Origin of the sequence: Microcoleus sp. AR_TQ3_B6, from assembly GCF_036702785.1 — a bacterium.
GTDB lineage: Bacteria > Cyanobacteriota > Cyanobacteriia > Cyanobacteriales > Microcoleaceae > Microcoleus.
The window spans coordinates 152,655-210,325 of the sequence record NZ_JAUBVJ010000001.1 but is presented as its reverse complement, the minus strand read 5'-3'; the positions used below and the strand labels follow the sequence as shown (position 1 = coordinate 210,325).

Below are 57,671 nucleotides of genomic sequence, written 5' to 3'. Positions count from 1 at the left end.
TCTGGTTTGAAACTGGTAAAATTTACCTTCTCAAGTTATGAAGGTACAAATACTTATGGATTTTACCAAACGTTACAATAAACCTTCGACATACTGCCAGCAGTCGTCGCTAAAAGTAGTTCTCAAGATATCTCTAATTTTAGCATTGAGCGATAATATCCCCTCGCCCGAGTCCCCCTTCTCACCGCTTTCGCCACTGTCATCAGACAGATTTTCTTGGAGGTGGGCGAGAGTATCGGCGAAATTAGCCAGAAAATAATGTTCGTGCACCCACGCTGTTGGGTCTGGTATCGCTGCACTACCAAAAGCTCGATCGACTAAATCTTTTTTGGAAACATCGTCAGTCTGGGTTTTCATCTTGAGTTCGATTTAAATAGTATTTGTAACTTATCTCATTCTAAGCTTACTACTCAACAGGATTGCGATCGAGATCGACCACATCAGTGACAAATTTGTGTCGTTTGTGCGATCGCGATCCTGATTTTTTTACCCCTCGCGTGTTATCATACTACCTCAAATTTTGTGACCAATAATTTTCACCTCCGGCAAAATACACTTGGGCATCATTCCGTGAACTCCTTTTATGGGATTGTTGACAGCCTGCGTAATCCGAAAACTTACCGCAAGGGAACAAAAAACATAAGCATCTTCTTCTTTGAAATCCGCCCAAGTTTGGAGCCAATAAATCGTCTCTTTTACCGCCATCTCAAACGCTTCATCTAATGTTTTACCGAATCCCATAATCACAATATGAGTGGGCGTTTCAGCAAACGGAAATATTAGAAATAAATCCTTGCGTAAGATGATTTGAATAGTTCCCTTCATCGAAGTTTCCAGGGCAGTACCGTCAACTTCACCGTCTCCTTGTGCCGAATGTCCGTCGCCGATGGACAGTAAACCGCCGGGCATAAAAACAGGTAAAAATAACCGCGTTCCTGGTTGCAGTTCCTGATTGTCCATATTGCCGCCGTAGCGCTCTGGAGGAATAGAAGAACGGTTAATTTCTGCATTGGCAACGCCGATAATTCCAAAAAAAGGATGCAGGGGAATCCGAATGCCGCTAGCTGGGGGAAATTCAGCAATTTTTTGCTCTAAATCTAGCGGAATAAACCGCAATTTTGGTTCGGGGAAATACTCAGGCAAAGCTCCCCATCCGGCACGAATTGCATTAAATCCTACTGGTAAACTCGGGTAAACATCCTCAATGTGAATTTCTAAAACGTCTCCCGGTTCGGCATTGTTAACATAAATCGGGCCTGTCAGCAAGTGGGGCCCCGGGCCAACTTTGCGGTTGGGAGGCAAATTCTGACAAATATCTAAAAATTCGGGGGTGACAAATTCGCGCGGCGCTTTGTCAGCAACATAATATCCTGAATAGGTTTCGATATCGATGCGATCGCCCGAATCTACGCTTAAAGCAGGTTCGAGATTCGGAGAAAAACCGCCCAAGTGTACGGTTTTGCAGTTAGCTTTGAGAAGGTGGCGAGCCATGGGATTTTAGATTTTAGATTTTAGATTTTAGATTCAAGGAAGGGTGTTAATAATGTTATATCCCACGTCTCAATCATTTTTGAGAAAGATTTTAAAAAAAATTAACCACAGAGGGCGCAGAGGGCGCAGAGGGCGCAGAGAAAGAGAATTGAGAGATCGGAAGATGTGAAAAAATGGTTGAAGTTTGTTAGACGTGAGATATTTTACTAATTTCTTAACTTTTTGATAACATTGGTAGTTTAAAATTTAAAGTTGGCGGGGCGGGTTTATATGTATTTGGTGGGGAGTTCTGTTTGGCTGGTGAAACCACCCCTACAACTAATGACTAATGACTTATGTTAACGCTTTTGCCCAATAAAGTAGAAATTTCTCAAGGTTATTCTCGCAATCCCTGGTTTTTTGCTGTTTTGATTTTGATTGTCCTATTGCTAGGTTTCATTATGCCATCTTACGCCAACGAACCTCAACTTTTAACCGATCCGTTTCTGCAACTTCCAACAGCAAACTCGGTGCGAGTTGTCTGGTTTACCGAATTTGCCGGTACTCGCCACACTGTTGCTTACGGCGAAAATCTGAAGGAAATTGCGGCGGCAAATACTACGAAGCTAAGCCGCACTCGCGAAGACAAAGACTCGCGCATTTCCGATGAAATCAAAAAAAGCATAATTGACAGCAATCCAATTGTCCGCGACATCTGGCGCCACCAAGCAGAAGTCCCCAATTTAAGGCCCGGTGTTCGCATTCCTTATCGAGTCACCAGCGAAAGGCAAGACGGCGCATCTGTCAGCAGCAAAATTTTCACTCTTTCTCCGGCACCAGCCGCAGGAATTGCGCTCAAAATTCTCCTCACTTCCGACCATCAATTGATGCCTATGACAGCAGCAAATCTCCAGAAAGTAGCCGAAACAATTGGGAGAGTTGACGCAGTTTTTATGGCAGGGGATTTAATTAATATACCCGATCGCGCTTCTGAATGGTTTGACGACTACCAAGGCCGCGCCTTCTTTCCCGCTTTGCAAGGTCGCGCCTTTTCCGAACTGGACAAAAACGGCATCAAAACAGTTTACAGCGGCGGCGAACTGATCCAACACGCGCCTCTATTCCCCGCCATTGGCAATCACGAAATCATGGGTCGCTTTGCAACCAACAGCACACTCGGCGACCAATTTAACGATCCTTTTCCCCGCGCCGCTGCTGAGAAAATATACGCTCAACGTGCTGCATCTTTGAATCCCAATAATGACCCTTCAGTGCGCGAAATGTGGCTGAAAAACAATACTTTTAATAGCGATACCTATGACGAAATTTTCAATTTACCGGACCGAAAAAATTACTATGCTGTCACTTTTGGGGACGTGCGGTTAGTGACTTTGTATGTTACGAATATCTGGCGGACTCCGAATTTAGATCCGGGTGCCAGAGGCAGGTATCGCGAACGGGACGAAGATTTTAATAATCCCGAAAAATGGGGCTACGGACAGCATATTTTTGAGCCGATTGTCAAGGGCAGCGCTCAATATACTTGGCTGCAACAAGAGTTAAACAGTCCCCAATTCCAGCAGGCAAAATATAAAATTGTGATGTTTCACCACCCGCCGCATTCTCTGGGTGACAATATTGTACCTGCTTATACCGATCCAGTGCAAATAGTCGATCGCGCTCTCGATGGCGAGATTAAAATGGTGCGTTACGAGTATCCGAAACAGCAAGATTATCTGATTCGGGATGTAGTGCCGCTACTAGAAACAGCCGGGGTGCAGTTGGTATTTTACGGACATTCGCACTTGTGGAATCGGTTTGTAAGTTCCAGCGGAATGCACTTTTTGGAGACTTCTAATGTGGGCAACAGTTACGGTGCTTTTGCGGGGGAAAAGCGCCGATTTGTGCCGCCGGGATATCGGGAAAATTACAGCGCTATTGGAGACCCGAACGGATTGGAACCTGTGGTGCCGACTGTTGCGCCTTTGTTGGGAGAAGACGGGCGGCCGCTGCCGTATATTGATAGCAATGATATTACGGCTTTTACTATTTTTGATACGGGGGAGGGTACGGTTAGCAGCTACTATTTTGATACGCGGAAACCCGAATCGGAAGTGGTGAAGTTTGATGAGTTTAAGTTGAAAAATTCGCCATCTAGCTTAAAAATCCGTAAAAATTAAAAGCGCTAGTTTTCATAATCGATAAATTAGTGACTGCTATGATAACTTAAGGCTTCTGACTTCTGCTATACTTAGGTATCTGTATCCAAATTAAACTTACCCAATAGTAGAGCGCGGTCATGCCGGAACTAAACCTCTTAGAAAAACCAGAAGAAGTAAGCTTTGATGAGGAAGATGAAGCTCTAGATTATGAGCTTGAATATAATGGTAATCCCAAATCAGTATTAGACGAAATTTCCGAAATAATTGTAGCTGGAAATGACTGGACGACAGCCACCATACTCGATCAACTTGTTCGTGACAATATTCAACTTAATCCAAGATTTCAAAGACGAGATGCTTGGGATATAACTCGCAAAAGCAGGTTTATTGAATCAATTTTTCTAGGATTTCCCATTCCAGATATAGTTTTGGCTTCTCAAGATAAAAAGCGCGGAAAATTTGTAGTTCTTGACGGCAAGCAACGCTTGCTTACGATTCTGCAATTTTATGGAAGGAGCGAAACTTCCAACGATAGTTTTGCTTTGAAAAACTTAGAATTTAGACCTGAACTCAATGGTTGTACGCATGAGGCTCTAAAAAACGATCTTCTCCATAGTTCTGTACTTGATGCACTCGATAATCAAACTCTTCGTACTACATTGATTCGGAATTGGCATACAGAAAGTTTACTCTACAAAATTTTTCTCCGTCTGAATGTAGAAAATACTCCGCTATCTCCCCAAGAACTCAGGCAAGCATTGCATCCAGGTGATTTCATCAATTTTTTAGATGACGAATCAATTAAAAATCAGGCTTTAAGAAAAATACTTAAATCCCAAAATCCCGATCCTCGGATGCGTGATGTCGAATTATTACTGCGATATGTAGGATTCCATCATTTTTTATCCGATTATCGCGGTAATCTTAAAGTGTTCCTGGATATGACTTGCAAAAAGCTCAACAAGGATTGGAAAGAGAAAGAAACTGAGGTCAGATATACAGTTAGCCAATTTAAAAAGGCAGTGCAAACAACCACTACAATATTTGGAGAAGAAAATATATTTCGTGTGTGGTTGAGTAGTTCTAATAATTACCGAGGCAAGTTTAATCGAGCTATTTTAGATGTAATGGTTTTTTATTTTTCCGATCCAGTTATTAGTGAAGCTGCTGAGAAGAATCCGGCGGGTGTGGAAAAAGCTTTTAAAGACTTATGTTCATCATCTAATAGCGAATTCAGAGAAGCTGTTGAGAAAAGTACAACTAGCATTCGCGAAACTCATACTCGTCTCTCACTGTGGGGCAAAGCTTTGTTAAAGGTTTTGGATGTAGAGTTTAATGTACCTGAACTAGTAGATAACCATATTATCTTTAACGGTTTGAGGTAAGTTATTAAGAGGTATGCCAAAATCAGTTAGATTTCGTACTCTAACCCAGCAGTTAAATAGGTTAAAAAAACAATTTTTGCCTAAGATTAATTCTCTAGGTTCATATTCCGATAGGCAGCTAGCCTTAACTCTTGCCTACCGAGTTTTAGTTCATGCCGAAATTGAGGCTTATTTTGAGGACAGAGTTTGGGAAGTAGCCCTTAATGCTAAAAAGAATTGGGATAGCCAGGGTAAGACTTGCCGTACTTTAATCTGCTTGCTTGGATTTTCTGGTCAAATGATGGAAGCACCACCAGATACACTGAGTCCAACTAAGGGAAGTAAAGCTTTGCCACCGGAAAAAGTAAAAATCAACAAAAAACTAAATTTAGCTATTAGTAGTTTTAAGCGAAGCATTGACTCGAATCATGGAATCAAAGAAGCTAATCTTCTGGCGTTGCTTTTGCCAATAGGAATAGATACCGATGATTTAGATCCTGCTTGGCTGGCTAACATGAATACGTTTGGGGAAGAAAGAGGTGTTGCGGCACATACTTCAGCTACATCCCCGAAAACTATTAGAAGCCTAAATCCTATAAATGAACTGCGGAGGGTAGAGCAAATTATTCAAGAACTTTTGAGGGTGGATAAGCTGATTGATAATTTAATGAGATAAATGAATAAACCGACACCAATTGTCAAGAGTTTAATCTTTTTGGTAGGCTTCTAGCCGGAACGGGCAAGATGCCCGTTCCACAATACTTTATTTTTTTGTGGCACAGGCAAGATGCCTGTGCTCAAACAGGTTATTCAGAATGGTGCAAAATTTCAGATTAAACTTTCTCTTTTGCAGGCGGTACAAGACCAGTTTTATTCAAACCGGCATCAATCTGCCTGAGCAATTTAAAATCGTCTTCAGGTAAGGAATTAACAGGCGAGTGTTTTTCCAGAAACGAGAATGCTTGCCGAAATTCACGCGGCCGGGAGTCGATCGCACTATCGAAGTGACAAGGTACAATCCTTTGAAAGTCCCAACTCGCCACTTTATCCACCCAATCGAGAGTTTCCCTCGGGGCGCGGTTGAGAATCAAAGTCTGCAAAATCGGCGCCACAAACAACCGCCCTCCTCCCCGCAAAGCCTCAAACGCACGCACCCAATCTGTTTTCCACTTGAACGGATACAACCCGAAATAAGCTTTTCTAGAGCGTTCTGGCGCGAGGCGCGCGCTGGCTAACACCTCTGACCACGGCGGCACTTCCAGCACGCTGGGGCTAAAATACATGGCAAATAAGGCGATTCTCTGCCACCCTTTGCGCCGATTTTCCTGGGTGTCGGCCACAATGTCCGAGGCGCTTTCTTTGGCGTGAAACAGCAGCGGGTACGAGTCGAGTTGGACGATCGCCGGCGGATTTTCGGGAATCGAAACCACGGAATCTGTTAGCATCAGGGTGCGCGATCGCCTGTGAAATAAGGCAACTTCGGCAAATTTGCCCAAACCGAGGTCGAGGGGGCCGAGAATTGCCCAGTCAAATTGATCGGCTAACGGCGTGTTGCTGCTGTCACAGGGCAGTACAGAGGTGCGTTTGGCGGGCAAACCCAGCCAACTCAGCGGCAAATTCACCGGGAAACTCCACTGCTGCGGGGCGACAAACACCTGCGCTTGGGGAAAACACCTCGCAAAGGGGCCGACAAAAACTTTGTGCTCGATGCCGGAAACCGTTGTCAGCAGGATGTACTTCACCTCGCCGTGCTCTGCTACTAACTCTTTTACCAAGCGGATGCACTCAGGAGTCGGTGCAACGGGGGCGTAGACGAGAAGGCCTTCGGGTTCTAGTTTAATTACAGTCATCCGAATCGGGACGACAACGTAGAAAATGCCTTGTAGCTGGTCAAAAGTCCAGATTGTGTCCTTGACTATTTCTTTGCGGATGGTGCGCCGCTTGCTGTAGGGATAGAGGGGGACAACTGGCCAAAAAGCCCAAGAATAGTCCCGAGAATCAATCTGTGCTGGTGTTGGTATGCTTTCGCCCTCTGCCACTGCGCGACTCCTTGCCGATTTTTTTGTACGTGCGTGCGATCGAACTGTTTTTATCTTATTTCAATCTTGTTGCGCGGATTCGAGGAGTTGAAAGGCTGTCGCTTGGTGCGCGGCATGGCTGGATTTTGGCTTTTCCGATCCTGTCCCATACATCGTTTGGGTCCCGTTCCCGGGATTCTATTCGTTGAAAGCCGCTTTGATTGGAGAGACTAACGGTAGGAAAAACGGGCAAGCGTTTGGATCCCGTTGCCGGGATTCTATTTGTTGAAAGCAACGACATCAAATGGTTTTGTCTTGACTTATTTATGTTTGGATCCCGTTGCCGGGATTCTATTTGTTGAAAGGTGCGACCATTGTTCAGGGCAATCAGACTGTGAATAAGTTTCAGTCCCGTTGCCGGGATTCTAATATTTGTTGAAAGTCCCAAGGTTTTTCTCCACCGTTGGGCAATTTCCTGTTTCAGTCCCGTTGCCGGGATTCTATTTGTTGAAAGTTGATGGGGGTTACAGCGGATTAACGCTTACAGAATCGTTTCAGTCCCGTTGCCGGGATTCTATTTGTTGAAAGAACCCAGGGGAATGGGTCGGAGAATGGTGGGTTGATGAAGTTTCAGTCCCGTTGCCGGGATTCTATTTGTTGAAAGGCTTTTCCAAGTATTCCTCGTTAATCGTGAGAATCAACGTTTCAGTCCCGTTGCCGGGATTCTATTTGTTGAAAGAGCGACTAATGACTTGGTGCAATCAGCAACAGCCGTTTCAGTCCCGTTGCCGGGATTCTATTTGTTGAAAGGTGACGGGGCAGATTACCAGTCAGTCAATAGCTGACGGGTTCCGGTCCCGTTGCCGGGATTCTATTTGTTGAAAGACCGATCGCCCAAACCCTATCAGAGAGAGGATTCTGCCAACGGTTTTCGTCCGCCTCATTTTCACCTTCATTACAGCCCCGCTTATTGCAACCCGTTCGCAATTGCGCGGACCTCCCAAATTCAACTATAAAATTTTCAAGGTTCTGGCGTTTTTGTCAACCCCCTCAAGTTTTAAATTCACATCTGTTCACCAAAATCATAAGCCGATCGCCCTTGGCCTGTCAAGAGTCCTCCCACCAAAAAAACCCCATTTTCCCAGCAACCGGGTTGATTGACTGTAGATACGCACAGCAAAACTACAGCCACCTATCCTTGAAATAGCCTTAAAAGACGATCGCCCTTTCGTCTCTAGGTTGCTGGGAACCATAAGAAATCCTCCGCTTCACCGAGTCCGCACCCAAAACATAAATACGCACCGAATCCTCCACAGGCTTAATCAACTTTTCCACCTGCTGCTGAAGCTTTACAAATTGCAGCGCCGTCAAAAAACACTCAAAAACACTGTACTGCGTCTACTTTCGGTATCCAGACAGCAACTTGTGCAGCCGCGTCCGCCGTTTGGGAGCACCTGCGGAATCCGGCAAATCGTAAATCACCAAATAAACAACAGGCATAACTTACAGCACTTTTGCTGGTAAGTAAGGTACATAGAAAGCCCTTGTATGGACACCGTACCGTGCTCATAGGTGTCAACTCAGGCTGTCGGCCCACCCGGTAGTCCGCCAGGGAATGAATTCCACGGGACTTATAGCTAAAGTCCTCTGAGGACTAATGAGTTTAAAAATTTTTATTCTCGGTCCTATGCAAGAGGACTTTAGCTTTGAGGCAGGGGTTTCAACCCCTGCCGGACTATCGGTTTAACGTGTTTGTTGACACCAAGGGACTCTTGGAGGGTCCCTACAGGGATCTAGAAAAATTAACTTTCTCCCGCCGCTTGTTGCCAGCATAGAAAAATTCCCCCCAGCCAATCTCCCGCCCCAAGCGTTCTTCCCAACACAAAGCAGCAGCGCCAAGTTGAAAATAATCGTTAAGATAATTCCCCATTTTTACTTTTTTATACTCCCAACAAACTAACCAACCATCCCGATCGTCCACAGCATCAATAATGCCGCTTACAAGCAGGCGATCGCTGCACACCCACTGCTGTCTATGAATCAAAACACCATCCTCTTCACTCACTCCCTCGTGATTAATATTCCGGTGCAAATGCCGCCAGATTAAAATATGTTCGTTATCCTCTATTTCCCATAACTCGTATTCCAAATAAAAGCGACGGTGGAAATATTCCCAAGCATTGAGATAAGCCCAAGGGAAAAAATATTCATTCAAATCTAGACTGTTAATTGTTGAATATTGACAGTTTAGCGTGAGTGTAAACTCAACCCTAAAACCTTTATATTTTTCCTTAAAAACCGAGTATAGATGCCCCTAAATTCAAAAAAAAAATGGTACTTTAAACGCTAAAAAGTAAACTGGTATAGCACCTATAAATCATTTACCTTAATCTCACCTGTCCCATACCCATTCCTACCTTTCTCCCCACTCCAGAAAACGCTGCAAAACGAGCAAGAACCGCAGCAATTTTTGCCTGTTGGGCATCCGCAAATTGATATCTCGCCCATCCAGTCGTCCCAATTTCTGCTCCCGCTTTCATTTTCAAAGCACGAGTTTTGAGCTCGTAAGCAGCAGTGACAGCCGTCCACTCAACCGCCGGAAATTGCTGCGCTGTGGGAGCAAAAATATTCCAGCGGCGCAGCAAACTTCCAAATACTAATTCCGGCAAAGGGAAAGGCTGACATGACTGAAGTTGCTTGAAACTTGTCGGCGAAAGAAACTCTAGTTCGATCGACCTTTGGGGCGGCGACTCTGCTAAAATCTCATAACTGCTAGCTTCCACAACTTCCACCGCTTCCCCCAAACGGCAAGGAATCCCCGTCAAAGCAATGTCTGCCCCGATATCTTGACTCAATCCCCACAGGAAAGGAGCCACCAATTCCGGCCGCAGCAATCCGAATTTGAGATATTTTTGCAGCGGAGTTTTTCCCGGTTTCAAAACTAAAGCACCGGGAAAATTCTCCTGTTGGTGCAACTCTTGAGCTAGTTCGGCATTTCCACATCCTATCCAGTGGAAAAATTGAGCGTGAACCGCCCTTCCCAAGGTGTGCGGAAGCTCATCGCTTGCCCGCAGCGGAATTTGGAGAACGTGCAGGGATGAAGAATCGACTTCAACTCCCGTAACTTCACAGATTTTTCCTTGCCATTCCACTGTTTTATGCTTGCTGATTTCCCAGCAAATAGCCTGCATTAGTTCAGTATAAAACTCTGGCTGCTGCAAAACCGCCCTTACTTTTAAAACGCCTCCTCTCGGAACCACAGGAACCCAAACTAAGGGACGTTTAAAAGCAGGCAGCAACTCCCTTAAGGGAACCGAACGAGTTGAGGTAGCTGCTGGTTTTAATACTAAACTCAATCCGGCAAATTCTTGTTCAGAGTCTTTCGTAAAATTCATAGGGCGCGCTGGTAGCTGTTAGTTTTAGGGGCAGAAATCCGGTAACAATTGTGCGGTATTTGTCAAGTGTTGCTCTTTCCGAAGAAAAGGGATTGATTTTGCTTTATAAGGTGTTTTTGCCTAAATCGTCGATCGCCCCGAAGGTGAAACTAAGGCTCAAATTCGGCTGCCACAGGGGTTCGGGAGTGATTTGAGTTCGATCGGGCAAATACTGAAAAAAGCAGCCCCGCTTGCCAAAATCGTTGCTTATAGCGAACAATTTTGCCAATTCGGGCGATCGAGAATTTGCCCTGCAGTGAATTTCCCAATCGCCCTCCCAATAAATCCATTCCCCAAACACAAAAGAGAAAAGCGGCTTGAGCAGTTTCAGCTTTTCCCGAACCAGTGGGCGCCCTCAGCAGGACATCTTGGCGGTTGAGAATTTTGTGGAATGTTTCTGTTTGGAATTGTCGGGGTTGAAATCCCGTCAGCGCGCGAAAGTATTCGTTGATGTCGGTATCTGTATACAATGTCTTCACGGGTGAAAATCCAGTTTGTGCGATGGCCTACAGAAGCTGATATAATTCTAAGCCGGCGAGAAGTTCTTAGCTTCCCCTCAAAAATCTACAATCAAAACTCCAAAATCGATATGACTCAAAACTACCGCATCACTCTTTTACCAGGAGACGGAATCGGCCCTGAAATTATCGCTGTGGCGGTAGATGTCCTGAAACTTGTCGCCAAACAATTGGACATCGGCTTTGAATTTCAAGAAGCTTTAATCGGCGGCGCTGCTATTGATGCAACAGGCAATCCGCTACCCGAAGAAACACTGCAAAAATGCCGCAACAGCGATGCAGTATTGTTAGCAGCCATCGGCGGTTACAAGTGGGATAATTTGCCCCGCGAACAGCGCCCGGAAACTGGATTATTAGGACTGCGCGCCGGATTGGGATTGTTTGCAAATTTGCGGCCTGCGACTATTTTACCGCAATTGGTTGATGCTTCTAGTTTGAAACGGGAAGTTGTCGAAGGCGTGGATATTATGGTAATCCGCGAACTCACAGGCGGGATTTACTTCGGCAAACCGAAAGGCATTTTTGAGACGGAAACAGGCGAAAAACGCGGTGTCAATACGATGGCTTACACCGACTCGGAAATTGACAGAATCGGGCGCGTGGCTTTTGAAACAGCCTCTAAGCGGGGGAAAAGGCTGTGTTCCGTTGATAAAGCGAATGTTTTGGACGTTTCGCAACTGTGGCGCGATCGTATTATTGCCCTTTCTTCAGAATACCCTGATATCGAACTTTCTCACCTCTATGTTGACAACGCAGCCATGCAGTTAATTCGCTGGCCGAAACAGTTCGATACGATTGTCACCGGCAATTTATTCGGCGACATTCTTTCCGATGCTGCGGCGATGCTAACTGGTAGTATTGGAATGCTGCCTTCTGCTAGTTTGGGAGCAACCGGACCGGGAGTTTTTGAGCCCGTGCACGGTTCCGCACCAGACATCGCCGGACAAGATAAAGCAAATCCCATCGCCCAAGTTTTGAGTGCGGCAATGATGCTGCGCTACGGGTTGAATCAGCCGGAAGCTGCTAATAAAATCGAGCAAGCAGTTGTCGAAGTTTTGGATCGAGGTTATCGCACTGGTGATATCATGTCAGAAGGCATGAAACTCGTCGGCACTCGGGCAATGGGCGATGCTTTAATTGAAGTTCTGCAAGGTTGATATATTTACCTGGTAGGGGCGGGTTTTACCAATAATATTCGACCCACACACACAATCTCATAAACCCGCCACCACACAACTAATAACCTATATCAACCTTGACTTTGAACCCAGGGAAAAAATGTACATTGAGGTTGACCGCGGGGGGCGGGTTTATAAGATTATTAATTTTTTGCTCAGATGGTTGGTAAAACCCGCCCCTACAGGAATTGGGGTTTAATGTGACGCTGTCAAAAGATTGAATTGCTCGGTATCAATGCGATTTGCTTGATACTCGTCGGCCCTCGGGCAATGGGCGATGCTTTAATTGAAGTTCTGCAAGGTTGATATATTTACCTGGTAGGGGCGGGTTTTACTAATAATATTCGACCCACACACACAATCTCATAAACCCGCCACCACACAACTAATAACCTATATCAACCTTGACTTTGAACCCAGGGAAAAAATGTACATTGAGGTTGACCGCGGGGGGCGGGTTTATAAGATTATTAATTGTTTGCCCAGATGGTTGGTCAAACCCGCCCCTACAGGAACTGGGGTTTAATGTGACGCTGTCAAAAGATTGAATTGCTCGGTATCAATGCGATTTGCTTGATACAAAGTTTGAGCAATTTCCGAAAGCGCTAACACTGAATGGGCGCTATAACCATTAGCCTGCAATTTATCTTTAACTCCCTGTTCGTGGTCGATCAATACCACAATATCTTCCACATTCAACCCAGCAGATTTTAACTTGCCAGCGCCTTCCATCACGCTTTTGCCACTAATCAAAATATCATCGACTACGACAATCGTTTCTCCAGGCTGAAAATGCCCCTCAATCAACTTGCCCGCCCCGTAAGTTTTGACTTCCTTGCGCGGGAAAATCATCGGCCGTTCCATCCGCAATGCTAAACCAGTTGCTGTGGGTAAAGAACCGTAGGGAATTCCGGCAATGCGATCGAATTTTAAATTTTTGAGAATGTCGGCATAAGCGCTGACAATTTGGTGGAAAATCTGCGGAATCGAGATAATTTTCCGCAAGTCGATGTAATATGGAAATACGGCGCCCGATGCTTGTACGTGGTCGCCAAAAACTACGCAGCCGATGTCATAAAGTTGCAAGATTAAATCGCGGTAAGGTTCCGGTTGCAAAAAGCAAACATCGGGCAGCCACAATTCGCAAGTGGGACTACCTTCTATTGCCCGCATCCTCTGTTTATTAATATTATCCCGCAATTTCTCAATTTCTCGGCGCGGCTCTTTCCCCGCTAATAAACTCGGGGGGACTGGCAACAATAAACCTTCACCATTCTTGTTTAAACCAGCCGCGAGCATTTGTGCGAGGTCGTTTTCTTCTGTGAGGTCATTTTCTTCGGCGATGTCTCCTTCGACTAAAATTAGGCGTTCAGGAGCGGCTTGGCGGATGCGCGCCAACATATCCGGCATTACTCCTACTTCTAAACCGAGTTGTTCTGGAGTTCCCCAAGTTTGAGAGACTCGGACTAATTGCAAGTATAAAGGGTTTTCTGGGGTCGGGTATTCTTGCAAAGCGGCCGCTGAGGCGTTGGCGGTGGCGCAGAGGACAAAAACGGTTTTTCCGGCGTATAACAAAAAAGGCGCTACTTGGTCGAATCCGGCATAGGGACTTAAAGTAATAGCGTCAACTTGCCAGTCTTGAAATACAACTTTTGCAAACACTGTGCTGGTATTTAAATCGCAGTGTTTGGCATCTAAAATTACGGGTATCTGAGGAGGAATACTTGTTAAAATTTGTTGCAGCAATTGCCAACCGGGAATACCGAGAGATTGGTAAAAACCGAGGGTGATTTTGCAGGCACAGATTAAATCTGCTGTTTGGTCGATCGCACTTTTTAGCTTTGACAACAAATCTGTTACAAAACTTTTAGTTTCCTCTGCAGTCATGGAAACCAGGGCGGTCAAGGTTTCCGGGTCGGGGTCGAGGGCTAAATACAGCAAACTTTGATTGTTTTCAACAGCCGCTAACAGTTTATCGAAAAAGTTGGTTCGATCCGTCATAGTGTGTTATGCAGGTAAGGGTAAATTAAAAAATTGCCGCTCAAAGTGGGATTGGTGTTGTGCGGGAAGAAACCGATCCCTGTTAAAGTTGAAATTAAGAATCTTTTAAAATTGTAGAAGGTAAAGAGCAGGAAATCTGTAACTTGGGGAGCAGTTTCATGGGGACTGATTTTCGGGTTGGCTGCATCGGTGATTGGAGCTAACGGCCAGCAAGTCAATTAGTTGTGGTAAACTAACCAGGGTGCGGGCGGCGATTTGAGTAGCTTTCCCCTAGGGGACGCGAGTTTAGCAAATGCAGATTTGAGAGGAGCAAATTTTAGGGAAGCTAATTGATCCGGGGCAATTTTGAGCGGGGCTGCTTGGCGGCAAGCTAATTTACAAGGCGCTAATTTTAGCGATGCTAATTTAACCAAAGCCGGTTTGACGGGGCTAATCTAAAAAATCCTACCGTTGCAGGTGTTATTTGGGTTGACGGTAGTATTAAATATAGAAATCCTTGCAGGAGTCGTAAATTTTTTACCACCCCAACCCTCCCCTTAGCAAGGTCCGGGAGTAAGAAATTCACAAATGCTTTAGGATTGCTATAGAAGCAGAAGCTAAAGCAATGTCCGCCTTATCATATGGATAGTAATAAATGATCGGTACGATCGACTTTAGGATTTGGGACGAGTTGCTGCAACGCTACGTTGACGATTTGGGCCGCGTCAATTATCAGCGCTGGAAAGCTGAGGGGGCGGATGTTTTGAGGGCGTGGCTGGAAAGTTGGGCTGATGTGGATTTGGCGGATTTGACTGATGCGGATGGGCGGCTGGCGTTGTGGCTGAATGCGTACAATGCGATCGCAATTTCTCAAGTTCTGGAAGTATATCCGATCGCGTCGATCCGTCCCAAAGTTTTGGGAATTCCCAACTGGCTGAGTTTTTTGGATTTTTTCACCCGTTCAAATACGATTGTTGGCGGCAAAAAGTACAGTCTCAATCAAATCGAACACGCAATTTTGCGGCCGGAATTTGCGGAACCGCGCATCCATTTTGCATTAGTTTGCGCTTCTGTCGGGTGCCCGCTGCTGCGCCGGGGGGCTTATTTCCCGGAGTCGGTACGGACTCAACTAGAAGCGGATGCGAGCCGTTTTATTCACAATCCTGATAAGGTGCGATATGATGCCCAGAAAAAGACGCTTTATTTGAGCAAGATTTTTAAGTGGTACGAGGAGGATTTTGTAAAGGCGGCGGGTTCGGTGGCTGAGTATGTGGGCGGTTATTTGGGGCCGGAGGCGGCTGTGGGTGATGGATGGGCGATCGTTTTTTTGCCTTACGACTGGAATTTGAATCGGGTTGAAGGTTGAGATTTGCGCCTGTGGGTAGGTGTTTTTTTGAGGGGGTGATTTTTTTCGGCTGTATCAGTTGCGTAGTATGGGTTTAAGGCACTTTATGAAAAATCCGACGGACGCAAATGCTGTATTGCTTGCTGTGAAAGGTTTTGAGGTTTGTTGAATATTTTGCCTGTTGACAGGTCGGTCTTGAAATGGTACTTTTAATGTGTACAGACGCAAACGAACCTTGAAAACTAAATACAGTAAGGGTTTCAGAAACTAACTGTTGCAATCAACCTAAATCCCTATCAGGGATTGAAACAGAAATTTACTTGCCAATCCGCACGTCCACGCTGTTGCAATCAACCTAAATCCCTATCAGGGATTGAAACTTGAAATCATCCAAAGGTATCTCAATACCCCTGTGTTGCAATCAACCTAAATCCCTATCAGGGATTGAAACGAATTGGGGGCTTTCGCGGTCTATCATCAGCTCCGTTGCAATCAACCTAAATCCCTATCAGGGATTGAAACAGAAGAGAGCGAACCTGTCCCGCTTAATGACGTTCACACAAAAGTTGCAATCAACCTAAATCCCTATCAGGGATTGAAACGAACTATACCCGCAGCTGTAGCTGGTCGGCCTTCAGTTGCAATCAACCTAAATCCCTATCAGGGATTGAAACTGAATGGAACATTATTCAGCAAGATGCCATTCAAGGAGGTTGCAATCAACCTAAATCCCTATCAGGGATTGAAACGGAATAGATAGCGCCATTGACATTTGCAGATACCGTGTTGCAATCAACCTAAATCCCTATCAGGGATTGAAACAGAGAAAGCAGCATAACCTGCGAGAATTTCTCCATTGTGTTGCAATCAACCTAAATCCCTATCAGGGATTGAAACGGTAAGCTCGGAAACATAAATAATTGCCAAATATAGTTGCAATCAACCTAAATCCCTATCAGGGATTGAAACTACACCCCGGCTGGCAGAGTCCGAGCTTCTATCAAGTTGCAATCAACCTAAATCCCTATCAGGGATTGAAACACTTGCGACTCCCAGAAAGCCAAGAGCAAACACGTTGCAATCAACCTAAATCCCTATCAGGGATTGAAACCAACTAAATAGCCTTTCCAGGCTTCCTGTAGCTGCGTTGCAATCAACCTAAATCCCTATCAGGGATTGAAACTAACTGGCTGAGTTTGCAAGCGATATAATTCTCTGGTTGCAATCAACCTAAATCCCTATCAGGGATTGAAACTTGCCCCACCGACATATAAACACGGTGGTAGTGCTGGCAGGTTGCAATCAACCTAAATCCCTATCAGGGATTGAAACTTCATCGGTAGCGGACGATCGCGCGATCGGGCGGTTGCAATCAACCTAAATCCCTATCAGGGATTGAAACATTGCCAGCGTACTGGCCGGTGCGATCGGCGATGAGCCTGGTTGCAATCAACCTAAATCCCTATCAGGGATTGAAACATGAAGTCGTGGAACCTTCCGGCAATGTAAGACCGCTAGTTGCAATCAACCTAAATCCCTATCAGGGATTGAAACGATTTATGGTGGGAGAACCTATTTTCACGCCATTGTTGCAATCAACCTAAATCCCTATCAGGGATTGAAACTTAAGAATTGTGAGCTGGTTTATGTCTTGGGTAAAGTTGCAATCAACCTAAATCCCTATCAGGGATTGAAACTTATAATTGCGACTCCTTCAGAACAGTAAACTGACAAGTTGCAATCAACCTAAATCCCTATCAGGGATTGAAACTAAAGAAGCAGAAATAAGCGACGCGACCGCGAGGAATTACAAGTTGCAATCAACCTAAATCCCTATCAGGGATTGAAACAGAGTAAACGCCGCTAAGAGACAGCCTTCTGCCGCCCAAGTGTTGCAATCAACCTAAATCCCTATCAGGGATTGAAACTCTTGAAGAAGTCGTACATCATTAGATTCACAAAAAATGTTGCAATCAACCTAAATCCCTATCAGGGATTGAAACGCGGATGTACTTGGGATTCATGTGCTCTATGTACAGTTGCAATCAACCTAAATCCCTATCAGGGATTGAAACATCCTTGGGCTCTGTATACCGTATGAGGACATCCCCCGTTGCAATCAACCTAAATCCCTATCAGGGATTGAAACCCTCCTTCGCGGCCCCAAACAATTTTTTGCCCGCCAAGTTGCAATCAACCTAAATCCCTATCAGGGATTGAAACAAGTCTGGCGCAATGTGTTGGCACTCAATTTCTCGCAGTTGCAATCAACCTAAATCCCTATCAGGGATTGAAACGATAATGCCCCGGGCGATCGCAATAATAACGAGTCTTGTTGCAATCAACCTAAATCCCTATCAGGGATTGAAACCCATCCTCCAGTATTACCTCATATACCTCCTGGTCTGTACCAGGTTGCAATCAATCTAAATCCCTATCAGGGATTGAAACCTGAATTTTGATAAGAGATGTTTGCTGTAAGTAAGAGTTGCCATCAACCTAAATCCCTATCAGGGATTGAAACACCGCAGCGACACGACAACCAATCTTGATATCGAGATGTTGCAATCAACCTAAATCCCTATCAGGGATTGAAACGGCGATGTCGGCAAAGAACTTTTTCCCCGAACCTTTGGTTGCAATCAACCTAAATCCCTATCAGGGATTGAAATCTTGGGATTATCGGAAATCTAATCGTTAAATTGCTGTTGCAATCAACCTAAATCCCTATCAGGGATTGAAACTGAATCGCCGATGGGCTTAACTTCTCTTTGCCTGGAGTTGCAATCAACCTAAATCCCTATCAGGGATTGAAACTGCGGATCATACCTCTCCATCCGCTCTCGATCGGAAGTTGCAATCAACCTAAATCCCTATGAGGATTGAAACATATGTGACTTTAGATTTGCACAATTTTCTTCATCGTTGCAATCAACCTAAATCCCTATCAGGGATTGAAACGCTTTGAAATGAACAGCGCGCCAATAAGCAGCAGATTGCAATCAACCTAAATCCCTATCAGGGATTGAAACCTCGCAGAATGAAAGGTTGTGCAGTTCCAGGGTAAGTTGCGATCAACCTAAATGCCTATCAGGGATTGAAACTGCCAATGCCATCCGCACAGATAGGAGAAATCATCAGGTTGCAATCAACCTAAATCCCTATCAGGGATTGAAACTCGCACAGAAGTTTGGAAAATGTTTAAAAAATTAATTGATTGTTGCAATCAACCTAAATCCCTATCAGGGATTGAAACACTTCCATAACCGGAGCCAGCCAACAACTCGGAAAAGCCGCAATCAAACTAAACCCCTATTAAGGATGGAAACATGGCCTTAATCCAATACGCTTGGGCCCGAGCCCGATCCCCCCTAGCCCCCCTTAAGAAGGGGGGGACAAGAACTTGCTCAAAGTCCCCCTTCTTAAGGGGGATTTAGGGGGAACTCGCCCGGAATAAACAGTTTTAACCCAAGCGTATTGGGCCTTAATCAGGTTGAGGGTGGAGATTTTCACTAATAGCTAATTGGTTAGATGAATGCTAACCAATTAGCTATTAATCCGCCCTTAAACCTCACCACTCAAAATCTGTTGAACCGTCAAACTTAGCTGTGGAAACATCGGAGATACGATCGCCTCTCCATCCCGAAATACCCCAACCTCAACATATTGCCCATCCTCAAGCCGCAAAACCGTCACAACTTGTTCAATTGGATCGATAACCCAATACTCTGCGATGCCCCGCGCTGCGTACTGAGCTCGTTGGCGTTGGCGAAGCCCTCGAAGAGGATCGTAATCCCGATCCCTGCCCAATCTACCCGGACTGACTACCTCCACAACAAACCGAGGAGGCAACATATCGAAAGTGATAGTTAGCCTGTTTGCTGTCAGCGGAATGTGTTCGGGTTCCAGAATTATCAAATCGGGGTAGCGGTTGGCCGCATCTCCCGATCGCAAAACGGCAACTTGAACCTCGCAATTATGCGTTTTAATCAGTCTAAGTGGCACTAGCCCGCTGCTAGCCAGATAGAAAAATAGATAGTTAGCAATAAAATTATTAGGTTCAGATTCGGGCGGCAAAGCGATTAACTCCCCATCAATTAACTCATAGCGTCGATCCGTCTCATTTGAGTAATTAAGGTACTCATCAAAAGTTAATTTTTTAGATTGAGCTTGTACCATAAAATTACCTTCCTTAATTTATTCGTCCCTTGCTGCTGGGAGTTTGTTTATATAGAAACGGTTTCAACCCCCGAAGGATCTCAATCAAATCTGCTGTGCAAGTTCAGCAGGTGTCCCAGCCTCCATCGACAATCGCCCCACAAGTGACATATAAAAAACTATCACAGTTCAAATCCTCTGGAATATAAACAATGATTTCAGATAAATTTCGGCGCGAGTTGCGCGAACAAGCCAAACTCTGGCAAGCAGAAGGACTCATCGACACTTCATTCTACCAACAACTTTCGGAACGCTACCAATTCAACACACTCGAAACCGCCTCCCGCAACCGATTCCTCAGCATTCTGATGAGTCTCGGCGGCATTCTCCTCGGTATAGGAGTCATCACCTTTGTAGCCGCAAACTGGCAAGTTTGGTCGCGAGAAGTGAGAGTCGCAATGCTGCTAACTCTTTTCGTAGCAGTCAATGCAGCGGGTTTCTATCTGTGGCGAATTCCCCCATCCCGAAGCCAAAACTCCCATCCAAATATACCCGCAACAAAAGGGCGAAATAAACTCCTAGGTGAAGGATTGTTGCTGTTAGGAGCTCTGATTTTAGGCGCAAATATGGCATTGATGGCGCAAATGTTCCACATTGGCGGTTCTTCCTACGGACTTTACCTCACTTGGGGAATCGGCGTGCTCGGAATGGCTTACAGTTTGCGGTTGACTTCCTTGGGCGTTTTGTCCGCACTTTTAGTCGGTTTGGGCTATGGGCTGGCCGTGTTAGATTGGTCTTCCAAAGTCGAGTTTTCTTGGCTGGATGTTTTGGTGCGGCAAATGCCGATCGCAGCCAGTATAATGTTTGTGCCCCTGGCTTATTGGTGTCGGTCGCGTGCTATTTTTGCCATAAGTGCGATCGTCCTAATTTTCTCCCTACAAGTTTCTATCGTCCGAGGGTTAAATCCAACCTGGGGTGCAGCAATTTTTTGTGCCCTACCGCCCGCTTTGCTGTGGGGATACGACGATGCAATGTGGCCGAAGGTGCACAGCAGGCTGTTTCAACCTACCGCCCGCAGTTTCGCACTCGTGTTTCTCGCCGGTGTGTTTTATGTTCTTTCTTTCCACTGGTTTTGGCCAGCTTCGCCGAATCCTGCGCAGATTCAGCCGGATTTGGTTTTGCTGGCAAATGTGGCTGTTGTCGGCGGTTTCACGGCGTTTGAATGGCTGCGCTTGGGACGTTTGGAACTCCGCCGTCCCACACAAAAACGAGTGGATTTGACCACAGGTGCGATCGCACTTTTGATACTCATCACCGCTTTAATACCGCTTTACCACTTGAATTTTATTCGGATTCCAGAATTAGCGACTTTTCTGTTTAACGTTTTATCATTTCTGCTCGCAGTCGGCTTAATCCGAGAAGGTTTAGCTGTAGGAAACCGCAAGAGTTTTTGGGGAGGCATGGTATTAATCACCCTGCAAATTATCAGCCGAGTGTTTGAATACAACACAGGATTGTTGCTCAAATCTTTTGTATTTGTTTTGTGCGGAATCGGTGTTATTGCTGCGGGTTTGTGGTTCGAGCGCCACTTCGCAAAAATCCCCGATGAATAGAAATTATTCATCTCTCTCTTCTCTGACCAAGAATTTCTTGATGGTACAAGCCCCCGGATTTATCCGTGGAATCAACCCCAAATCGAAAATCGAAAATTCTCAAGCCCCCGCATTTATCCGTTGGGTCAATCTAAAATCTAAAATCTAAAATCTAAAATCGATTGACTCAGCGCCCTCTGCGGTCTCTGTGGTTTAATCATTCCGAAACAACCGCAAACAATATAACCCATACCTAACATGAACAAAAACAACATTGACTTATTAGTTAAAAATCCAGATACAACAAATGTGTTTCAGCTTCCCCCGGAAGCAAAACGCCTTCCCGCGTGGCGGCTGTGGGTTCCATTGCTGCTGCAAATCGGACTAATTGCCACCGTACCCGCGACCGCAGTTTACACTTTTATTACTGGCAAAACAGTTATCCTGCAAACAGCACCAGTAGACCCTTACGACTTTTTGCGCGGATATTACCAAGTTTTGAGCTATGATATTTCCGATCGCACAAATCTCCAAAAGCTCCCCGGCTGGAAAGATTTACCTGCCGAAAACACATCTTGTCCGTCCGGGGCTGCTTGTCCACAAAATACATACAATGTCAAGCCACAAACCAGTTTTTATGTAATTTTAGAAGCCCCAAAAGCCGCGACAAATCCCGGCCGCCCGCAAGCTTGGAAACCCGTCCGCCTCAGTCGAGAAAATCCCGGCAATTTGCCCGCCAACCAAATCGCAATTAAGGGCAAATATAACGGTTTCCTGATGGAATACGGCTTAGAAACTTATTATATGCCAGAGGATGAAAGGGAAAAACTCAATCAGGAGATTAGCGAAGCTCAAAGCAGCCAGCGACAATCTTTTTTGGTAGAAGTAAAGGTTGACAAAACAGGCCATGCTGTGCCTGTGAGTTTGTGGGTGCGCGATCGCAATTATCGATTTTAGCCAAAAACGGCAAAAGGTCGTGAAGCGTAGCTATCCCGTAGGGAATCGGTCTTTTGCCCTTGTTTTGAGTATTTTGGCTTAGGGATAGGGGCGAGGTTCCGCGATTCCCCACCCGAACCAAAAGCCCGCGCGTTCGGGATAGCTTGGCTCGCGCGGACCTTTCAATTGCCGACAACCCAGGAGAATCTATTAAGATAGATAAGACTTGCAAAAATCTTGCCAATTCAAGGGCGCAAGTCATGACTCTACTGGAGCTTCTCATGTTAGCCGAGCTAATCTCTGCCAGACGCATACTCAAGACCAAACTCCTCGACTTTTTAGGACTTCCCGAAAATTGCCAAGACAAAACCGATCACCTCATCAACCGAATTGTATCCGTGCTGGAAATAAATCCAGCGGAACAAGAAAGATTTTGGGAGACATTCAAAAGTGAATTAGCCGTCAATCCAGTAGAAGTAGAAACAATGCTCAAGTGTTCGCCAGCCGAACGCCAGCAGTGGATTGAACAAGGCAAACTCCCTATTCTAGAATACCGCTCTTTCCGCAAATCAGGAATCCATTTAGAATATCCCGTTCACGACCGAAGATTCATCTTAAGTCTAACGCCAACCGATATTAATAATTGGCGTCAAGAACCCAAAGGGCTAATTCAAAATAATCGCCCAACAGCCTCCCCAATCAATACAGAAAACCCCGCAGAAAACGAACAATCCCGAGTAGCTTTTAGTTCCGAGTGGGAAAAAATCATTGCCGACTGGAAAGAACAAGGTTCGGCGGAAATTTCAGCAACCTTCCAGCTAGCTTACTGGACAGTTTGGGCGTCGCGGTGGGCCAAAGAAAATCAGCTCAACAGCTTTAAAGCAATTAAATCTAAGGAAGTCTACGAAACTCACCAGCAGGAATGGTATCAGCGAAAAAATCAAGCTGTCAAGTTACTGATTGAAATGCCCTACGCCATGCTTTACTTCTACCGTCCCGGAGATGCTGACAAATTATATCTCGAACTGTGCGACGACCACCAGGAAATGATGAAAGATGGCTACTATTGGGATAAGTGGGATTTTTTCTATCAGAACCGCAAATTGGTAAATAAGTGCCGCGAATGCGTGTACTCCGAAACCAAAGATTATTACTCGCTTTACTACCTGGAAATCAAGAGCGACAAGTTTCCCGATTATAGTTTTTCTTTCCACACGCCGTACACCATTGGCAGAAAATTTTTGCCGCATCCAGAAACCCTGCCTTATGTAGACCACGTAGAACAGGACGGCATTTTTCGCTTTGGCCGCCCGCTGCTGGAACAAGAGAAAGTTATTCACACAGAAAAGGATGTATTGCTCAAGTTTGAGGCGGCTTTGGCTGAAGCGAAAAAGTTTGTTTAGTTATTAGTTATTACTCATTAGTCATTAGTAGGCTTAGGGCAGATTTTTGGTAGTGATAGGGAAACCGCAGATAAACGCAGATAAACGCAGATGCTTTTATCTATTCTCTTTATCTGCGTTTATCTGCGTCTATCCATTGTCATCTGCGGTTGCAGAAATTATCTTTTTTTAACCGCAGATACAGGCAGATTAACACAGATTAACGCAGATAAATTAGAGCAATTCCGGTGGCCCCATAGGTGATTGTCCCGACGATGTTACCGGATTTGATATGACTTTTGAACTTGGATTAGTTGGATGTTGCCGCCAGCATAAATTTTTGGTTGCTGAGCTTCTTCGGAATTGTCCGATCGCCATCCCACCTCGGCTAACAAACTCCCCAAGTCAGTTTCAGTCTCAAACAACCACAAAAATACAGCCAACAGAGCCCACAAAACCGGATTTGTGAGATGAAAATCTACCAAAATGAATAGACAACCGGGCTTGATGATGCGGTATACTTCCTGAAAAAATTGTGGCAATTGCGCCGATCGCATGAAGTGCATCGCAACAGAGCTGTGCACTCCTGTCAAACAGACAGTCGGGAAAAGGCATTGACTCAGCAAAAGCTTCTACATAATTGGCTGATAGTACATTTTTCCTTGCCCGTTGCAGAAATAATGGCGAAGCGTCAAGTCCTGTGACATCCGGGGAATATTGCACCAGAAATTGCGTAGTTTGACGGCTGCTGCCGCAAAAATCTCAAACTTTATTTTCCGCGCTGACGGTCAAATTTTCCAAGCGTCGCTAGCCCAAACGAGCCTCGGAACCTAGGCTCAGTCGCGGGCCAGAGCCGCGACCGCATCAAGGAGACACGCTATACCGATAACTTAAATCTCTAAAAAGTGTTGCCACAGTCAAAATTATCTATACCTTGCTATCGACTTAAGATATTATCGGGAAATAGGGTTTAAAACCCCGTCCTTCTAGCACGGCTTTAATTTCTTAAATCCCTTCCCAAAAATCAGGGAATTGGTGGCACTTGTGGTATACTACGATAGTCAAGGTTAAACTCCTTTGTCTCAAGTGAAACAGTTAAGACACACTTTTAGGCACAAACTGTTGGACACAGAGCAGCGAAAACTCTTAAAACAGCTAGAGAATCAACGTATTCTCTTTACCAGAAAACAAATATTTGGTTCATTTGTTAAGTAGGGTAGACCATACCCGAACTCTAGGCTAGATCCTAGTAGGCTTTGGGAGACAGACCCCAAGAGGGTTGCTGTGAGTTGAACTCGTCAATTGGTGGTATTTGCTACGGTTGAAAGGTTTAAGAATTGCCGCAAGGACATAGCGCTTAAAGGTCAGTCGCTGAATAAAAAATCCCCACGCCTTTAGGGGCGGGAGTGTCAAATGATCAAGATAAGTAACAGAACTGAGACGATGGGAGAGCTGTAACCGCTATGGGTCGTGTGGGAGTATTGCTATTAAACTTGGGCGGGCCAGATAAAATCGAGGATGTCCGTCCTTTCCTGTTCAACTTGTTTTCTGACCCGGAAATCATTCGGATTCCGTTTCCGTGGATGCAAAAACCGCTCGCCTGGTTGATTTCGACCCTGCGTTTTCAGAAATCTCAGGAAAACTACCGCCACATCGGGGGCGGATCTCCTTTGCGGCGGATTACCGAGGAACAAGCGGCTTCGCTGCAATCCGTCTTGCAGTCTAAGGGACAAGATGCTCGAGTATACGTGGGGATGCGCTACTGGCATCCTTTTACAGAAGAGGCGATAGCCAAAATAAAGCGCGATCGCATAGAACATTTGACAATCTTGCCGCTGTATCCTCAATTTTCCATCAGCACCAGCGGTTCTAGCTTCCGGCAGCTAGAAGAAATCTGGGGCAAAGATCCAGCCCTGACGGAGATCGAATATACCGCGATTCCTTCTTGGTATAAGCGGCCAGGCTACATTCAGGCAATGTCGGAACTGATAGCCCAAGAACTAGACCACAATCCGAATCCCGATCGAGTTCACATCTTTTTTAGCGCGCACGGCGTCCCCCTGAGCTATGTAGAAGAGGCGGGAGACCCCTATCAGCGCGAGATAGAAGATTGCACTCGTCTGATTATGGAACATTTGGATCGATCGAACGAATACACTCTAGCTTATCAAAGTCGGGTTGGCCCGGTGGAATGGCTCAAGCCTTACACCGAAGACGCCATAACCGAATTGGCAGAAAATGGAGTCCAAGATTTGTTGGTAGTTCCCATTAGTTTCGTTTCCGAACACATCGAGACTCTACAAGAAATTGACATGGAGTATCGAGAATTAGCAGAAGAATCGGGGATTGAGAATTTCTACCGAGTGCCCGCCCTGAATACTCATCCGGTGTTTATTGAAGCCTTGGCCGATTTAGTCATCGAGTCGATAGAATCTCCCAACGTTAAATTCTCTGATGTTATACGCCCTTCCAAGAAAGTTAAGATGTACCCTCAAGAGCAGTGGGAGTGGGGTTTGACCACCGGGGCGGAAGTTTGGAACGGTCGTGTGGCGATGATTGGTTTTGTGGCACTATTGCTGGAGTTAATTACGGGTCAGGGCCCGCTACACTCGATCGGATTGCTTTAAGTTGACAGTTGACAGTTGACAGTTGACAGTTGACTGTACTTACAAATGACTAATGATATCAAATCCGTTGGTATCGGAATTATTCATCTCTCTCTTCTGGAGACTCAGCGCCCTCTGCGGTCTCTGCGGTTAAATCATTATTCCGAAACAACCGTAAACGATATGGCTAATCACCAATAACTAATCACTAATTAATCAGGATCGCGCTTGCGGCGGCGGGGATTTCCCCTATCGGCCGGTATTCCCTGACTCCTGTACCAGCGATACCACTCTTTAGAACTGCGAATTGCCAGCCACAGCAGCATCATAGCAACTAACCCTCCCTGCCGCGGGGCGTCAAAGGCAAACAACACCAAGGAAATGCACAGAACATCTTGGAGGAAAATCACCCAAATCGGCAAACCCCGCAGCCGGTAAAGCCATCCTGCTTGTACCAGTTGCAGCACTAAAGCCAACAAACCTCCGACAACACCAATAATCCACAGCATCCAAGGGTGAGCAATAATTTCCTCGATCGAACTTACCTGAGCGATCGCAATTCCCATAATTGCTCCTACAATGGGACTGAAAATAATTTGCACAATTTGCAGCACCCGCTGTCCCACAAAGGTTTTAGAAGCAAATAACTCTAACAGCGACCAACTCACCAAGATGGCGATCGCCACTTGGGGGTGAACCCCAGACAATAAAGGTATTTCCGACCAAAGTTTGTCAATCCGCAGCAAACCAATTAACAGCAGGGGCAGGGCAATTCTCATACCCCCTGCCGCAGACGCAGAGAGCGCGGCTAGGAGTCCAACCATAATAATAATTGAGTGGATAAGGTCAGCTAAAGCCTCGATCTATTTCAGAATTTAATTCCCCTGATGGCTGGCACTGATTTGAACTCACGAACTCAAATTGGGGGTTGAGCTTAAATATCACCCTCTATTGTAAGTGTATCTGCTTAATCGCTGCTTGGCACTGCTCGACAAGTCGATCGACACAAAATAGTTTGTGGACAGTTGATTGTTGAGTGTTGACAGGATTCAACCTGGATTGTGATTAAATTAAAATGTATAGGAAAACCAGTAGGTCAGCCGAGATACTTAAATTTAAGAGGTCAGCTATTCTTCCTTCTTCTCTTTCCCTCGGACTTCCAAATCGGACCTTGAATTTCAAAGGTGGTACCCGCCACGTGATTTATCCGTGGAATCAATCCCAAATCGATTTTCGAAAATCCTCAAGAAAGAGCATTTATCCGTGGGGTCAATCTAAAATCTAAAATCTAAAATCTAAAATCGATTGACGGACACTCAATAATTAATCCGGGTACCCGTGTCAAAATTATTCTCCTGTCTTCCTTCTTACCTCGAACCTCTTCCTTCATCTTATTATGTCTGATTCATTATTTGCCGATGCCAGTCGCCGATTAGAACGAGCCTTAAAATATGTGTCGCTTTCCGAGGATACGATTGAACGGCTGAAATACCCCAAATCCAGTTTAATTGTATCGATTCCCGTGCGGATGGACGACGGTTCTCTGCGAATTTTTCAAGGTTATCGGGTGCGCTACGACAATACCAGAGGCCCGTCTAAAGGAGGAGTGCGCTATCATCCGGAAGTATCCCTTGATGAAGTGCAATCCTTAGCATTTTGGATGACGTTTAAATGTGCAGTTTTGAACTTGCCCTTTGGAGGAGCCAAGGGCGGAATCACTCTCAATCCCAAGGAATTGTCCAAACTGGAATTGGAACGGTTGAGCCGGGGCTATGTCGATGCGATCGCAGATTTCATCGGCCCGGATGTCGATATTCCCGCCCCGGATGTCTACACCAATCCCATGATTATGGGTTGGATGATGGATCAATACAATATTATTAAGCGGCAGCTTTCTCCAGCGGTGGTGACTGGTAAACCCGTGACAATTGGCGGCAGTTTGGGCAGAGATACGGCCACAGCAATGGGTGCTTTTTTTGTAGTACAAACTATTTTACCCAAATTTGAGCTAAATCCTCAAGATACAACTGTAGCCGTACAAGGTTTTGGTAATGCCGGTGCAGAAATAGCAGAACTGCTCTGGAAAGCAGGTTACAAAGTTGTTGCTGTCAGCGATTCCCAAGGGGGAATTTATGCTAAACAAGGGCTGGATATCCCGAGTATTCGAGGCTTTAAAAACTCAAACAAAGGTATCAAAGCTCTTTACTGTGAAGGTTCTGTTTGCAATATTATAGAACACGAAAACTTGACAAATGAGCAACTTTTAGCATTAGATGTAGATGTGCTCATTCCAGCAGCTTTGGAAAATCAAATAACGGAAGCCAATGTTAATGATGTTAAGGCTAAGTTTATTTTTGAAGTAGCTAACGGCCCGATTGATTCGGCTGCTGATTTGATTTTAGAAGCGAGGGGAATTCAAGTAATCCCTGATATTTTAGTCAATGCCGGAGGCGTAACGGTTAGTTATTTTGAGTGGGTACAAAATCGCAGCGGGCTTTATTGGACCCTGGATGAAGTCAATCAGCGGTTGAAGCATAAAATGGTCGAAGAAACTGAAGCAATTTGGAGAAAATCTCAGGAATTGTCAGTTTCCATGAGAACTGCTGCTTATGTGTACGGGTTAAATCGACTCGGAGAAGCGATGAATGCGAAGGGAACGCGGGATTATTACATAAACGGTTGAGCAAAGTGCGGTAAGATTGCCCGATCGCACAATCTTACCGCACTTATTCGATAAGAGTGCAGTCTACCAACCGACTTAACAAAACTTTGCTCTGAATTGGGGAATTTTAGGCCTGTACGCCGCAGTTTATTTGACCGCAACTTTGCTATTGCAGAAGCCCAAAGATATTTTCAATTGACACTCCCGGCGCGATCGCGACGGGGATTCTTAAGACCTTCGGGCCTTAATATCCCTATTGCCAGGCTTTCCGGGCGCAATCCTTTTGCCAAAAATGGCGGTCTGCTATCAAGCGTCTTGCAACTAGCTCCTCGGTCGTGACTTTCCTCCAGTCCGGGGGTAGGTTTTAACGTCTTTTACTGACGATTTAATCGGTTCAGAACCTTAGTATTGGTGGTGATTAATTATTTAGAGCATCCGTACTGCTGTTAAGCTAGATACTTGATTTCTCAAAATTCGCAACTTTCGACTCTTTGCACGATAGCACACGTGCCAGACATTTTTGCAATTGGTATATCTGATAGGCAGGATAAATCCTGCCATGCCCTTTCATCCCTGGACTTTAGTCACAGGGTTTTCAGGGTATTTTTTATAAGTAAGTCAACTAGCTACGGAGACTACGCGAAAACCACAGCTACGCGAAAACCCATGATAGTGAAGCCACAGTCCACCAATTCCCTGACACGATAGGCGCTGCAGCAAGCGACCGCACGGCACAAGAAGGAACCGCCACGCAGCACTCGAGTATTCCTTAAAGTGCCAGTTTCCCAGGAACTTCCGTCAGTTGGTGCACCGTTATAGTCTTCGTGCCACGTATCACTGCACCACTCCGCAACATTGCCGTGCATATCGTACAGTCCAAAGGCATTGGGGGGAAAACTCCCGACATCGGTTGTTTCTCGGCGCAAAAGTCCTGTGGGGGCTTTTGCGTAGGGCGGTCCATATTGGTTATAGTTGACTAAATGCGGGGTTATGGTTTCCCCAAAATGAAATGGGGTTGTTGTTCGGGCACGACAGGCGTATTCCCATTCTGCTTCACTCAGGAGGCGATATTTTTTCCCGGTTTGTAGCGAGAGTTTGCCGCAGAATTCGATGGCATCATCCCAGGATACATTTTCTACTGGACGTTTTTTACCTGGGAAACCCGATGGGTTGTTTCCCATCACGGCTTGCCACTGTGCTTGGGTGATGGGGTATTTCCCTGCAAAAAAACCCCGTACTGTTACTTGATGCTGGGGACTTTGGCTATCAAGTCTACCTTCTTCGTTTTTGGCGGAACCCATCATAAATGTGCCGCCAGGAAGGTCAACCATTTCCAGTACAATTCCGTTACCTAAGTATTCCGGGAAAAAGCGAGCAAAGGACTTACGGCGACTGTTTTCTTTTCCCGTATTATCTACGGTAATGACATCAAATTCAAATATAGGAGGATAGTTCTGTAAATGTTGTTGAATCTTCTCCTCATTTCTATCTTTCAGCAGGTAATAGGCAGCAAATTCAACCTGCATTGACTCATCATGCAATGCTTGAATTATCAAATCTAACCCGGCTTCTCCATATTTCAGCGCTTCGGAGAGCGCGGTGATTCTAACTCCGACAGCGGGCGAAGCTAAGCGGCTTTTAAGGCCGGAGATGCCTCCGAGTATCGCACCATTCACAGGAATTAAATTTTGGCCGCCGAGGACGGCATCGTATTCTCTAGGTTCATTTTGGTGGTTTGACATGATTTCAACCAGGGACTTTTGCTACTTAATCCGGCTGCAATGGAGGCATCGCTAGCAACTCACCAACTGAGAAAGGTTGGGGTTTAGGACTTGCCGCTTCAGCGTCCATCAGTTTTTTTATTTTAGCAAAAATCAAAACAGCTTCTGCTTCTGAGTCAGTTAGTTTTTCGTAAAAATAAGGGATGGAGAACCAATGCCCGAAAGCAATCTCTAACAAACCTTTAGTTGCTAATTGCACTTGCCAGTACCGAGAATATCTGGCATCCACTATCTCAAATAACGGGGCCCGATTGTGTAGGGGCTAATAAGTATACCGCTCGTCGCAGATATAGTAATATAAATTCTTTTGCCATCATTGGTGACCAGTTAAGAATTAATTGCATTTGTCAATCAGTAATATTACTCAAAAAAACTGCTTTTTTAGGACTGGAAAATTCACGACTTGAGTGGAGTAAGTATAAATACCACCCTCGGCATGATTCCTCGATCGCCCAAATCTCAGTTTTATGCCTAAAATCCGAGTAAATGTTGAGCATAATTGCTGATTGACAAATGCTTTCTTAGCTTAACTTGTTACCAATGCCTTGCCATTCAGAGATAGCATAGACAATATACTCTTTACTTACTATCAGTTTTAATTCAGTTTCTTTGGTGATGTCTAACGGTAGATTTAGGTAATTTTATGGTAGCTCAGACCCTTTGGTGGCAATGCAGCGAATCTTCCCAGTATACTAACCTTACTGGTTTTTATGTAAATTAGTAGGAATATCATCGGAAATAGCGCCTCTTATCATGTTGCTATTAGTTACCAAAATTAAAAATATTTAATCTACCAAATCGTCTAAGGACAGCTTCAGGAGGTCGCACAATACTTTCGTCTGTTCGAGATAGAGTTTTGGAATATGTCTACCCGCTTCGCAATTTTTCACAGTGGTTACAGTCACGCCCAATTCATCCGCAACTTGCTGCTGCGTCAAAGAAAGCGATTGGCGTCGCTGTTTGAGTTTTTGGGCCACACTACTCATTAACTATCCAATTTGAGAATTCCTATGGTTAAGTTGACTTAACCACAATTCGTATTATGAGAGGAGAACATCACATTCGTCAGAAAGCCAGTGCGTCCCGGCTACCAACCTATTAGCACTGGGTATGGCTCCCATAGGAAGCAAACAAGTTAATTATGCCTTACCAAGAACGACTTTACCCTTGGGTGCTGGTTCGTTTGCTGCCCAAAATGCAGCGGTTGACAGTTGGCCAGTGCCGCACTCGATCGGATGCGGACGGTCATGTAGAGATTCTCCGTCGCTTGCTTCTTGGCCGGAACTTTGCGGTGATATTTAACCCCGACCTGCTGGAGTCCCAGCAAGCGGACACTTCCTAATCGGGTAATTTTCAAAGAACCCCTTCCCGGACACGGGGAGAGAGTGACAATTAGTCGTTGGGTGGGGGCGGGTTTACGAGATTATTGATTTTAGGCAATTATGGTTGGTAAAACCCGCCCCTACGATTTTTTGTTTATTTGCAATTAAACATAAAAAAATCCCCCAAACGGGGGATTTCCTTCAAGGCTATTACATAGTCTTAGTCTCCGGCATCAAACACTTATCTGAATCGCAGCCCGCCGGTCCCGAATCCATCATTTCACCCAAGTCATAGCGACTTAGTGCCGCATGAAAAACATCTATTTGGCGACGCGCTAAAGTCTCTTCCACCATCTTGGTGTAAATTTCTTTGCTCACCGGTTCAAACGGCAAACGCGGGAAAGTTTCAAGTGCATCAAACCGAGCCAAAAGCGCTGCAGAAATGTAGCCTTCATCATCGCGAATCGCTTCATAAATCCGCCTACCCAAACTTTCCACTTCATTTTCGCGCAGTTCAATCGTGGCCGAAGTGTTATGTCTGACATAGAACTTTTGCACCTGCATATAAAAGTCCATTTGTGCGGCCGCTGAGAACTTGTTAATGTCAATTTCATCAGCACCGGGCAAGTCAGCCCAACTTACCGCCACAGGTATTTCTACCAGCCATTCTGTACAGCGTTCGTCGAAGGGATTGTTCAGCAAATTGCCGTTTTCATCCTTGTCAGATTGAGACGGAATCACGTTGTATCCGTAGTCGATGCAGGCGAGGGCTACGGGGTCGTTTTTGCCGAAAGTGATCCGGCGAATGAAACGCTGGGCTTTCGGCGGATGCCACCCCGGCGAAGCACCTGTCAGCAGAGATTTAGTACCCGATGGTTGAACCGTTGTGCAGCGATTTGGGCGTTTTAAGGAATGGCGATCGCAATAATCCCATACTACCCGATTGACAATCTCGCGCCAACGAGTCAAATACTCTTCTTCCCGCTGTTTAAAAGCGATTCCTTGCGGAGTTTGCGGGCGGCCTTCCACCCACCAGCGCAGCCACTCAACGCCGAAAGCGTGAACGAAGAAATCGAACAATCCCGTGAAAGATACGCCGACAATCGGGTCTAGTTCGCGGCTGTATTGATAGCGGGGTTCAAGAAAGTTGTGATTGAGAAGTACCGCGACAGATAGAGCCGCAGCCCTGAAAGCTTCCTCCTGTTCTTTGAAATTGTAAGGGTCAATTTGATTGAGGTGAACCTCAGAAAGATTACAGTGGAAGTTAGAGCCGATGATTTCCAGTTTTGTTACCCTAAAGGCTTTTTATCCTTTAGTTCTACAGATTCCATTTTACCTGTAGCTCGGCGTACTTTTTCATTTACTCTAGTTGTAAATGCCCCGCACTCTTGCCAGGATTATATTCTTCACAAAAGAAGGTTCACCCGGTACGCTCTACGGTGGTAAAGGATTTTTAATTCCCTTACTTACCTCGGAGTTAACATCTCAGTTTTCTCCGATTTTGCGAGGTTTTTTACGTGAGGCAAAATTACTTACCACACGGGTTTAAGCCCATGCGGACTAACCGATGCTCTAACTCGCCAGCAGTCATATTAGGATGGCGTTCCTGCAACCACTCTTTAGCTTCTCCTTGGTCGTAAGCTTTCAAAAATTCAAGTTTAAGACTCTGTGTTGAAAGTAAGTCAACGTTAGCTCTAGCTACAGCTTCGCCAGCCCATTGAATCGCACCTTCACCCGAATAATACTGTTTTCTAACAGCCTCAATACATTCTTCTAATGTAGGTTTGGAATGGAAAACGCGGGTATGATTTGCCATCCGAAGGGCATCACGTTCTGGATCTATTCTCCAGTTGCCGTTATCATCTTGTTGCCACAGGTTGTTTTTAGCATTTGCCCCTAGTTCGTCATCGAAAGAAAACTGACGAATTCCCGCGCTTCGGCGAATATTGCCAGCAACAATTGTCACCGCAGCTTCATCTATCAACACGCAGCATTCAACTGAATTTAACTGCCGTCCTAAAGCTTTATTCAAAATAGCGGCGCAGCGCTGATAAAGGTCGGGCAATTTCACCGGATTTGCTACTCCGCCAAAACCTTTTAAAGGTTCTCCCACCGGGCGAACGTCGCTCAAATCTATGAATACTTGAACTTCTCCTGCAAATCTTTCATCTGTGGATAATTCCAGCAAAGTTTGATAGGATTTTACCCAACCTTGGCGAGAATCTCCGACATAAATAGTTGCGGTTTTTTCTGCTATTTTTATTTCGGTTGCTTGACGGCGCGACTGGGCGGGTGTAGAGCCGATTTCGCCTTGCATGGTTAGGGTTAAACGGTTGCGAATTGGTGGCAGTTGGTTGATATATTGTGGTTCCAAGATTGCCCCAGTGCCGCAGCCCATCATTGCCAAATCCATCAACAAACCAAAGGAACGCCAGTCGAGAATATTTGTTGAGGAGCAATTATATGCGCCGGAAAAATTCTCTGGTTGCTCGATCCATTTGCTGCCACCTACCCACAGCCAGCGGCCTGAAGCGAGGGTTTTGAGCTGGTTTTGCATCCGGTGCAGCAGTTGTGTTTCTTCGGGGGTGAGGTTTCCCAGCTTTTGCAGCCCCTTGACTGTTCTCGCGCACACTTCCTCCCAAGTCTCCCTTCCCGTCTCGGTACGGCGGCTGTAAGTCCTAAAAAATACTGGATTGGCTGCGGGTGCTGTTTCGGGGAAATCGGAGAGGTTGCGTTTCTCGCTGGCACTCGATCGCTCTAATTCTCGAACCATAGGTTGTGTACTGACGTGTCGGAATAAATCAACAGACTACGAATATACAACAGGATTCAGATTTAGAGTGAAAGCTTGACAAATTTGACAATTTGCACTATATATGGTGCATCTGTCGATTTTAGATTTTCGATTTTAGATTTTCGATTGCAGAAAGCGATCCTACTTCGATTTTAGATTTTCGATTGCAGAAAGCGATCCTACTTCGATTGTGGATTTGAGATTTGAGATTTGAGATCGCAGAAAGCGACCCTAACGAGTGGTTAAAAACTCAATATTAGGTAACAGCGGGTCTTGAACAACCCCCACACCGTTAAATCCCCAACGTTCGAGGAGCGTTTTCACAGATGAACCGGAAATCGATTCTACTCCGAATCGATCGGCAACCTCAGCAGCGTGGGCGTTGAGATAACTCAAAGCGTCATAGTCTTCGCGAAACATCAGCAGGTAACTAACTGCCGCATCTGGATTGGGATTGGCACAGAGATATTTGCCGTCACTGCGGGAACGGAGTAAGTAAAAAACTTGAGATAACATCTTATCTTTGTTGTCAAAATAATATGTTACCTCAAGTTGGGAATTTTGAATTTGGAATTTTGAACTTGTACTCTCGCGCAGCCGAAGTATTTGGAATTGCCCGAAGGATTTTAGATTGACAATTAGGACTAAGGCCAACTGTCACATGACCATCGACTTGTAGCCAGTTGGCCTTAGTCCTGCAATTTGAGATTGTAGAAAAGTTGACTTTTTTTCAATTTTCTACCTAAAAACTACATAATTGATGCCTAAAATCAATCTAAAATCCCTGGGAATCTAGCAGTTAAATCAAAGTCAGTGCTAAACCTTTAATCCCTCGCCCGTCACCAATTTGACCGACGATCGAAGCTTGACCGGTCGTCAAATTGATATTGTACAGGCCCGAAACTCCCCCAACCTCGATCGCAGCCAAAGCCGTCTCGTTACCGCCAACACTCCTGACATCAAAGCCGAGAACGGTACCAGCATCAATTCCCAAGGACCCGATCGTATTCAACACCCCATTATTCGGCGGATCTTGCCGCACCAAAACGTCTAAATTGGTGTCAATTACAAACAGCGTTGTCGAAGTTGCCCCGGCAAAATTATTCACGTAGGCAGCCCCCACACCCGCCGGAGGATTGCCAAAATTGCGATCTCCCGCAGCATAAGCCAAAGAAGCGTCGAGTTGAATTCCCCCCGTCAGCGTGTCAAAATCGACAATTGCCCCAGTATCCGGGTTGAGGCGGGCGTTTTGACCGGCTTGATTGACAAACCGAATTCGATCGACCGTCGGATTGAAGTCAAAACCAGCAGCCCCCGGAGTTAGGGGAACAGCAAACTGCCCGTTACCGACTGCTGTTGCAGCCCCAGTCACCGGATCGATGGCGTACAAGCGATTGCTAGAACCCACACCGTAAAGCACACCGTTAGCGGGGCGAAAATCAATTCCCAGCAAACTTTCTCCCGGCTCCAACCCCGTAACTGCCGCGTCGCTGAGAATAGCCTGGGGTGCGGCCTCGTTAAAGCCGACAATTGTTTCGGCGCCATTTCTGACAGTTAAGGCGTAAGCTGTAGGCAAAGGCACAGCCAAACCGTTAATCTGTCTCCCGTCGGCAATTGGACCGACAAAGGAAGCTTGACCGCTACTTAAATTGATATTGTACAAGCCTGAAACGCCACCAACTTCCAGCGCCGCCACTGCCACCTCGCGGCCGCCAACACTCCTGACATCAAAGCCGAGAACGGTACCAGCATCAACTCCCAAAGATCCGATCGTATTCAACACTCCATTATTCGGCGGATCTTGTCGCACCAAAACGTCTAAATTGCTGTCAATTACAAACAAAGTTGTCGAAGTTCCCCCCGCAAAGTTGTTCACATAGGCAGCCCCTGCAGCAGCCGGAGAACTTCCAAAATTGGTATCGCCCGCCCGGTAAGCCAAAGAAGCGTCGAATTGAATTCCCCCCGCCAGCGTGTCAAAATCGACAATTGCCCCGGTATCCGGGTTGAGGCGGGCGTTTTGACCGGCTTGATTGACAAACCGAATTCGATCGACCGTCGGATTGAAATCAAAACCCGCAGCCCCCGGAGTTAGGGGAACAGCAAATTGCCCGCTACCAACTTGACTTGCTTCTCCGGTTCTCGGATTGACAGTATACAAGCGATTGCTAGAACCCACACCGTAAAGCAAACCGTTAGCCGGTCGATAATCAATTCCCAGCAAACTTTCTCCCTGCTGCAATCCAGTCACGGGCAAATCTGTGAGGACCCTTTGCGGATTGGAAAGGCTAAAACCGACAATCCGATTAGTAGGAGTTAAACCATAAGCCGTTGTCAGCGGTGGAGGCGGGGAATTGGGAACAACGCTGCCAATATTATTAGTGAAACTTGCCTGGTTAATCGCACTTTGTCTCACCCCTCTGAGAGTAGCGAGAAATTCTCCTGTTACCCGGTCTTGAATAACAGTATCGTTTCCAGCTTCCAGAATATTTAAGTCGCTAAAACTCAGACCTCCCGCCAAACCGATTAAATCTGTACCGGGTGCAAAATCGGCGATCGCGTCCGCACTTGCCAAACTAACACCGCCGCTGGTGCGGTTCGGGTCAGCCTCAGCGTAGCGCCTCAAAACAAATATGTCTGCCCCGTCTCCGCCTATGAGGACATCAGTACCTCGATCGCCCGACAAAACATCATTCCCGGAGTTTCCCGATATGGAATCGCTGCCTTTTCCGCCCACTAAAAAATCGTTACCTTCTCCGCCGTTAATAGTGTCGTTCTCTAAATCTCCAAAAAGCGAATCTTGACCTGAATTGCCATCAATTAAATCGCTTTGCTTTCCTCCAAAAATGCTGTCATTACCAGAGTTTCCCGCAATGGTGTCATTGCCTATCAAACCAAAAATCAGGTCATCTTCTGAAGTTCCAGCTAGCAAGTTTGCTTGTGCGGTGTCTCTTATTTCGGCCATGCTCTCGTCACCCTATATATTTAATACTTCCGTTGCCTAACGGCGGCGGTATTCTCAGTCAAAATATCACAAATTTGCACTTTTAGGATAGTTTTTCTTATTTTATGCTGTAGGGGTTGGTTGCACGAAAAGTATTACAGGCAGCTAAAATGATATATCAACCCGCCCCCCGATTCAAATAAACCCACTCCTCAATACAGATCGCTGAGCCGTATTTTATAGTTGGGTGTGTAGCTGGCGGGCGATCGCAGCTCAACTGCAAACAGGCAAGCTGAAATTTTTATCGGTGCGAACTTACAGCGTATCCCAGGTTTATGAAGTGCAGCTTTAGACACGGCCGGGCAAGAGTGTCCCTACGGGGATTTATCGATAGCATGGTGTACTTCATAAACCTGCAATCTGCTGTATAAAATTTTGTACTTTGTGGATATAGTAATATACGTTAAAGCTCTAATTTTGGATCTGTACAGTCAGAAATTATTTTTCAACTTTAATTTTAAAGCCGGCGAAGGTGGCCTTTGTGCGTGTAGCCGCGACAGCCATCGCTCAATATAAAGTGGATTATCAATGCGGAATTGGCATAATAAGTGGAACAATTGTCTGAAGAGGACTTAAGCTTTCAAGCAGGGGTTTAAGCCCCTACCTGAATGCGAGTTTCACGTTTGATCGCTTCCCCTGGTTTTTCAAGCTTTCAGCAGTGCTTTAGAAGCTGATTCTCCTGCGAGTTTGAGTTGCGATCGCAATTTGAAATTCAACAACACCAAGACACTCCACTGACTCAGTATGGAGAGCAAAATCGTATTTCCTGACGCTGCCAGAGACGAAGACCAAAAGCCACCAAATATTGAAGACAACCAGAGAATAGGAGCTTTTTCTGGAGTTAGCAAGAGCATACATAAAATCAGAGGCGGCAACAAGATAGCGCCACCGACTGTGCAGATGGCCCACATTTCCTGATTTCGGGTTTTGGTAAATAGGAATAGTTGGGTGATAGCTGCGTAAATTAGGATGAGATTCAGGCAGAAAATTACACCCAAAAATCCATTGTTCTCACTTTTTTCCAACAGCGCCCAAGGTGTTAAAATTATTACTGAGCTGAGGAAATTGATCGCGATCGCAACTACAGCCGGACTTTTATCGCTCCAAATTAAATCGAGGAGTGGGTAGCGCCGCCACAGCTTCTGATTGCTGGGAACGTTTTGTTTCCGATACCTCGCCCAATCGTACAATGATTGTCTGTCAGATGTTAAAGCTGCAATTAAACCTAAGAACATCACCAAATTCAAGATAAGTAAACAGATGAGATTAGCGCTGTATGGGGGGTCTGATTGGAGTGCAAACCCTAAAAATATTACCTGACAGCAGATAACTAGCAAATAACTTTGCCGCTTGCTCAAAACTGTAGCACTGGGATTGGGAAAGCGGCGCTGCCATCCCTGCCACATCCAGTAGGTTCCTGTACCACAAACCAAGAGACACAAAGCAAGGCCACTGGCAATATTTGTACCCACTGGCGAGTAAAACCATTGCAACTTGTCTAAGTTTTCAACTAACGAATCGAAATCAGTTTTATCAACTAGAAAAAGCTGATATCTCACGATAGCAAGGGGAGACAAAAAATGTAACACATCCCCAGCAGATCGCGTGAGCGGAAGCCAAGAAATCCAAAACACAACAAAAACCGTAGCGCTAGCCAACCAAGGTTGAAATCCTCCCAACCAACTGGTTGTCAATCCAAATAGCATTGCACTGCTGTAAAACAAAGCACAGCTAGCTGCAACCGCTGTGTAGAAACATAAAATTTCATTCAGGGGTATTTGAGCAGCTAATCCAGCGTACAGGTGCAGGGGTACGGCAAGAATTGCTCCTAAATAAAGTAGAATTGGTACGCCAAGAATTTTGCCCAGAAAAATTGTTTTGGCAGACTGGGGACTGAGGCGAATAAAGTTGAGCGTGCCGCGGCGTTCCTCCTTGTCTAAGTCGCTGACAAGCATATAAGTCCCTGCTACTAATAAAGCTAACACGCTCAATATGCTCAGCCAAATGAATATCTCTAGCCACCACTCCCGCCAGTTAATGACAAAGTTGCCCAAGGCATCTCTGACGCATTGTTTCTCATCAGAATTGGCATTTTTAAAAATGCAAAATCTGTGATAGATGGGGTAAGTGTACTCCCCCTTAGGAGGGGTAACGGGTATCTGGGCGCTGTAATACATGAATAGCAGCAGTTGACCGCTTAGCGAAAAAGCCGAGGCAATCGCCATATTGCCACTCTTCAAGCGGCCTTTGATTTCTCGAAATAACTGGGGATTCCAGTTGCCTATTTTGTCTAGTAAGTGGAGTGTCATTGGTTATTCGTGATTAGGAATGGGTGATGAGTTAGTTATAACTCACTGTTCATCTTGCTAAGGAGGGAAAAAACAAATTAGGATGCTTGCTGGTGTCCCATCTTGAGGAAGATGGTTTCTAAGTCTTCTTGAGTGCAGTGGAATTCGGTTAGGGGAATGTTGGCCGCGACGAGTTGGCGTAATAAATTTGCGGCATCTTCCGGGCTTCCTGAAAAATCAACGCACACCTGTTGGGTTTCCGCGATTATTGCCCAATTTTCCACCCAAGGAAAGTTTTTTAATTCCGATGTTAGCGCTTCTAATTTATTTCCTAAAACCGACATGAAAATTTGCTGGCGGCTGAGGCGTTTGTAAAGTTCTTGTAAAGGTGCGCTTTCGACCAGATATCCGAGTTCCATGATGCCGACCCAGGTACAAAGTTCGGCTAAATCGCTAAGGACGTGAGATGATATGACTACGGTCATGCCGACTTCTTGCAAAGCTTTGATAATTTCGCGGAACTGCATTCGGGCGATCGGATCTAAGCCAGAAACGGGTTCGTCTAACAACAACAATAGCGGTTCGTGGATGATAGTTCTCCCCAAACTCAGGCGCTGTTTCATCCCCCGCGACAGGGTGGAAATTAAGCTGTTGCGCTTGTTGGTTAGTTGCACGAGTTCTAACACGGAGTTGATTCGCTCTCGGCGGCGCGGTTGCTGGAGGTTGTAGAGTCGGGCAAAATAGTCTAAATAATCCCAAACAGTCAAGTCGTCGTAGAGGGGAAAGTCATCGGGAAGAAAGCCGATGCGCTGTTTGAGAAGCGGGTGCGATCGATCGCGCAATAACCTATCCCCGTTGATGTATATTTCCCCTATAGTCGGTTCCTCAGCCGCCGCCAACATTCGCAGCAAAGTAGTTTTGCCCGCACCGTTGGGGCCGATCAGCCCGCATACTTCGCCTGCTGCTACTTGCAAATCGATGTCATTGACGGCTATATGGCGATCGAATTGTTTCGTCAGCCCGCGAGTTTCTATTGCTAGTTGTTTTGCCATGTTTGGAGGGTGAATAAAATTTTATCGGTGCATTCCTGGCATGAACAGAAGTTATATCAAGTCCGATCGATCCGCTCCGTTATTACATAATGCCATGTCTTGTAGGGGCAGGTTCACCGACAATAATTGCCTAAAACCCACAATCTCATAAACCTGCCCCCGCCAGACGACAAATCGCTAATCTACCGGACACGATATTACGCATCAACACCAAAGAAACCGGGTTTTTGTCGTTTTTACGGGCTATAACGCGTCTTCTCACAAAAAACCAGGTTTCTGGCCACCCGTGCGTAAGTCCCGATCGAAATAGATGCTTACAGCTAGCCTAGCTCGTTCTTGCAGGAATTGTCATCTCGTTTCTGAAATTAAAACAAGGACATTCTCGATCGCTGAAATCCTTGCTACTATTAACTCTTCCTTCTTCCGACTTCCCTCGGACTTCTTCCTTCTGCTATATCAAGTCTGGACGGAAAATTCCTCTGGATCGATATCCCAATTTACCCAGCCAATTGCCTCCCTAGCTGATGCCAGGTTAGGCGGTACTCTCAAAGCGTGAATGAATCCCGTACTCGGACAAGTCATTTTTAACAAACAAATCGGCTCAATATCGGCATTATCTATTTGTAATAGTGCATATTCCTGCCAACTATCTATTTTTTTTGCTGACAATTCTTGACAAATGCGATCGTAACCAATTCCTTCAATTAACACTCGCCGAACTTCGGCATTCTCTTCTGTTAAAAGCCATTGGGATTGCCATTGATTTGGGTGGAATTTGCCGTAATTTTCCGGCAATCTGACGCCGTGATAATAGTAAAAATTCCATCCATCCGCAAACTCAATAGCAGGTTCTCCTTCCGCGTGCAGGCGGTTTTGACTGTCAAAGCGCAGGTAGCGGGGGCGATCGCACACCGCGCAAATCTTTTCAAAGGCAAATATCCAACCGCAATGCTCGAAAAGCAGCTTTTGGGAACGAAGTATTTCTTGTGCCTTTTGTGAAATATTGACGCCTAATGAAGAGATATACCATTGATTTAAATAGATTTCTTTAAACAAAGTCGTGGGGGTTTCTGGGGATTTAAGGGATGACAAAGGATTGGGAAAAACATTCCGCTCCGTTTGTTCCGATCGCACATAGCTTTCAACCAATTCGTTCATTAGCGAACTCAGTGTGCTGTCTGCTTCGAGCTCGATTGTCATGCGATCGAACTCATACTGCCACAGACCCGGACTTGCAAATTCTCCCACAGGGGACATCCATTCCCGGTCTAGATTGTTCCCCAATCTATTACGGTCGTGTTTGAACAAGTTGAAGATTTGGAGACAAACGTCGCGGGGACTGCTACAAATAATAATTTCGGGTTGTTCTAGGCCAATAGCGGCATAGGCAACTTTGACTGCTTCTGTGGCTTTTTGAGCATCAATTGGCCTAGTCGAGAGAGTAATAAGACGTTTCTGTGCGAGGAGGCCTAACACGCACAGAGCCGTAATTTGATTGTTGTGGAGAAACACTGTTGTCAGATTGGTGAGCGAGCGCAAGGCGCTGATATCGGTAATTCTATTGCTGATATCGGTAATTGTATTGTTGTGGAGATACAGTGTTGTCAGATTGGTGAGCGAGCGCAAGGCGCTGATATCGGTAATTTGATTCTCGCTGAGATCGAGTTCTGTCAGATTGGTGAGCGAGCCGAGGAAGCTGATGTCGCTAATTTGATTGTTGCTGAGATTGAGTGTTGTCAGATTGATGAGCGAGCCGAGGAAGCTGATGTCGCTAATTTGATTGTTGGCGAGAGCGAGTTCTGTCAGATTGGTGAGCGAGCCGAGGAAGCTGATGTCGGTAATTTGATTGTTGGCGAGATACAGTGTTGTCAGATTGGTGAGCGAGCCGAGAAAGCTGAAGTCCGTAATTGTATTGTCTAGGAGAAACAGTGTTGTCAGATTGGTGAGCGAGCTGAGGAAGCTGATGTCGGTAATTTGATTGTAGGCGAGATGCAGTTCTGTCAGATTGGTGAGCGAGCCGAGGAAGCTGATGTCGGTAATTTGATTGTTGTGGAGATCCAGTTTTGTCATGCTTGAAAGTATCTGCTCCGCTGCTTCAGGGTCATCAGTGCCAGCCTTTTTTAACAACACTTTAACTGTGTGCCTTGCCGATTCTGAAAGACTGTCAATATGCCTGCACCAGTCCGCAAAGCCGCTAAAACTTATTTGCTCGTTTGGTTGTTTTTCTGACATAAAACACTCCTAGATGGGTAATGGGGCATGGATAATGGGAATACTTTTGACTGTTGACTGTTGGCTGTTGACTGTTCACTATTACAAATCGCCATTGCCTACCTCATATTAGTGAGTTAAGTCTACTTTTTCTAATCTTCCAGCTTAATCCGAGGCTCGACAGCTTTCATCAGCAAATCCGCCCACAAATTCCCAACAATCAACATGGTAGCACCCATCATCAAACTCGCCATTACTAAATACAAATCAAGATTTGTCATGACCTCCAGAGTCAGCTTTCCCAAACCAGAGCAATTAAAGAGATATTCGGCAATAAACGCACCTCTCAACAAATTAGCTTGCCTCAAAACCCAATAGCGTAATCAACGGATTAACAGCATTCCGCAAAGCGTGAATGTAAATTACTCGATCGTCCGGCAAACCTGCGAGCCCGTGCTGTTCGGATGTAATCTTGACGTAGTACGTCCAACCATTGTCCGCGCCTCAATCTTTGCCGGACAGCAAAACCAGTAAGGCTCAGGGCGACTGTTGGCAAAATTAAGTGCCAGCCGTAATCGAGGATTTGACCCCACATTCGGTAAGTCTGCGCGATCGATACTCCTCATTCCTGTGACGGGAAACAGAGGCTTCGTATTCTGAGCAAAAAATAGCAGCAGCAACGCTGCGATCGAGCTAGGAAATCCTTGTCCCCTGTAGCTGACTACTTGCAGAAACCGATCGCCACCATTCTATCAAGTCTGCACGGAAAATTCCTCGGGATCGATATCCCAATTTACCCAGCGAATTGCCTTCCTAGCCGATCTCAGGTTAGGTGGAACTCTCAAAGCGTGAATAAATCCCGTACTCGGGCAAGTCATTTTTAACAAATAAATTTCCTCCCAATCCGAGGCATTATCTATTTTTAATAGTGCATATTTCTGCCAACTATCTATTTGTTTTGCTGACAATTCTTGACAAATGCGATCGTAACCAATCCCTTGAATCAACACTCGCCTCAGCTCGGCATTTTCTTCTGTTAAAAGCCATTGAGAGTGCCATTGATTGGGGTGGAGTTTGCCGTATTTTTCAGGCAATTTGACGCCGTGATAATAGTAAAACTTCCATCCGTCCGCAAACTCAATCGCAGGTTCTCCTTCCGCGTGCAGGCGGTTTTGACTGTCAAAGCGCAGGTGGCGCGGGCGATCGCACACCGCGCAAATCTTTTCAAAGGGAAATATCCAACCGCAATGCTCGAAAAGCAGCTTTTGGGAGCGAACTATTTCTTGTTCCTTTTGGGAAATATTGACGCCTAATGAAGAGATACAAAATTCATTCCAATAGATTTCTTTAAACAAAGCCGTGGGGGTTTCAAGGGAGCTCAGGTCGAACAAATGATCGGGAAAAACATTCCCCTTCGTTCGTTCCGATCGAGCATATTCCTCAACCCATTCGTACATTAGCGAGCTCAGTATGCTGTCTGCTTCCGACTCCATCGTCATGCTACGGAGCCCATACTCCCGCACCGCCGGACTTGTAAAGTCTCTCACAATCGATGGCAACATGGACATCCATTTCCAGTGGAGCTTTTTCCCCAATCTATTCCCATGCCCTTGGTTTGACCAGTTTGGTGAATGGTAGCCTTTTAGCAAGTTGAAGATTTGGAGAAAAGCGTCGCGGGGACTGCTGCAAACAATAACTTCTGGTTCTTCTAGGCCAATAGCCGCATAGGCAACTTTGACTGCTTCTGTGGCTTTCTGAGCATCAATTGGTCTAGTCGAGAGAGTAAGACGTTTCTGTGCGAGGAGGCCTAACACGCACATACCAGTAATTTGATTGTTGTCGAGATTCAGTGTTGTCAGATTGGTGAGCGCTCGCAAGGCGCTGATGTCGGTAATTTGATTGAAGCCCAGATCTAGTGTTGTCAGATTGGTGAGCGCTCGCAAGGCGCTGATGTCGGTAATTTGATTGAAGCCCAGATCTAGTGTTGTCAGATTAGTGAGCGAGCCGAGGAAGCTGATGTCGGTAATTTGATTGAAGCCCAGATCTAGTGTTGTCAGATTGGTGAGCGAGCCGAGGAAGCTGATGTCGGTAATTTGATTGCGCCAGAGATCGAGTGTTGTCAGATTGGTGAGCGAGCCGAGGAAGCTGATGTCGGTAATTTGATTGAAGCCCAGATCGAGTGTTGTCAGATTGGTGAGCGAGCCGAGGGAGCTGATGTCGTTAATTTGATTGCCGCACAGATCGAGTGTTGTCAGATTGGTGAGCGAGCCGAGGGAGCTGATGTCGGTAATTTGATTGATGTAGAGATTCAGTTTTGTCAGATTGGTGAGCGAGCCGAGGGAGCTGATGTCGGTAATTTGATTGTCGCCCAGATGCAGTGTTGTCAGATTGGTGAGCGAGCCGAGGGAGCTGATGTGGGTAATTTGATGGTGGGAGAGTATCAGTTCTGTCATGCTGGAAAGTCTCTGCTGGGCTGCTTGTGCGTCCTCAGTGCCAGCCTTTTTTAACAACGGTTTAACTTTGTGGCTTGCCTTTTGTGGAAGGTTGTGAAGATGCCTCCACCAGTTGGCAAAGCGGCTAAAACTCATTGGCTCGTTTGGTTTTTGTTCTGACATAAAACACTCCGAGATGGGTAATGGGGCATGGGGCATGGGGCATGGGGCATGGATAATGAGAATACTGTTGACTGTTGACTGTTGACTGTTGACTGTTGACTGTTGACTATTACAAATCGCTCTTGCGTACCTTCTGTTACTGAATTAAGTCTACTATTTCAAATCTTCCAGCTTAATCCGAGGATCGACAGCTTTGAGCAGCAAATCTGCCAACAAATTCCCAACAATCAACATGGTCGCACCCATCATCAAACTTGCCATTACTAAATACAAATCTTGATTGTTCACCGCCTCCAGAGTCAGCTTTCCCAAACCCGGCCAATTAAAGAAATATTCGGCAATAAACGCACCGCTCAACAAACTAGCAAACTCAAAACCCAACAGCGTAATCAACGGATTGACAGCATTCCGCAAAGCATGAATGTAAATTACTCGATCGTCCGGCAAACCTTTCGCCCGTGCTGTTCGGATGTAATCTTGACGCAGTACGTCCAACAATTGTCCGCGCATCAATCTTTGCAAACCAGCAAAACCAGTAACACTCAGGGCGACTGTTGGCAAAATTAAGTGCCAGCCGTAATCGAGGATTTGACTCCACCAAGGTAAGTCTGCGTGGTCGATGCTTGTCATTCCTCCGACGGGAAACAGAGGCGAAGTATTCTGAGCAAAAAATAGCAGCAGCAACGCTGTGATAAAGCTGGGAAATCCCTGTCCGGTGTAGCTGACTACTTGCAGAACTCGATCGACTGTGCGGTTTTGATTGACGGCGGCGACTATTCCCAAGGGAATCGCGATCGCCCATGTCACAATCAAAGATGCGATCGCCATCAATAACGTCGCCGGTACCCGTTCCCACAGCAGCGAAGCTACGGATCGCTGATACACAAAACTCGTGCCAAAATTCGCCCGCGTCACAATTTGTTGCAGCCACAGCCAATACTGCACAATAGCTGGTTTATCTAAGCCGAACTGCTGTTCTAGTTGCTTGAGTGTCTCCGGCGAAATCTTGGGATTTTGGCTCAAAGTATCCAAGTAGTTTCCCGGTGCTAGCTCAATAATTGCAAAACAAAGAGCCGATGCCAAAAATAGGGTTAAAAGTGCCTGCAACAGTCGCTTGACAACATAAGTAAATGTCTCGCTGCCAAACAGAGAACTCAACCCTCGCGAATTTTTATTCAATTTAATAGAAGTCATAGGATTTTAGATTTTAGATTTTAGATTTTAGATTGAGTAATTTAGATTTTAGATTGAGTAATTGTGAATGACTCATAAATACCAGGTTGGGAGCGTGTTTACATTTGCATTCTTTTTCTAACTGATATCATTAGTTCATTCTTCTAGCAATCCTAAATCATTCGTGAATTTCTTACTCCCGAGCGAGCGGTTTCGGGGAGGGTTGGGGTGGGGTAAAAAGTTTACCACTCCTGTAAGGATTGCTATATATCAAATCCGGTTATAGCAACCGCGCCCGACGGTTAGGACGTTGTTAAGAGCTGAAACGATTGATTTTATTGCTTCTTCCTTCTTCTTTATTCCTTCTGCTATACATCGGAATTATACTCTCGAAGCTGAGTGGAACGATCGCACTGCACTCCGAAAACTATTATTCCGATGCAAAGGTCAACGATATTATTTGTCAGTAGTTTTTATTCAGCAGTCAACAGTTAACAGTTAACAGCCAACAGTTAACTGACTAATACTCCACTAGGGTAACAATTGGCACATCCGGCAATTTCTGCCTGCCGCCCAAAGCCTGCAATTCGATGATAAAAGCAAAACCGACAAGCTCGCAACCAGCTTGCTCCAACAACTTAGCCGTCGCCGCCGCTGTTCCGCCAGTCGCGATTAAATCGTCCACAATCAGCACTCGGCTACCCGAGGTCATGGCATCTCGGTGCATCTCCAGTCGATCGACACCGTACTCCAACTCGTACTCAGCAAAATGAACCGCACCAGGCAGTTTCCCCGGTTTGCGGACAGGAATAAAGCCTATTCCCATTTTATAAGCCAAAGGCGCGCCAAAGATAAAGCCCCGCGATTCCATGCCCACCACATAGTCAACAGACATTGTTGAGCATTTTTCGGCTAAGCTGTCAATGGTGTAGCTCAGCCCTTGCGGGTCCCGCAGCAAAGTTGTAATGTCTCGAAACATAATTCCCGGCTTCGGGAAATCAGGAATGTCGCGTATTAGAGATTTGAGATCCATAAGCTTGCAGATCCGGGTTGAAGGTAACGAGGCATCAAAAATGCTACAATAATAACCTCAAAATTTAAAATATTAAAAATAAAAATTCAAACTAAGACTTTCTTTAATTTTTATTCTTTTATTGCTTAATCCTTTACCTACTATATAAACAAATGTCAGAATTCCCTAACAAAAGGGTTGAATATCAAGATTTGTCACCAAAAAAACGAGCGGTAAGCCCCTGGCGACCGACTTGGGGAGGAACGCGGTTGCGACGACCCTCGCCTTGAAAATAAACAGAGTTTTTTCAGTTGTGCTGTAGAATTAGATAGATCGCATGGTGAGGCTTTCTCAATTATGGAACAAGTTCTGACTATAGTTTGTAAGCTCCAACCGACACCTGAACAATGTTCTAAAATAGACGCTTTGCTGAAGGCGTTTGCAGATGCTTGCAACTGGGCAAATCAAACGGTTAAAGTTGGGATAACCAGTAAAACCACGATTCAGAACTTGGTCTATCAGGAATTGCGTCAACAATTTGGATTGAGCGCCAATCAAACGGTTAGAGTTTGTGCGCGCGTTGGCGCTAACCGCAAAACGGAGAAAATCAATGGCAAGCCTGTCAAGGTTTTTTCTCCTACCAGTGCCGATTACGATGCCCGAATCTTTGCTTTCAGAGAGAAGGATTGGAAAGTCAGCCTGACATTACTGGATGGGCGCGAGCATATCAAGTTGAATGCAGGCAACTACCAGAGAGGCAAGCTCAAGGGCAGAGTGCCGACTAGCGCTCAATTGTGTAAGCATCGTGACGGGCAATACTACGTCCATATTCAACTCAAAAATGAAGCACCTGAGCCGATCGACTCGACTCAAGTAATCGGAGTGGACTTTGGACGCCGTGATATCGCAGTAACTAGCATCGGGGATAAATGGGACGGCAAACAGATTCAAGGCGCTAGAGACAAATTTGCTCTGGTCAGAGCATCACTCCAACAAAAAGCATCGAAAGGCACAAGGTCTACTCGCCGCAGGGCAAGACAGATTTTGCAACGGCTGTCGGGCTCGGAGCGACGTTACCAAACTTGGTTGAACCACAACATCAGTAAACTGATTGTTCTGTCGGCAATCCAAAACAATGCAATCATTGCAATTGAAGATTTGACAGGCATCAGAGAGCGTACCAATGAGCAACCCAGAAACAAGAATGAGCGCCGACGCAGTAATAGCTGGGCATTCTTCCAACTGCGATTATTTTTGAGCTACAAGTCTGTGAAGTATGGTGTTGAATTGGTAGCGGTTAACCCGGCCTACACCAGCCAGACTTGCAATAACTGCTTGCACATCCACCCTATAAAAGGGAAGTCTTATCGGAGTGGCAAGAGTTTTAAATGTGGGCATTGTGGCAATCATGGTGATGCCGATGAGAATGGTTCAAAGGTGATTTCAATTGTTGGAGCGGCATTTGTAAACCCGCTCGGAGGTTCGGTGTTGTCCTGCAATCTTGCAGACCACATCAGGGCTACTGAAAGCCCCCGGCTTCTAGCCGTGGGGTAGTTTACCCTAAGATCTAAAGTCAAAAATCTAATATCTAAAATCCAATGATTAAGTTGGCAGCACGAGTGGGTGAGGTTCCTCCTTCGATAACCTTGGCGATCGCAGCTAAGGCTAAAGCCATGAAGGCCGAAGGGATTGATGTCTGTAGTTTGAGTACGGGAGAACCAGACTTTGATACGCCCGAACACATTAAAGCAGCGGCAAAAGAAGCTTTAGACGCGGGGAAGACTAAGTACGGCCCTGTGGCTGGAGAACCGCTGTTAAAAGCTGCGATCGCCCGCAAACTCCAATCCGACAACAATCTCAACTATCAACCGGAAAATATCCTGGTCACCAACGGCGGCAAGCATTCGCTCTACAATCTGATGATGGCTGCGATCGACCCTGGAGATGAAGTAATTATTCCGGCTCCCTACTGGCTGAGCTACCCAGAAATGGTGAAACTCGCCAGCGGCAAGCCAGTAATTGTACGGACAGATGCTTCTACAGGATATAAAATTACACCGGAACAACTGAGTGGAGCGATTACTCCCAAAACCAAGTTATTTGTGCTGAATTCGCCTTCTAACCCGACAGGAATGGTGTACACTCGGGCCGAACTCAAAGCACTGGCCGAGGTGATAGTCGATCGAGATATTTTAGTCGTTGCTGATGAGATTTACGAAAAAATTATATATGACGGCGCCCAACACGTCAGCATCGGTTCCCTAGGCAAAGAAATCTTCGATCGCACCCTGATCAGCAGCGGTTTTGCCAAAGCTTACTCGATGACAGGCTGGCGAGTCGGTTATTTGGCCGGGCCGATCGAATTAATCAAAGCCACCAGCACCATTCAAGGTCACAGTACCTCAAATGTGTGTACCTTTGCACAGTACGGCGCGATCTCCGCTTTGGAAAGCAGCCAAGAGTCTGTCGAAAAAATGCGTCAAGCTTTTGCCCAAAGGCGTCAAGTAATATTTGAATTACTCGATGCTATCCCCGGAATTAGCTGCATCAAACCAGACGGTGCTTTCTATATGTTTGTCAACATCAGCAAGACTGGAATGAATTCTCTGGAATTTTGCGACGCTTTCTTAGAACAGCAGCAAGTAGCAGTTATTCCGGGGATTGCTTTTGGTGCAGACGACCACATTCGCTTGTCTTACGCTACCGATTTAGGCACAATTAAAAAAGCCGTAGAAAGGCTCGACAAATTTGTCCGCTGCATCTAAAAAATTAGTCATTAGTCATTAGTCATTAGTCATTAGTCATTAGTCATTTGTTATTTGTTCTTGGTAGCAACTGACTAATTACCGATCGCTGTTGACTATTGACTGTTGACTGACTACTGCTGACTGTTGACTAATACCGATTTTAAAAAGTCTTGCTACAGTAATTGTCTTATATAAATTATCGTTCAGTCGCTCTCACCACCGGCAGGACACGGCAGTGCCGTTTCCCTACAGACGATAGCTGATAATTTATATGTAGCACTACTTTTGTGAATTGGTATAACTACTGCTGACCAATGACTAATGACTAATGACCAATGACTAATAACTAAAGCTGTTTTGTCATAATTTCCTTCAGCAAATCCAGCCCCTTCTTAACTCGCCGAGAAACAGTCACCGCACTGATACCCAAGCGTTCGGCCGTTTCCTTCTGCGTCAAATCGTAGAGAAAAACAAACTCCAATATCTCGCGAGTCCGTTTTTCCAGCATAGCCAAAGCTTGCTGTACGCGGATTTGATCCTCCTGCGCCAACTGAAAACTCCGATACTTGCTATCGGGAACCAATTCTCCCAGACAAGTAGCCCCCTCATCTTCATCTTGCACCGGCGCGTCCAAACTCAGAGGCGATCTGTTGAGATGGGCCAACTTAATTTCTTGCCATTCTTCTACAGAAACCTCAAGCACTGCTGCTACTTCAGCATCCGTAGGTTTGCGGTTGAACTGCACCTGCAAATCCTTGATCGCTGCTATAGATTTGCGTTCCAGGGACAGCCAGTGGCGGGGAACTCGCACAGAAGGGCTTTTGTCCCGCAAGTAGTGTTGAATTTCGCCCCGAATGTAGGGAATTGCAAAGGAACTAAAAGCGTGTCCCTTCGACAGATCAAATCGCTCGATCGCCCTGATCAACCCAATACACCCGACTTGCAGCAAATCGTCGTAGCTTTCACTGCACTGGTTGAGCCAGTGGTAAACTTCTTTTCTCACCAGTCCAATATTCAGTTTAACTAACTGATTGCGGATTTCATTCGATCCAGAAAGTTCGTACTCGCGCAACAATTGCAAATTTTCGCTTTTTAGCTCGTTCGGCACTGTGGTAGACATAGCTGCATAAGGGTGGGTAGAGCAGAGGACTGATTTTGCTTCAGATCTAGTTTCCAATCTAGTCTAAAAAAATTTATCTAAAAAATTCGGTAAGTAGAAAACGAGCGCGTCTTTAGACCTGAGAGGGAAACTACGCGGGGATTTCAATAAGCGAGTAAATCTTTCCATCACCCGGGGATTGCTAGATTCTGTGTACTTTTATAGTGTACTTTCACTCTTGACAATTACCATCTCAAATTTTGCAACTGGCGAGCCGATAATGATTTTGCTCTTTCTCGCCTCTATCTGAGGGATAATGTTAGCTTGCGCCTTAATTAACGGCCGGTACTCGATCTAGGACACTGACTTAACCGAATAAATCTGTTTAATCCTAATTTTCGCGATTCAAGGAACTATGCGAAGCATCCCATGGTAGGTCTTCAACTCTTACCGTTAACGTAGTACAGGAGGTACTGAGCCTAGTCAACTGTGGTTTAAGCTTTCAGACCCGAAGCAAGCGTGTCTTTAGACCAGGGTCGTTGACCTTGATTGTAGTGCAATCCTAGCACGCGAACCAAGCTGACGGTCAACTGAGTACCGTTAGACCGCAGGCTTCTTTTTCCCTCGACGCCAGGGCTGTTTTGAGTAACCCAGAACCACCGCCACTTTCTTAATTACTGTTTCCACATCCCAGAAAGTACATTCAAAATCACCATGCTCCCGAAATATAATTAGCCCGACATTATAATCTGAAAGCGGTTTGAATACAATACTTTAATTAATTAAAAATCCCAACTTCATAACTTGCGACTGACCAGAATGCCATCATAAATTTAGTCATTAGTCAACAGTCTTAAGTTATATTGCTCAAGACTGTTGGCTAATGAAGGGGGAGCAGTAACTTTAGGGCAAAAAACTGCTCAAGTTCGATCGATCCCGATCGCGAATTTTACGATACAGAAGGCTCAATGCGAGCGTAAAACAAACCCCGAATTTTCACATCCAGAGCGGGTCTAGCTCCCAAATCAGTATCCGAAGGCTGCGTGCTCTCAAAAATCCCGCCGATTTCGCCAGTGCCGCTGTTGACTTTAGCAACTTGGAGAGAAATTTTGCCAGCCTTGGCGCGGGTGTCAGCCACCTTAACATTAGCCCGCACACGTTTGGAATTGTCAGAAGCCGGAAGCGCTACAGCATTGTCATAGCCAGTCGCTACCCCGCGACCTTTAGGGTCTAAAAAGCCTGCGCTGCGGTAAGAAGGAACGTTAAACTCGCCTCGCAAATCGGTCGAAGTATTGATAGCAACCACTCCGGGTTCGGAACTGGCTACCAACTCTTTAATAGTGAACAAGAAAGGTACTTGCTCTCCGCCCGGTAATTGAATCGTAATTGCTTGAAAGTCCAAGCCGTCCTCTTCTTTGAAAGTCAGAGTCCCGTCATTACCCACCGTGAGCGTACCTTGAACTTGGTCAATGCTCGACGTGAACCGCGTCAGCAATTTACCAGGCACAAATTCCGCTTCTTGGCGTTTGTTTGCTGGTTCTTCCTTCACAAAATAAGTTGTGGGCTGCAAACACAAACCAGTCAGTTTATAGGTGGCGCCCGCTTCGATAGGGATCGATCCCCGAGAAGTTTCTGCCAAGCTAGGGCAGTTATTAGCCAATCCAGTACCTCTAATCTCGTCGTAGGTGAGCACCTCGGTAGTCGCCACCGTCGTGTCAGGAGCAGAAGAACAAGCAACCAGCGCACTCATGCAAAATGCTAAAAGTGCAACTATTAAAGCACGATATTTCATAAAAAAATTCGGTAAGTGGGTTCCTCAGCCTCTTTAGACGCTGAGAGGGAAACGGCTCGGCGGTTGAAACCGCCGTGAATCTTTCCATTACACGGGGATTGCTAGAAAAGGTGTAATGAATGTAGTGTACTTTCACTCTTGACAATTACCACCTCAAAGGTCGCAACCCGCTCACGCATAATGTTTGCTCTTTCGAGCCTAATTGAGAGGGGTGATGTTAGCTTGCGCTTTAGTTAACGGTCGATACTATATTTAGGACACTGACTTAACCCCATAAATCTGTTTAATCCTAAATTTCGCGCTTCAAGGAACTATGCAAAGCATCCCCTGGTGGGTCTTTAACTCTTACCGTTAACGTAGTACGCAGGTACTGAGTCTGGTCAACTGTGATTCAAGCTTTCAGGCCCGAAGCCAGCGTGTCTTTAGACCAGGGTCGTTGACTGCCAACCTCAATATCCAACATCGGATTATAGTTAACAAACCTGACGGTCAAGGTCGTACCGTTCGACTGCAGGCTTCTTTTTCGCTGGAGGCAAGGGCTTTTTTGAGTGACGTAGAACCACCGCCACTTTCTTCATTACTGTTTCAACGTGCCAGAAAGTACATTGAAAATCAGGATGCTCCGGAAAGATAATTGGCCAGCTTCCCAAGCAGGGACCGCCACGCCGAGAACTCGAGAGGCGTGATTGATTCAGGGTAAAGAGGCCGGGGCGCCTCCTTTAACTCCCCTCTAAATACACCCCTTGGGCTTCCCGGCTGATACTTAAGAAAAAGCCCTACTTCGAGCAAAATATATTTGCCCACCTGCAGGCACAGCCAGCGCTTTGGGCAGCATTTGGATCCAATCGCTCGCTTCACGGACACCGGCATTGACTCACAAAATCAAGCTAGTGAGAGTGAAAATAAGCAAAAACTTATGATTTCTCAATCATGTTCGGATCCCAGCCCAATACACATGGTACGACGGGTTGTGCTCTTTTCCTGACTTGGACTGCAAATTAATATTGCTTAAGTCAACCTACTTAAGTTACTTTGCTTATGGCCCCGAATGGCGATCGCGACTAGCTCGATTAGTCGGCTGACCAAAAGGCTGGGGACAAACGCCTTGTAGATTTCAAAGGAAGCAGCGGTATGGACAACGGCAAAGATTTAGAGTCAGAAAAGTTGCAGTCTCAAATGCAATCGCTGACAGAGGCGATTCGGACTTTAGCCGAAAGTTGTCAGGGAGACAGTCTGCTGCTTTTGGCCGTTCTGCGGACGCTGGAAGCTTCGCACCGGGAAATTCGGGACGGTTTATTTCAAGCGTCTTTTCCCGACAACCGCCAAGCACTTTACAAACTACTCAAGAATATTGAAGCCAATGGCGGCTGGCCTTACATCCACCGCATGAAACTCCGATCGCTCTTGGGGTACACCCAACAATTATCTCCCCTAGAAGATTCTCCAGCGGAGTCGCCACAAGACTCGGCCGAGACTCCGCAAGGTCTTAAATAGTTTTGAGTTTTGAGTTTTGAGTGCATGGCGTGCATGAGTTTTCAGATACATTTAACCCGGTAAACCTAGGAATTCACCTAAATCTACTGTGTATTGCCCCTCGGGCATCGGTTTTAGCGATGCCTGATAGGGAGGTATCTCTCAAAGCTTTCAACAAAATATTGAAAGTGCTATTCAATGCGTTACGTTTTTGGGTGCCGATCCGTTACTTTTACTACGAAACTTTTTCGCTTAGTCGGATGCTGAGCGCGCGCTGGTTTTAAACGGGAGCCTATGTGATTATAAAAAAGTAGGCTGAACACCCTGTGGCCTCAGCCCAGGGATGAAAGCCACTCCGCAGGGTTTACCCTGCCGTGAAGTTTTCTTTTTGTGGTTCAGGCAAAGAATCTATCCATTCATCCAGGAGACTGCTAATAGTTCTATCTGATTGAGCAGACAATAAGAGTAACTTATAGTAACGCTTTTGGCTCAGCCTAATATTTGATATTTTGTTCTTCCTTAATGCCTCACAATGGCTATACAATCATGTTACTATAGCAGTTAACAGGAGAAATTACCAAGGAGGTGATAATGCAATGCTGGTATTAGAGTACAAAGCAGTAGTTAGCCAAAAGCAAAAATTAGCTATTAATAAAGCTATTAGAACTACTCAGTTCATCAGAAACAAGGCTATACGCTATTGGATGGATGCGCCCAAAGAAGCCAAGCTCAATAGGATAGCTTTGAATAATTACAAGGGCAGCATTGCGAAAAGAGTTTAAGTTTGTAGAATAACTCAATTCAATGGCGTGTCAGTCTGCCACTGAAAGAGCCTGGATAGCTATTGATAGATTTTACAGTAATTGTCAATCCCAAAAACCCGGAAAAAAAGGCTTTCCGAGGTTCCAGAAAGATAACCGCGAGCGTGGAATATAAAACTAGCGGCTGGTCACTTCATCCAACAAAACGGCGTATAACTTTTACCGACAAAAAAGCTATTGGTGAAGTGAAATTATTGGGAAAATGGGAGATTCATACATATTCTGTAAAATCTATCAAACGAGTCCGACTCCTTAAACGGGCTGATGGTTTTTATATTAATTTTGCTTGCATATAGAAGTTCAATCAGAGCCGAGAATAGCTGACGCTGAAATTGGTTTAGACGTTAAACTAGAGTATTTTTATTCGGATTCCTATGGACACCATGAACCAAATCCACAGTTTTTAAAGAAAGCAGAAAAAGCGATTAAACACGCTCAAAAACAGATTTACAAAAAGGAGAAAGGTAAGAACCAACGACGAAAAGCACGGGCCAGATACGCTCGAAAACATTTAAGAGTAAATAGACAACGGAGTGAACACGCAAAAAGAGTTGCGCGTAACGTGTGCAAGGCTAACGCCTTAGTAGTCTATGAAGATTTAAATGTTAAGAACCTGGTAAAAAATCATTGCCTTGCCAAGTCTATAAATGATGTAGCTTGGGCTGCTTTCCGTCAATGGTTAGAATATTTTGCTGTTAAATTAGGTAGCGAAAGCTGTTGCGGTTCCACCTCATTACACATCACAAAAATGCAGTGATTGTGGTGCAATAGTTAAGAAAACTCTGTCAACTCGCACCCATAAATGTAGTTGTGGATGTGAGTTACAGAGAGATACAAATGCAGCAATAAATATTCTCAATTTAGGTAAAAATAGGTTTGGACACAGCCGAATTAACGCTACAGGAGATGGAACCGCTACTCTACTTGGGGCAACCCTGGTTGAGCAAGTTTTGTCGATGAATGTAGAATCCCCGCGTCTTTAGACCGGGGAGTGTCAAATACTACCAATGTCTACCGTTATCTTCTCGGAGAAGACAAGAATTTGTTTACTCGACGAAAACAGTTGCGAGTTAATTCACTCATATCATGTCCGATAGATTGACCATAATATCTCGGCCGGGCGGGTTTTTGAGATTGGAAATTGTTGGCAGATCTTGTTGGCTCACGGACCCCTACCTGAGGAAGGGTAATCGACCGGACATGATATCACTCGCAACTGGTGTGTCAGGAGCGAATCGATTAGGAGAAGACAAGAATTTGTTTAGTAGACGAAAACAGTTGCGAGTTAATTCACTCACTCGCAACTGGCGTGTCAGGAGCTTGCTCGATCGCGCCTAGAACCCAAAATGTGTAGGAGGTAAGGATATCGGGTTCGGCACCGTCGGGAATATCGGCGTCTGCCCGGGCATTGGCAATAGTCCGGGATGCGGCGTGGGGGCGATCGAACTAATTGACCGCAGGGGCGAATCAGGCACGCTAACTGTCGGCGGAATCGGAATCCTCGAAGCAGTCGGCGTCGGAGTTGGAGCCGGAGTCGGAGTCGGAGTCGGAGTCGGAGTCGGAGTTGGAGTCGGTGCTGCTGTGGGAGTCGGCGTCGGAGTCGGAGTCGGAGTCGGTGCTGCTGTGGGAGTCGGCGTCGGAGTCGGAGTCGGAGTCGGTGCTGCTGTGGGAGTCGGCGTCGGAGT

At 45.7% G+C, this 57,671-nt stretch carries 38 protein-coding genes, 9 pseudogenes and 1 CRISPR repeat array; of the genes and pseudogenes, 16 read left to right on the top strand and 31 right to left on the bottom strand.

What is annotated here, in order from left to right; genetic code table 11:
- Positions 1–72: 72 nt before the first annotated feature.
- Positions 73–357 (bottom strand): hypothetical protein, encoded by a 285-nt coding sequence (locus QUB56_RS00935; protein ID WP_332952355.1) that lies wholly within the window; start codon positions 355–357, stop codon positions 73–75.
- 156 nt (positions 358–513) lie between these two features.
- Entirely contained in the window at positions 514–1,491 is a 978-nt protein-coding gene (locus QUB56_RS00930; RefSeq protein ID WP_332952354.1) for an acetamidase/formamidase family protein, read from the bottom strand.
- Positions 1,492–1,826: 335 nt separating this feature from the next.
- Between QUB56_RS00930 and QUB56_RS00925 the strand changes: the two genes are divergently transcribed.
- The 3 genes from QUB56_RS00925 (at position 1,827) to QUB56_RS00915 (ending at position 5,672) form a co-directional block, all read left to right on the top strand.
- Positions 1,827–3,650 carry a metallophosphoesterase gene (locus QUB56_RS00925; protein ID WP_332952353.1) on the top strand — a complete coding sequence of 608 codons (1,824 nt, stop codon included), beginning with the start codon at positions 1,827–1,829 and terminating at the stop codon, positions 3,648–3,650.
- A 119-nt stretch (positions 3,651–3,769) separates the two neighbouring features.
- On the top strand, positions 3,770–5,017 hold the full coding sequence (locus tag QUB56_RS00920; RefSeq protein ID WP_332952352.1) for a DUF262 domain-containing protein: 1,248 nt from the start codon (positions 3,770–3,772) through the stop codon (positions 5,015–5,017).
- A gap of 13 nt (positions 5,018–5,030) precedes the next feature.
- Complete coding sequence (locus QUB56_RS00915) at positions 5,031–5,672, top strand: HEPN domain-containing protein (protein WP_332952350.1); 642 nt, start codon at positions 5,031–5,033, stop codon at positions 5,670–5,672.
- A 157-nt stretch (positions 5,673–5,829) separates the two neighbouring features.
- Here QUB56_RS00915 and QUB56_RS00910 read toward each other — a convergent pair whose 3' ends face one another.
- From QUB56_RS00910 to QUB56_RS00890, 5 genes and pseudogenes are all read right to left on the bottom strand, one after another.
- Positions 5,830–7,035, bottom strand: coding sequence for a DUF4336 domain-containing protein (locus QUB56_RS00910; RefSeq protein WP_332952349.1), 1,206 nt, complete (start codon positions 7,033–7,035; stop codon positions 5,830–5,832).
- A gap of 1,188 nt (positions 7,036–8,223) precedes the next feature.
- Positions 8,224–8,400 (bottom strand): annotated as a pseudogene (locus QUB56_RS00905) (CRISPR-associated endonuclease Cas2); the annotation flags it as partial.
- Between the two features lie 397 nt (positions 8,401–8,797).
- Complete coding sequence (locus QUB56_RS00900; RefSeq protein ID WP_332952346.1) at positions 8,798–9,229, bottom strand: Dna2/Cas4 domain-containing protein; 432 nt, start codon at positions 9,227–9,229, stop codon at positions 8,798–8,800.
- 166 nt (positions 9,230–9,395) lie between these two features.
- A complete protein-coding gene (gene cas6 / locus QUB56_RS00895; RefSeq protein ID WP_332952344.1) occupies positions 9,396–10,409 on the bottom strand; it encodes a CRISPR system precrRNA processing endoribonuclease RAMP protein Cas6 in 1,014 nt (337 codons plus the stop codon).
- Positions 10,410–10,558: 149 nt separating this feature from the next.
- Positions 10,559–10,927, bottom strand: a complete 369-nt coding sequence (locus tag QUB56_RS00890; RefSeq protein ID WP_332952343.1) for a DEAD/DEAH box helicase — start codon at positions 10,925–10,927, stop codon at positions 10,559–10,561.
- Positions 10,928–11,037: 110 nt separating this feature from the next.
- Between QUB56_RS00890 and leuB the strand changes: the two genes are divergently transcribed.
- Complete coding sequence (gene leuB, locus QUB56_RS00885; RefSeq protein ID WP_332952342.1) at positions 11,038–12,123, top strand: 3-isopropylmalate dehydrogenase; 1,086 nt, start codon at positions 11,038–11,040, stop codon at positions 12,121–12,123.
- A 543-nt stretch (positions 12,124–12,666) separates the two neighbouring features.
- On the opposite strand, the gene QUB56_RS00880 is transcribed toward leuB, so the two are convergent.
- Entirely contained in the window at positions 12,667–14,145 is a 1,479-nt protein-coding gene (locus tag QUB56_RS00880) for a bifunctional orotidine-5'-phosphate decarboxylase/orotate phosphoribosyltransferase (protein WP_332952341.1), read from the bottom strand.
- A 255-nt stretch (positions 14,146–14,400) separates the two neighbouring features.
- On the opposite strand from QUB56_RS00880, the pseudogene QUB56_RS37070 reads away from it, so the two are divergent.
- A pseudogene (locus QUB56_RS37070) lies at positions 14,401–14,583 on the top strand (pentapeptide repeat-containing protein).
- A 196-nt stretch (positions 14,584–14,779) separates the two neighbouring features.
- Positions 14,780–15,490, top strand: a complete 711-nt coding sequence (locus QUB56_RS00875; RefSeq protein WP_332952340.1) for a DUF547 domain-containing protein — start codon at positions 14,780–14,782, stop codon at positions 15,488–15,490.
- 252 nt (positions 15,491–15,742) lie between these two features.
- Positions 15,743–18,798: a CRISPR direct-repeat array (repeat unit 37 nt; unit sequence GTTGCAATCAACCTAAATCCCTATCAGGGATTGAAAC).
- Between the two features lie 235 nt (positions 18,799–19,033).
- On the opposite strand, the gene QUB56_RS00870 is transcribed toward QUB56_RS00875, so the two are convergent.
- Positions 19,034–19,648 (bottom strand): Uma2 family endonuclease, encoded by a 615-nt coding sequence (locus tag QUB56_RS00870; RefSeq protein ID WP_332952337.1) that lies wholly within the window; start codon positions 19,646–19,648, stop codon positions 19,034–19,036.
- A gap of 191 nt (positions 19,649–19,839) precedes the next feature.
- Between QUB56_RS00870 and QUB56_RS00865 the strand changes: the two genes are divergently transcribed.
- The 3 genes from QUB56_RS00865 (at position 19,840) to QUB56_RS00855 (ending at position 23,558) form a co-directional block, all read left to right on the top strand.
- Positions 19,840–21,240: a DUF2157 domain-containing protein gene (locus tag QUB56_RS00865; protein WP_332952336.1), complete on the top strand. Its 1,401-nt coding sequence runs from the start codon at positions 19,840–19,842 to the stop codon at positions 21,238–21,240.
- A 237-nt stretch (positions 21,241–21,477) separates the two neighbouring features.
- The gene (locus QUB56_RS00860) at positions 21,478–22,176 is read left to right on the top strand and encodes a GDYXXLXY domain-containing protein (RefSeq protein ID WP_332952335.1); all 699 of its coding nucleotides are present in this window, start codon (positions 21,478–21,480) and stop codon (positions 22,174–22,176) included.
- A 239-nt stretch (positions 22,177–22,415) separates the two neighbouring features.
- A complete protein-coding gene (locus tag QUB56_RS00855; protein WP_332952334.1) occupies positions 22,416–23,558 on the top strand; it encodes a hypothetical protein in 1,143 nt (380 codons plus the stop codon).
- Between the two features lie 257 nt (positions 23,559–23,815).
- Here the strand turns inward: QUB56_RS00855 and QUB56_RS00850 are convergent, their stop codons facing one another.
- Positions 23,816–24,121 carry a class I SAM-dependent methyltransferase gene (locus QUB56_RS00850; RefSeq protein WP_332952447.1) on the bottom strand — a complete coding sequence of 102 codons (306 nt, stop codon included), beginning with the start codon at positions 24,119–24,121 and terminating at the stop codon, positions 23,816–23,818.
- Positions 24,122–24,152: 31 nt separating this feature from the next.
- Positions 24,153–24,260 (bottom strand): annotated as a pseudogene (locus QUB56_RS00845) (SAM-dependent methyltransferase); the annotation flags it as partial.
- 740 nt (positions 24,261–25,000) lie between these two features.
- Here QUB56_RS00845 and hemH point away from each other — a divergent pair.
- Positions 25,001–26,164 carry a ferrochelatase gene (hemH, locus tag QUB56_RS00840; protein WP_332952331.1) on the top strand — a complete coding sequence of 388 codons (1,164 nt, stop codon included), beginning with the start codon at positions 25,001–25,003 and terminating at the stop codon, positions 26,162–26,164.
- A gap of 191 nt (positions 26,165–26,355) precedes the next feature.
- Here the strand turns inward: hemH and QUB56_RS00835 are convergent, their stop codons facing one another.
- Positions 26,356–26,967, bottom strand: a complete 612-nt coding sequence (locus QUB56_RS00835) for a DUF4126 domain-containing protein (protein WP_332952329.1) — start codon at positions 26,965–26,967, stop codon at positions 26,356–26,358.
- A 572-nt stretch (positions 26,968–27,539) separates the two neighbouring features.
- Here QUB56_RS00835 and QUB56_RS00830 point away from each other — a divergent pair.
- The gene (locus QUB56_RS00830; RefSeq protein WP_332952326.1) at positions 27,540–28,826 is read left to right on the top strand and encodes a Glu/Leu/Phe/Val dehydrogenase; all 1,287 of its coding nucleotides are present in this window, start codon (positions 27,540–27,542) and stop codon (positions 28,824–28,826) included.
- A 614-nt stretch (positions 28,827–29,440) separates the two neighbouring features.
- Here QUB56_RS00830 and QUB56_RS00825 read toward each other — a convergent pair.
- The 3 genes from QUB56_RS00825 to QUB56_RS00815 form a co-directional block, all read right to left on the bottom strand.
- Positions 29,441–30,547 carry a formylglycine-generating enzyme family protein gene (locus QUB56_RS00825; protein WP_332952324.1) on the bottom strand — a complete coding sequence of 369 codons (1,107 nt, stop codon included), beginning with the start codon at positions 30,545–30,547 and terminating at the stop codon, positions 29,441–29,443.
- Positions 30,548–30,572: 25 nt separating this feature from the next.
- Positions 30,573–30,815 carry a hypothetical protein gene (locus QUB56_RS00820; RefSeq protein WP_332952322.1) on the bottom strand — a complete coding sequence of 81 codons (243 nt, stop codon included), beginning with the start codon at positions 30,813–30,815 and terminating at the stop codon, positions 30,573–30,575.
- A 556-nt stretch (positions 30,816–31,371) separates the two neighbouring features.
- Complete coding sequence (locus QUB56_RS00815; protein WP_332952320.1) at positions 31,372–31,572, bottom strand: helix-turn-helix transcriptional regulator; 201 nt, start codon at positions 31,570–31,572, stop codon at positions 31,372–31,374.
- Positions 31,573–31,727: 155 nt separating this feature from the next.
- Here QUB56_RS00815 and QUB56_RS00810 point away from each other — a divergent pair, with 155 nt between their 5' ends.
- The gene (locus QUB56_RS00810) at positions 31,728–31,928 is read left to right on the top strand and encodes a hypothetical protein (RefSeq protein WP_332952319.1); all 201 of its coding nucleotides are present in this window, start codon (positions 31,728–31,730) and stop codon (positions 31,926–31,928) included.
- Positions 31,929–32,118: 190 nt separating this feature from the next.
- On the opposite strand, the gene nrdJ (QUB56_RS00805) is transcribed toward QUB56_RS00810, so the two are convergent.
- From nrdJ (QUB56_RS00805) to QUB56_RS00755, 13 genes and pseudogenes are all read right to left on the bottom strand, one after another.
- On the bottom strand, positions 32,119–33,183 hold the full coding sequence (gene nrdJ / locus QUB56_RS00805) for a ribonucleoside-triphosphate reductase, adenosylcobalamin-dependent (protein ID WP_332952441.1): 1,065 nt from the start codon (positions 33,181–33,183) through the stop codon (positions 32,119–32,121).
- A gap of 253 nt (positions 33,184–33,436) precedes the next feature.
- Positions 33,437–34,681 (bottom strand): ribonucleoside-triphosphate reductase, adenosylcobalamin-dependent, encoded by a 1,245-nt coding sequence (gene nrdJ, locus QUB56_RS00800; protein WP_332952317.1) that lies wholly within the window; start codon positions 34,679–34,681, stop codon positions 33,437–33,439.
- Positions 34,682–34,933: 252 nt separating this feature from the next.
- On the bottom strand, positions 34,934–35,218 hold the full coding sequence (locus tag QUB56_RS00795; RefSeq protein WP_332952315.1) for a hypothetical protein: 285 nt from the start codon (positions 35,216–35,218) through the stop codon (positions 34,934–34,936).
- A 283-nt stretch (positions 35,219–35,501) separates the two neighbouring features.
- On the bottom strand, positions 35,502–37,664 hold the full coding sequence (locus QUB56_RS00790) for a DUF4394 domain-containing protein (RefSeq protein WP_332952314.1): 2,163 nt from the start codon (positions 37,662–37,664) through the stop codon (positions 35,502–35,504).
- A gap of 683 nt (positions 37,665–38,347) precedes the next feature.
- Positions 38,348–40,012 (bottom strand): hypothetical protein, encoded by a 1,665-nt coding sequence (locus tag QUB56_RS00785; protein WP_332952312.1) that lies wholly within the window; start codon positions 40,010–40,012, stop codon positions 38,348–38,350.
- A 77-nt stretch (positions 40,013–40,089) separates the two neighbouring features.
- Complete coding sequence (locus QUB56_RS00780; RefSeq protein WP_332952311.1) at positions 40,090–41,043, bottom strand: ABC transporter ATP-binding protein; 954 nt, start codon at positions 41,041–41,043, stop codon at positions 40,090–40,092.
- Between the two features lie 456 nt (positions 41,044–41,499).
- Positions 41,500–42,534, bottom strand: a complete 1,035-nt coding sequence (locus tag QUB56_RS37065) for a DUF6745 domain-containing protein (protein WP_445243298.1) — start codon at positions 42,532–42,534, stop codon at positions 41,500–41,502.
- A pseudogene (locus tag QUB56_RS37060) lies at positions 42,535–43,113 on the bottom strand (leucine-rich repeat domain-containing protein); the annotation flags it as partial.
- A 293-nt stretch (positions 43,114–43,406) separates the two neighbouring features.
- A pseudogene (locus QUB56_RS00770) lies at positions 43,407–43,994 on the bottom strand (ABC transporter permease); the annotation flags it as partial.
- Between the two features lie 12 nt (positions 43,995–44,006).
- Positions 44,007–44,591: pseudogene (locus QUB56_RS37055) on the bottom strand (DUF6745 domain-containing protein); the annotation flags it as partial.
- Positions 44,592–45,089: 498 nt separating this feature from the next.
- Positions 45,090–45,707, bottom strand: a pseudogene (locus QUB56_RS37050) (leucine-rich repeat domain-containing protein); the annotation flags it as partial.
- 315 nt (positions 45,708–46,022) lie between these two features.
- Positions 46,023–47,063 carry an ABC transporter permease gene (locus QUB56_RS00760; protein WP_332952306.1) on the bottom strand — a complete coding sequence of 347 codons (1,041 nt, stop codon included), beginning with the start codon at positions 47,061–47,063 and terminating at the stop codon, positions 46,023–46,025.
- A 499-nt stretch (positions 47,064–47,562) separates the two neighbouring features.
- Entirely contained in the window at positions 47,563–48,075 is a 513-nt protein-coding gene (locus QUB56_RS00755; RefSeq protein ID WP_332952305.1) for an adenine phosphoribosyltransferase, read from the bottom strand.
- Between the two features lie 336 nt (positions 48,076–48,411).
- Here QUB56_RS00755 and QUB56_RS00750 point away from each other — a divergent pair, with 336 nt between their 5' ends.
- Together QUB56_RS00750 and QUB56_RS00745 are read left to right on the top strand one after the other, a co-directional pair.
- Entirely contained in the window at positions 48,412–49,608 is a 1,197-nt protein-coding gene (locus QUB56_RS00750) for a transposase (protein WP_332952304.1), read from the top strand.
- 44 nt (positions 49,609–49,652) lie between these two features.
- Positions 49,653–50,819: a pyridoxal phosphate-dependent aminotransferase gene (locus QUB56_RS00745; protein ID WP_332952303.1), complete on the top strand. Its 1,167-nt coding sequence runs from the start codon at positions 49,653–49,655 to the stop codon at positions 50,817–50,819.
- A gap of 328 nt (positions 50,820–51,147) precedes the next feature.
- Here the strand turns inward: QUB56_RS00745 and QUB56_RS00740 are convergent, their stop codons facing one another.
- Both QUB56_RS00740 and QUB56_RS00735 read right to left on the bottom strand, forming a co-directional pair.
- On the bottom strand, positions 51,148–51,921 hold the full coding sequence (locus QUB56_RS00740) for an RNA polymerase sigma factor SigF (protein ID WP_332952302.1): 774 nt from the start codon (positions 51,919–51,921) through the stop codon (positions 51,148–51,150).
- A 928-nt stretch (positions 51,922–52,849) separates the two neighbouring features.
- Complete coding sequence (locus tag QUB56_RS00735; RefSeq protein ID WP_332952301.1) at positions 52,850–53,692, bottom strand: photosystem II manganese-stabilizing polypeptide; 843 nt, start codon at positions 53,690–53,692, stop codon at positions 52,850–52,852.
- Positions 53,693–54,823: 1,131 nt separating this feature from the next.
- Here QUB56_RS00735 and QUB56_RS00730 point away from each other — a divergent pair.
- Together QUB56_RS00730 and QUB56_RS00725 are read left to right on the top strand one after the other, a co-directional pair.
- Positions 54,824–55,186 carry a hypothetical protein gene (locus QUB56_RS00730; RefSeq protein WP_332952300.1) on the top strand — a complete coding sequence of 121 codons (363 nt, stop codon included), beginning with the start codon at positions 54,824–54,826 and terminating at the stop codon, positions 55,184–55,186.
- 575 nt (positions 55,187–55,761) lie between these two features.
- A pseudogene (locus tag QUB56_RS00725) lies at positions 55,762–56,969 on the top strand (RNA-guided endonuclease InsQ/TnpB family protein).
- Positions 56,970–57,320: 351 nt separating this feature from the next.
- Here QUB56_RS00725 and QUB56_RS00720 read toward each other — a convergent pair.
- Positions 57,321–57,671, bottom strand: a pseudogene (locus QUB56_RS00720) (calcium-binding protein); the annotation flags it as partial.

What these genes read in the sequence shown, in the direction of transcription:
- QUB56_RS00870 (WP_332952337.1), bottom strand. Translation starts at nt 19,648, where the DNA reads ATGGTACAAGCTCAATCTAAAAAATTAACTTTTGATGAGTACCTTAAT.
- QUB56_RS00780 (WP_332952311.1), bottom strand. Translation starts at nt 41,043, where the DNA reads ATGGCAAAACAACTAGCAATAGAAACTCGCGGGCTGACGAAACAATTC.
- hemH (WP_332952331.1), top strand. Translation starts at nt 25,001, where the DNA reads ATGGGTCGTGTGGGAGTATTGCTATTAAACTTGGGCGGGCCAGATAAA.
- nrdJ (WP_332952317.1), bottom strand. Translation starts at nt 34,681, where the DNA reads ATGGTTCGAGAATTAGAGCGATCGAGTGCCAGCGAGAAACGCAACCTC.
- QUB56_RS00815 (WP_332952320.1), bottom strand. Translation starts at nt 31,572, where the DNA reads ATGAGTAGTGTGGCCCAAAAACTCAAACAGCGACGCCAATCGCTTTCT.
- QUB56_RS00935 (WP_332952355.1), bottom strand. Translation starts at nt 357, where the DNA reads ATGAAAACCCAGACTGACGATGTTTCCAAAAAAGATTTAGTCGATCGA.
- QUB56_RS00865 (WP_332952336.1), top strand. Translation starts at nt 19,840, where the DNA reads ATGATTTCAGATAAATTTCGGCGCGAGTTGCGCGAACAAGCCAAACTC.
- QUB56_RS00830 (WP_332952326.1), top strand. Translation starts at nt 27,540, where the DNA reads ATGTCTGATTCATTATTTGCCGATGCCAGTCGCCGATTAGAACGAGCC.
- cas6 (WP_332952344.1), bottom strand. Translation starts at nt 10,409, where the DNA reads ATGAATTTTACGAAAGACTCTGAACAAGAATTTGCCGGATTGAGTTTA.
- QUB56_RS00875 (WP_332952340.1), top strand. Translation starts at nt 14,780, where the DNA reads ATGATCGGTACGATCGACTTTAGGATTTGGGACGAGTTGCTGCAACGC.
- QUB56_RS00750 (WP_332952304.1), top strand. Translation starts at nt 48,412, where the DNA reads ATGGAACAAGTTCTGACTATAGTTTGTAAGCTCCAACCGACACCTGAA.
- QUB56_RS00825 (WP_332952324.1), bottom strand. Translation starts at nt 30,547, where the DNA reads ATGTCAAACCACCAAAATGAACCTAGAGAATACGATGCCGTCCTCGGC.
- QUB56_RS00785 (WP_332952312.1), bottom strand. Translation starts at nt 40,012, where the DNA reads ATGACACTCCACTTACTAGACAAAATAGGCAACTGGAATCCCCAGTTA.
- QUB56_RS00915 (WP_332952350.1), top strand. Translation starts at nt 5,031, where the DNA reads ATGCCAAAATCAGTTAGATTTCGTACTCTAACCCAGCAGTTAAATAGG.
- QUB56_RS00790 (WP_332952314.1), bottom strand. Translation starts at nt 37,664, where the DNA reads ATGGCCGAAATAAGAGACACCGCACAAGCAAACTTGCTAGCTGGAACT.
- QUB56_RS00735 (WP_332952301.1), bottom strand. Translation starts at nt 53,692, where the DNA reads ATGAAATATCGTGCTTTAATAGTTGCACTTTTAGCATTTTGCATGAGT.
- leuB (WP_332952342.1), top strand. Translation starts at nt 11,038, where the DNA reads ATGACTCAAAACTACCGCATCACTCTTTTACCAGGAGACGGAATCGGC.
- QUB56_RS00795 (WP_332952315.1), bottom strand. Translation starts at nt 35,218, where the DNA reads ATGTTATCTCAAGTTTTTTACTTACTCCGTTCCCGCAGTGACGGCAAA.
- QUB56_RS00745 (WP_332952303.1), top strand. Translation starts at nt 49,653, where the DNA reads ATGATTAAGTTGGCAGCACGAGTGGGTGAGGTTCCTCCTTCGATAACC.
- QUB56_RS00835 (WP_332952329.1), bottom strand. Translation starts at nt 26,967, where the DNA reads ATGGTTGGACTCCTAGCCGCGCTCTCTGCGTCTGCGGCAGGGGGTATG.
- QUB56_RS00810 (WP_332952319.1), top strand. Translation starts at nt 31,728, where the DNA reads ATGCCTTACCAAGAACGACTTTACCCTTGGGTGCTGGTTCGTTTGCTG.
- QUB56_RS00730 (WP_332952300.1), top strand. Translation starts at nt 54,824, where the DNA reads ATGGACAACGGCAAAGATTTAGAGTCAGAAAAGTTGCAGTCTCAAATG.
- QUB56_RS00930 (WP_332952354.1), bottom strand. Translation starts at nt 1,491, where the DNA reads ATGGCTCGCCACCTTCTCAAAGCTAACTGCAAAACCGTACACTTGGGC.
- QUB56_RS00755 (WP_332952305.1), bottom strand. Translation starts at nt 48,075, where the DNA reads ATGGATCTCAAATCTCTAATACGCGACATTCCTGATTTCCCGAAGCCG.
- QUB56_RS00860 (WP_332952335.1), top strand. Translation starts at nt 21,478, where the DNA reads ATGAACAAAAACAACATTGACTTATTAGTTAAAAATCCAGATACAACA.
- QUB56_RS00855 (WP_332952334.1), top strand. Translation starts at nt 22,416, where the DNA reads ATGACTCTACTGGAGCTTCTCATGTTAGCCGAGCTAATCTCTGCCAGA.
- QUB56_RS00920 (WP_332952352.1), top strand. Translation starts at nt 3,770, where the DNA reads ATGCCGGAACTAAACCTCTTAGAAAAACCAGAAGAAGTAAGCTTTGAT.
- QUB56_RS00880 (WP_332952341.1), bottom strand. Translation starts at nt 14,145, where the DNA reads ATGACGGATCGAACCAACTTTTTCGATAAACTGTTAGCGGCTGTTGAA.
- QUB56_RS00925 (WP_332952353.1), top strand. Translation starts at nt 1,827, where the DNA reads ATGTTAACGCTTTTGCCCAATAAAGTAGAAATTTCTCAAGGTTATTCT.
- QUB56_RS00740 (WP_332952302.1), bottom strand. Translation starts at nt 51,921, where the DNA reads ATGTCTACCACAGTGCCGAACGAGCTAAAAAGCGAAAATTTGCAATTG.
- QUB56_RS00760 (WP_332952306.1), bottom strand. Translation starts at nt 47,063, where the DNA reads ATGACTTCTATTAAATTGAATAAAAATTCGCGAGGGTTGAGTTCTCTG.